This is a genomic window from Bordetella tumulicola, from assembly GCF_965138755.1.
Classification (GTDB): Bacteria; Pseudomonadota; Gammaproteobacteria; order Burkholderiales; family Burkholderiaceae_B; genus Bordetella_A; species Bordetella_A tumulicola.
Genome location: NZ_CBCSFP010000016.1, coordinates 1 through 57,183, shown reverse-complemented (window position 1 = coordinate 57,183; position 57,183 = coordinate 1). Strand labels below are relative to the sequence as shown.

Sequence of the window (57,183 nt, the reverse complement as noted above, 5' to 3'; positions counted from 1 at the left end):
GCCTATGCCGCGGCATTGCTGTCGCCAGAGTCCGAAGCGGGCGGGCTGATCTGGCTGCTGGCGGCGGCCCTGGCGTTCGCCGCCCTCTATGCCCTGATCACGGGTGCCCTGGCGTTACGAACACGCGGCGTGTATTTCATCATGGTGACGCTGGCGTTTTCACAAATGGCCTATTACGTCTTTCACGATACCGACATCGGTGGCGGCAGTGACGGGATTTACCTGTATTTCCGTCCTCAGGTTTCGCTTGCCGGCTGGATGCCCTTTGATCTCGATGAGCCTGGCACCTACTACATGTTTGTGGTGATTTGCCTGGCTTTGACGTGGGGATTTCTGGCCCTGCTCGCACGCTCGCCATTCGGCGCGGCCCTGACAGGCATCCGTCTGAACGAACAACGTATGCGGGCCGCCGGCTACTCCACCTTTCCCTACAAGCTCACCGCCTACGTCATCGGGGCCACGCTGGCGGGACTGGCCGGCTTTCTCTATGCCTTGAAAGACGGCTTCGTCACCCCCGAACTGCTGACATGGGAACAATCGGGGCTTGTCTTGCTCATGGTGATCCTGGGCGGCATGCACAGTCTGGGAGGTGCCGTACTCGGCACGGTCACCCTCATCCTCCTGCAAGAACTATTCCAGTCGCAAGCCCTGTTTGGCGACTACGCCAAGCACTGGCACCTGCCACTGGGGTTGGCGATCATCGCGTTGGTGGCCCTGCTGCCCAATGGTTTGGCGGGAATCCCCGCGCAATGGCGAGCCAGGCGCGCGGCACGAGATCCTGCCACAACATCCGAGGCCCTGGACACCGAAGAGGCATCGGACGACCGCGCGGCCACGATTTCTGCCGGATCTCCGGACCCGGTTGCCCGACATACATCTATTCCCCAACCCGGAGGCCCCCATGTCTGAAGCCATGCTGGCCGCGCGCGGCATTACGCGTCGATTTGGCGGACTTGTCGCCGTCAATGACGTCTCGCTGGATTTGCATCGCGGCACGGTACATGCCGTCATTGGCACCAATGGCGCGGGAAAATCCACGCTCATTAATATCCTGTCCGGGGAATTGCTGGCCAGCGAAGGCCAAGTCTTAATGGAAGGCCAGGACATCACCGCCTGGCCGCAACCCCAGCGCGCCCGCCACGGCCTGGGCCGCAGCTATCAACGTTCGACCATTTTTCCCGAGCTCAGCGTCTTCGAGAACTGCCGACTCGCGGCACAGGCCGACAACCCAAGATTCTGGCATTGGTGGCGGCATGCCAACGAATGCACGCCCAGTCGTGACCGGGCCTACCATGCACTGGAACGCACCGGCCTGGAGGGTCGCGCGAGTACGCCGGCCGGCCTGCTGCCACACGGTCACAAGCGTCAACTGGAAATCGCCATGTGCCTTGCTGGACACCCGCAGGTTCTCCTGCTGGACGAGCCCCTGGCAGGGATGGGCGCCGAGGAAACGGAGCGCATACTCACGCTGCTGCAGGACCTGAAAGCCGAGCACGCCATCTTGCTGGTCGAGCACGATATGGATGCCGTGTTCGGCAATGCCGACATCATCACCGTGATGGTCAATGGCAGCGTTATTGCTTGCGGCAACCCCGTGGATATTCGTGCCAACCCACAAGTACAAAGCGCCTATCTCGGGGACGGCACATGCACGCATTAATCGACGCCACCGGTTTGCACAGCTATTACGGCGCCAGTCATGTCCTGCGCGGCGTCGATCTACGCATCACGCCGGGCGAGTCTGTCGGCTTGGTCGGCCGCAACGGCATGGGCAAGACCACACTCATCCGCACGCTGATGGGACATGTGCGCAGCCGCCAGGGCAAGCTCTCGGTCGTCGGCCAGGACTGCACACGCGCACAACCCCATACCATCGCCCGTCTGGGCGTTGCCTATGTTCCCGAAGGCCGCGGCGTTTTTCCTAATCTGAGTGTGCGCGAAAATCTGCTCGTCGCCGCGCGTACCGGTACCCGTGGCCAAACGGATTGGACCTATGACCGTGTCCTCGCAACCTTCCCCCGTCTGGCCGAACGGCTCGACCACGGCGGCCAGCAGCTGTCAGGCGGCGAACAGCAGATGCTGGCCATCGGCCGCGCTCTGACCACCAATCCCGATCTGCTCATTCTGGACGAAGCCACCGAGGGCCTGGCTCCGCTCATCGTGGCAGAAATCTGGAAAATCGTCGCCACCATTCGTTCCAGCGGGATATCGACGCTCATCGTCGACCGCAACTACCGGGCTGTGCTTTCCCATACCGACCGCTGCCTCGTCATGGAAAAAGGACGCATCGTTCACGAAGGCGCCAGCCCAGCATTAGCGGCACAACCCGAGCAATTGGCTCGATACCTGGGAGTTTAAAAGCTTAAAAGAAGCAATAAGACCAACCCGCAGATCCAGGGGCATTGGACAGCGCAGCGTCGTGCGTTCTGGTTTCTGTCCACCAAGTGGAGACAAGGTATGACATTCCCTCTTTCCGGCGTCCGCGTCCAACTATCCCGCCGGTCTACGCTGATCGCCCTATTGTCGGCGACCCTGGCAGGTGGCGCCCTATCAGGCGCCCTGGCTCACGCCGCCGAGGACTGGCCCTCCAAGGCCATCAAGGTCATCGTGCCCTATACCCCGGGTGGCGCGACCGACACCGTAACGCGCACCGTGATGGACAAGTTGTCGACCCGACTGGGTCAAAACATCATCATCGAGAACAAGCCGGGGGCCAACAGCACACTGGGCGCGGCGCAGGCGGCCAAGGCCGACCCCGATGGCTATACCTTCCTGGCCATGCTGCCCGCCTACGTGATTAACACCCATCTGTACAAACTGGCGTATTCGCCCTCGCAACTGGTGCCGGTCGTACACATGGCCGACCTGCCGCTGTTCCTGTTCGTGGCCAAAGACCTACCCGTGAACTCTATGAAGGAACTGGTGGAGTACGGACGCAAGAATCCCGACAAACTGACGTATGCATCCAGTGGCACGGGCTCCAGTGCGCACCTGACTGGTGCCGACTTCGCACTGCAGGCCAAGCTCAAGATGACACACGTCGCCTACAAGGGCAGCGCCCCCATCCTGACCGACTTGCTGTCCGGACGCGTGTCCATGGTGTTCGACCCGGTGCTGGTCCCCATGCAATACGTCAAACAGGACAAATTGAAAGTCGTGGCCTTCACAGGCAAGAAACGCTGGCCCGACGACCCCGATGTCCCCACCATGGAGGAAGTCGGCTTTCCGGGTTTCGTCACCGGTTCGTGGGCGGGTCTGCTGGCACCCGCCGGTACGCCCAAGCCCATCATCGATCGCATGGCCAAGGAAATCAGTGAAATCGTGCACGAGCCCGATGTCACCAAGAAATTCACCGACGCGGGTTTCTTACCCGCCGGCGGCACGCCCGCGGAATTCGCCGAACTGATGCGTTCCGACTCTGAGCGCTACGCCAAGATCATCAAAGAAGCCCAAATCACTGTGAACTGATCCTGCGTGCTCGCGTGCGAGCGATGCTAAATCACCGCATGCTGGAAGGGCGGCAGTGGTGCGCTGGCGCGCCGCTGCGCACCGCCCCATACACAGCATCGCCACTACCACCGCGATTACGCGTTGGAGAATCCGGTCGTATCCAATGCGAAGGCTGCCGCAGCGCGGCCGATACGATCGTTGACCGCTCGCCATGCCGCATCGCTTGGCGGCGCTTGGACCAGAATGCGGGCATATCCTCCGTCATCGAGCTCGCGCAGCATCGCATACAAGACTTGCGCGTAACGATCGGGATCGGCCTCGACCTGCCGCCAGACAATCTCTGGGGCCAGATCGGCAGGCGCCTTGGCAAACGCCACCACGACGACGCGCCCATTCTGCGCATTCTGCCCGCGCGCGACCTCTATCAGGCGCTGGGCCGACACGAGCTCCAGCGGCGTGTGCGGCGCATAGTGTGCTTTCAGCGTGCCTGATGCACGCGGCGCGGCGGCATCGGGCATGCTGACCGGTTGGCCCAATATCGCCTCGATCTGCGCTGGCGTCACGTGGCCCGGGCGCAGTAGCACCGGTCCGACCCCCTGCCTCAAGCGCGACAAATCCAGGATGGTGGACTCGATGCCGACCTCGGACGGCCCCCCATCAAGTACCGGCATGCCCTGCGCGACCTCATCGGGAAATTCGTAGCGCACATGATCCGCATGAGTCGGAGAGACTTGACCAAATTTATTGGCCGACGGTGCCGCCACGCCCCCCTGTCCGCCGGGCTTGCCCGCCGCAAAGGCGCGCAGCAACGCTTGCGCAACAGGATGCGAAGGACAGCGCACGCCGATGCTGTCTTGTCCACCGCTGACCATCTCTCCGCGAGGCAAGGCGCGCGGCAAAATCAGCGTAAGCGGCCCCGGCCAGAACGCCTCGATCAAGCGTTGTGCCTCTGGCGGGATCTCACGGACCCAATAGCCCAGGTCCGCACCGGGCGCGACGTGCACGATCACGGGATGATTGGAGGGCCGACCTTTGGCGGCATAAATGCGCGCCACCGCCTCGGGATTGTCGGCATCGGCGCCGAGCCCATAGACCGTTTCCGTAGGAAACGCCACCACCTCGCCCGCCAGCAGCCGGGCGGCGGCAGCAGCGATCATGGCGCTGTCAATAGTGTGCCCGGCGTCGGTATCGATAAGGGCAGGCGGGACCACAGGTGAAGATGGCATGATGCTTAGTCGGGTGCGGCCATGCCCAGGGCCGCGGCCACCTGGGCAGCGTCCATGCGTGCCTGATCCAGGGTCGCGGCGACGATCGTCACATGGCCCATCTTGCGGCCACGGCGTGCCTCGTGCTTGGCATACAAATGCAGTTTGGCAGAGGGCACCGCCAGCGCGGTCGACCAGTCCGGTTCGCGTGGCGCGCTCGCGCCGGGCTCGAACCAAATATCACCCAGGATATTCAACATAATGGCCGGCGCGAGCAAGGCGGTGCTGCCCAGTGGCAAGCCGGCCATGACACGCGCTTGCTGTTCAAACTGGCTGCTGACGCAGGCGTCGATCGTGTAGTGGCCGCTGTTGTGCGGACGCGGGGCGATCTCGTTGACAACCAGACTGCCGTCGGTCAACACAAAGAACTCGACGCACAGCACACCGTGGTAGTCCAACCCCCGGGCAATGGCGCGCGCGGCCTCGGTCGCCTGGTTCTGCCGCTGTACATGTCCAGGGTCGCTATCGACCGCGGCGACCGTCGACACGGCCAGAATCCCGTCGAGGTGCAAATTACGCGCCACAGGGAACACAACATCACTGCCATCGAAACCCCGCGCCAATACCACCGAAATCTCATAATCCAACGGCATGAGGGCTTCGAGTACGCAAGGCACACCGTCAAACTCGGCGAAGGCGGCTTGTGCGGCCTCGCGCGTGGTGACTCGCGCCTGGCCTTTACCGTCGTAGCCCAATCGGGCCACCTTCAGAATACCGGGAAACAGCGTGTCGGGAGCGTCGAGCAGATCTTGCGGCGTTCGGATCGCGACGTACGGCGCCACGGAGATGCCTTGCGAAGCGATGAACATCTTTTCGGCAATGCGATCCTGCACGATCGCAACGGCATCGCCAGCAGGGCTGACGCGGCATTGCGCGGCCAACGCACGCAGGCTATCGGCCGGAACGTTTTCGAACTCGGTGGTCACGGCTCGGCAGGTCCGGGCGAGCTCGGCCAACCCTGCCGCATCGTCATACGCCGCCTGGATATGGTGATCCGCCACCACCGCCGCAGGCCCATCAGCGTCCGGATCCAGTACCGCGACGCGATAGCCCAGGCTCTGCGCAGCGTGGCAGAACATGCGGCCCAGTTGGCCACCGCCCAGCATTCCGAGCCAGTCGCCCGGCGCAATTGTGAAAGAGTCAGTCGAGGAAGTCATACACATAGCGCACCCGGCACGCGGGCACGTCGCAAAGTCAGGGCTGCGGGGGAACGATCATGTTGCGTGCCGCGTCGGTCTGACGGGCACGGAATGCCAACAATTGGCGGTGTAAATCGTCGTCGGTCGTGGCCAGAGTGGCAATAACATGCAACGCCGCATTCGCGGCGCCCGCCTCGCCAATGGCAAAGGTGGCGACCGGCACCCCCTTGGGCATTTGCACAATAGACAACAGAGAGTCCTCGCCACGCAGATAGCGCGAGGGGACGGGTACGCCGAACACGGGGACCTCGGTCAGCGCGGCCATCATGCCGGGTAAATGCGCGGCGCCCCCGGCTCCGGCGATAATGCCACGCAAGCCACGCGAGCGCGCCGCGGCGCCATAGTCTGCCATGTCTTGCGGCATGCGATGGGCGGAGATGACACGGGCCTCGTAGGGCACGCCGAATGCTTCCAGCATGTCTACGGCGTTTTTCATGACATCCCAGTCGCTGGAAGAACCCATGATGATGCCCACCACGGGGGTGGCCGGCGTCGCGGCGGAAGAAGTCGTCGTCGTCATCTCACGCCACCAAACGGTCCAGCGCCTCGCGGTACTTGGCTGCAGTTTTTTCCAGGACCTCTTGTGGCAGGCGGGGAGCCGGCGGGGTCTTGTCCCAGGTCTGGGTTTCGAGCCAGTCGCGCACGAATTGCTTGTCGAACGACGGCGGGCTGATGCCTTCGCGATAGCCATCAGCGGGCCAGAAACGCGAGGAATCGGGCGTCAGGACTTCATCCATCAGGTACAGGGTGCCATCGTCATCCAGGCCAAATTCGAACTTGGTATCGGCAATGATGATGCCCTTGGTAGCCGCGAACTGGGCCGCCTCGGCATACAACCGCAGGGTCACGTCGCGAATGCGCTCGGCCATGTCCTGACCGACTTCGTTGACCACGTGAGCAAAGTCGACGTTTTCATCATGCATGCCGAACTCGGCCTTGGCCGCGGGCGTAAAAATGGGTTCGGGCAACTTGCTGGCCTGCTGCAGGCCGGCCGGCAACGCAATGCCGCACAGCGAGCCGGTCGCCTGGTAGTCTTTCCAGCCCGATCCAATCAGATAGCCGCGCGCCACAGCCTCGACCAGAATGGGCTTCAGACGCTTGACCACCACCGCACGGCCCCTCACCTGATCCAGCTCGTCAGACGCCACGACGTCTTCCGGCTTTACGCCGGTCGAGTGGTTCGGCAGGATGTGTGCGAGCTTGCCCAGCCAAAAATCGGTCAACTCGGTCAACACCTGGCCTTTGCCGGGGATGGGATCATCGAGAATAACGTCAAAAGCGGAAATACGATCCGACGCAACGATCAAGAGCTTGTCGTCGCCCACGGCGTACATGTCGCGTACTTTGCCGCGACCCAAAAGCGGCAAGGATTTGATGGTGGATTGGTGCAGAGCGGAAGTCACGGATCGACCTATGGCGAAAGAAGCATAGATTACTGCAAAAGCAGACGCCGCCCCTGTGGGCGGCGCCTGAAACGAACAACGGCAGGCTTATTGCACGACTTGCGTGAGCTTGCCCGTCGCGTACCGCTGTGCCATTTCGGTCAAGGGAATCGCCTTGATCTTGCTGGCGTTACCGGCGGTGCCGAACTCGGTATAGCGCTGGACACAAATTCCCTTGGCGGCGGCGCGGGCCGGCTTCAAGTATTCGCGCGGATCGAATTTGCCGGGGTTTTCAGCAAAGAAACGGCGGATCGCACCGGTCATCGCCAGGCGGATGTCGGTATCGATGTTGATCTTGCGTACGCCGTACTTGATGGCTTCCTGGATTTCTTCGACAGGCACGCCGTAGGTTTCTTTCATGTCGCCGCCGAATTCGCGGATCTCGGCCAGCAGTTCTTGGGGCACGCTGGAGCTACCGTGCATCACCAAGTGGGTGTTCGGCAGGCGAGCGTGGATTTCCTTGATACGCGAGATCGACAGAATGTCGCCCGTGGGCTTGCGGCTGAACTTGTAAGCGCCGTGGCTGGTGCCGATGGCGATGGCCAGGGCATCCAGTTGGGTCTTGCGCACAAAGTCGGCGGCTTGCTCAGGGTCGGTGAGCAATTGCTCGCGCGTCATCGTGCCCTCGGCGCCGTGACCGTCTTCCTTGTCGCCCATCATGGTTTCGAGCGAACCCAGGCAGCCCAGCTCGCCTTCGACGGTGACGCCCAGCTTGTGCGCGGTATCCACGACGGTCTTGGTAACGTCGACGTTGTAGTCGTAGTCAGCAATGGACTTGCCGTCTTCTTTCAGAGATCCGTCCATCATGACACTGGAGAAGCCGAGATCGATCGCGCCCTGGCAAATCTTGGGCGATTGACCGTGATCCTGGTGCATCACCACGGGAATATGGGGGTAGGACTCGACGGCAGCCTGAATCAGGTATTTCAGGAAGCCTTCGCCTGCGTACTTACGCGCCCCGGCCGAAGCCTGCATGATCACCGGGCTGTCGGTTTCGGCAGCGGCTTCCATGATGGCCTGGACTTGTTCCAGGTTGTTAACGTTGAACGCGGGAATGCCGTAACCGTGCTCAGCAGCATGATCAAGCAACTGGCGCATGGAGACTAGGGCCATGGGATGGTCCTCCTGAGTGATGAATGATAGGGTGGAGCCTTGCTGAATAGGGGGATTTTAGCTGGGATTAAGGCAATCGCCGCGCCAAGCGTGTCACGGGAGGTGTCAGAGCCTTGAAATTGTCGTTATTACCGGCTCTGATGACCCCATATTCCCCACAAATTTTGCAATTTGTTGCCGATATTGCCCTCCCCCTTCCCCAGGACTCAGGCTGCCACGGCCTCCGGCACACGCTTGGCCGCGGTACGGTAATGCGACGAAAACACGAGCCGCCCTGCTGACCAGGCATGACTGACCAATGGCAACTCGCCCAGCAGCGTCACTGCCACCAGATCCGCGCGCAACCCCTTCTTCAAGCGGCCGCGATCATTCAGTTTGCACGCATCGGCCGGGTTGGCCGTCACCAGCGCCACTGCCTGGGACAAGGTCAAATCGGTATGTGCCGCGACGACAAACGCGGCGGCAATCAGCGTAGACGGTTGATAATCCGAACACAGGCACCCCGCCACGCCCGCGCGCACCGCATCGATCGCACGCATGGATCCACTTTGGCTTTGGCCGCGCAGGATGTTGGGCGCTCCCAGGATGGTAGGCAGGCCGCACGAGACCGCTGCCGTGGCCGTATCCAGATTGATGGGAAACTCGCTCATCGACACCCCCAGATTCCGCATGGTGGCAATACGCTGCACCGAGTCGTCATCATGGCTAGCCGTCGGCACGCCCAGACGGTGAGCGTCGGCCAGCAAGGCTTCCACGCGCTGCACAGCGCCATCCCGGGCCCGCAGTTTGGCGCTCGCGGCCAGCTCGGCCTCGTCGCGGCTCATGGCGTGGTTGCCCATCATGTACTGCAGATAGGCCTCCAGTGTCTTGAACTGCCCCTGTCCGGGCGAATGGTCCATGACAGAAAGGAGGTCCACGACGCCCTCGGCCATCAGCGCCTGCAACACCGGCATCGCCGCGGCGTCAGTTACCTCGTAGCGGCAGTGCACCCGGTTGTCCACCAGACTATGTTCACGAAAGGCATGCAAGGCACGCGCAATCTGCGCCGCGGTCTCGTTATTACGCACGCCCCACTCATTGTTCGCAAACGACAGCGCATGAAACGGTGTCGTGATCCCCGCGGCGGCATTGCGTCGATCCACCTGGGCCACCGCAAAGTCCAACGGAAACAGCACGCGCGAGCGCGGCTCTGCCTCTTTCTCAATCGCATCGCAATGCACGTCGATCAAACCGGGCAGCAAGGTTTGGCCTTGCAGATCGATGATCTCGGCATCGGGTATGCCTTCGGGTTCGATGGCCGCGATGAGATCGTCTTCAATCAAAATCGCGCTATCGGTTAATACCGTGTCCGGCAACACGATATTGGCATGTGTCAGATACAAGGCAGACATGGCTACTCCAGTGCACCGGCCGTGACGGCCGGTTCAATAGGCAGAATGCGCGTCGCGACTTCGTCGCGTACGGCTTCATCGTGAAAAATACCAATCAGGCAACGTCCTTCTGCGACCGCTTCGCGGATCAACGCGATCACGACCGCGCGGTTGTCCGCGTCCAGCGAGGCCGTGGGTTCATCCAGTAACAGCACAGGGTGGCCGCCAATGAATCCGCGCGCGATATTGACGCGCTGCTGTTCCCCACCGGAAAACGTGGCGGGCGGCAGGCCCCACAAACGTTGTGGCACATTCAGACGATGCAATAATCCGGCCGCCCGCTCACGCGCCGCCTCGGCCTCCATGCCACCCGCGCGCAAGGGTTCTGCGACCACATCGAGTGTGCTGACGCGGGGAATGACACGCAAAAACTGACTGACATACCCAATAACATTCCGGCGCAGTCGCAGAATCGTCTGCTCAGAGGCACCAGTCAACTCCACCCAGCCCTGCGTGTCCCGTATGCGAATACTGCCTTCGGTCGCCAGGTAATTGCCATAGAGACAACGCAGCAAGGTACTTTTTCCTGTTCCCGACGGGCCCGAGAGGACTAGGCAATCACCACGGCCGGCCTCGAACGTCACATCTTGCAGCACAGGCAAGCGAATGCCGCCCTGGTTATGCAAGGTAAACATCTTGCCTAGACCGCTGACCTGAACCAACGTCTGGGCCCGGCTATCCATGGCGGATAACGTCGCCGCCGCTGTCGAAACTAAAGAGTGTGATGCGTTCATGGGTCAGCTCTGCAAAATAGAAGACACCAGCAACTGCGTGTACGGATGCTGAGGATCGTCCAGGATCTGGTCGGTAAGACCACTTTCGACCACGCGACCGCCACGCATGACCAAGGTGCGATGCGCGAGCAATCGGGCCACTGCCAGATCGTGGGTCACCACAATGGCCGCCAGCCTCAGGTCCGCCACCAGTTGACGCAACAGATCCAGCAAGCGCGCCTGCACCGATACGTCCAGCGACGCCGTAGGTTCGTCCATGAACACCATGCGCGGATACGTCACCAAGTTGCGGGCAATCTGCAAGCGCTGCTGCATACCGCCCGAAAACGCCGACGGTGTGTCATCCAGCCGGCTCGCATCGATTTCCATTTTTTCCAGCCAGGAACTCGCCGTGCTGCGCAGATCACCATAGTGACGCTGGCCCACAGCCATCAGGCGTTCGGCAATATTGGCGCCTGCGCTGACCTGCATACGCAAGCCATCACGTGTGTTCTGACGCACAAAGCCCCAGTCAGTGCGCGCCAGCAAGCGCAACTGTGCCGCCGACAGCGCGGCCAGATCCACGAAACCGCGATCACGCGTGTCGTAACAGACACTCCCCGAATCGGGTTGCATCTGCCACGATACCGCCTGCAGCAACGTGCTCTTGCCTGAGCCCGACTCACCCACGACGCACAGCACCTCGCCGGGATGCAAATCAAAATTAATATCGCGGCAGCCGTGCACACCATCCCAAGTGCAGGTCATATCACGCACGGAAAGCAGAGCCTGGTTATTCATGCCGAAGCCTCCGCATCCGTCGTCGCCGCCGCACTGGTATGGCCATTGGCCTGGCGCTCTGAACAATATTCGGTATCCGAGCACACAAAGCGGCGCGTGCCTTGATCATCCAGAATGATTTCATCGAGATAACTGTGCGTCGAACCGCACAGATCGCAACACTGATCCCATTGCTCGACGCGGAACGGATGATCCTTGAAATCCAGGCTCTTGACACGCGTATAGGGCGGGACCGCATACACGCGCTTTTCTCGACCCGCGCCAAACAGCATCAGGGCCGGGCTGGCATCGAGTTTCGGATTATCAAATTTGGGAATAGGCGAAGGACGCATCATGTAGCGGCCATTCACGATCACGGGATAATCGTAGGTCGTCGCAATATGACCATGCTGTGCAATATCTTCGTACAGCTTGACGTGCATGCCGCCATATTCGGCCAGGGCATGCATCGTGCGTGTCTCGGTTTCACTGGGCTCGAGCCAGCGCAGCGGCTCGGGGATCGGCACCTGATACACCATGATCTGGCCTTCGCGCAGCGGCGTTTCCGGGATACGGTGACGCGTCTGCACAATCGTCGCCTCACGCGTGGACTCAGTCGTCTGCACACCCGTCACGCGGCCAAAAAAGCGGCGGATATTGATTGCATTGGTCGTATCGTCAGAACCCTGATCGATCACTTTCAACACGTCCTCGGTGCCGATAATGGCTGCCGTCACCTGAATGCCACCCGTGCCCCAGCCATACGGCAACGGCATCTCGCGACTGCCGAACGGCACCTGATATCCCGGAATCGCCACCGCCTTTAACAACGCACGACGCAGCATGCGCTTGGTAGATTCGTCCAGGTACGCGAAGTTGTAATGGTCATCGCGCTCGACCGTCGTATTCACAGCATTCATGTGGACAGTGCCTCATCAGCGAAAACAGGAGATGCCCCAGCGGGTGCAGCAGGTGTGGGAGTCGTGGCAGGCGCCGACCCCTGCGCAGACGACGCTTGCGCGTGTTCAGCCTGTGCCGAGACCGCAGCCTCTCGCCATGCGGTCCGATCCTGGCGCATATGACGCAACAGTTCCAGATTGGCCTGGAAATCGACGTAATGCGGCAACTTCAAGTGCTGGACAAAGCCCGATGCTTCGACGTTATCGCTGTGATACAGCACAAACTCATGATCGTTCGCGGGTGCCGTCGCCGCCTCGCCCAACTCTTCGGCCTTGAGCGCGCGATCCACCAATGCCATCGACATGGCCTTGCGTTCGCCGTAGCCAAATACCAATCCATAGCCTCGCGTGAACTTGGGAGCCTCCTTGGCATTACCACTGAACTGGCTGACCATTTGGCACTCCGTCAGCTCAATCTCGCCCACCGTGACTGCAAAGCCCAGCTCTTCGAGGAACATTTCCACTTCCAGCGATCCATAGCGAATCTCGGCCGCAAACGGGTGCGTATTGCCATAGCCGCGTTGCGTGGAATACCCCATCGACAGCAGGAACCCTTCGTCCGCGCGGGCCAGATTCTGCAAACGCGCATCGCGCCCGGCGGGAAAACCCAAGGGCTGGCGCGTCAAATCAAACGGCGCCGGATCGCCCGGGGGAATCGGCTCTTGATCGATCAGATCGTCATGCTGAAGCAGATCGGTCACCCGCGGCATGGAGGCCGCCACCGGCTGTGCGGCTGGCGCCAACGGCTCGGCGCGTGCATCGTCACCGTCAGCCTCAAGCGTAAAGTCCAGCAGGCGCTGGGTATAGTCATACGTCGGCCCCAGGATCTGTCCACCCGGCACGTCTTTGAACGTCGAGGAAATGCGGCGCGACAAGCGCATCTTGGCCGTGTCGGCCGGCTGCGTATAACCAAAACGCGGCAAGGTCGTGCGATAGGCCCGCAGCAAAAACACCGCTTCGAGGACATCGCCCGCGGCCTGTTTCATCGCCAATGCCGCCAAGTGCGGATCATAAAGTGCCCCCTCGGCCATGACGCGCGAGACGGCCAACGGCATCTGCTCGCGAATCTGCGCCAGGCTCAACTCGGGCACGCTCGTATCGCCACGCCGATAGGCATCAAGCATGCGATAGGAATTCAGGATGGCGCGTTCGCCCCCTTTGACCGCTACATACATATCAACCCTCCACCATCACGGTACGAGGCAGCCCGCACACGCGGTTACCTTGAATCAAAAACACATCGACACCCAACGGGAAAAGCTGCTGGTTGGCACGCCACTGCGTCCAGAAATCCGTCCGCAACCCGCTCACGGAGAGCACGCGCTGACTGGCGATACCGGGCCCAGACAACACCACCGACGCCCCGCCGTCCGCGTTATCCAGAGACTCAACCTCCAGCAATAAGGTCGTCGACGTATCGGGATACGCGGGATCACCGGGATGGCATTGCGTCAGATCGGGCGCGGCATACCCTGCAGGCACGACCGCAAAGCGCGCCTGCGCCGGCTCACTCACCAACGGACACCCGCAATGAAATCGCAGGTAATGATGCACACGCTCATCGACGTCGGCCGGCAACCATACCGGCGCGTCCACGTCGGCCAGCGCCAGCAGGATCGCGGTCATCCCCACGGACAGACCTGGCGGTACGCCGCATGCCACGTCAAGCTCGTAAATACTGCCGGGATGGGCCAAGGCCTCTAACGCACGGCGGAAGGTCTGCTGTGATTGCATCACCGCATCGCCAAACCCCGCGGCCGGTGGCGCGCTGAACGCAGAAATCGTTGCTGCCGTCATCTCAGTCCTCTCCTCGCACCATCGTGAAAAATTCCACCTGCGTCTGCGCGGCGACGTGCGCCTGACGCCGCGCACGCTCGCTATGCGCTTGCGCCAACGGCGTGATTACCGTCGCCTGAATGCGATCGTGCCAATCATCCTGCTGCAACAGCGCATCCAGCACCGCGGCCTGCTCGGCATGGCGGCGTCCGCGTCCCTGGACATACGCCACGCCCATGGCGCCGCCATCGAGCGTGACCGCGCAGCGCGTCACGCTCATTTCACCCAGGTTGAATTGCGCACCGGTGCCGCCACTGCGCGCGCGCACCATGGCCATGCCACTTTCTGGTGCACGTAACGGGTGATGGGCCGGCAAAGGACCCAACGCCTTGACGGCCTGTTCTAGCGCCGCGGGCTCGGCCAGTGCCAACACGCGCATCCACGCCGCGCGACGGGCCCCCGTGTCAGCGGGAGGAGAAGTTGTGGACGGTCTGCTCAAAGGGGACATAGGAGTGGGATGCCAAATCGAGTAAGAGTTGAATTTTATCTATACGTCTAGACGACCGTATGAAGTATGATGCCAAACAGACGCCAATACAATACTCAACGCGTGAACTTTTCATGACACGCCATCGCCACGCCGTCATTGCATCCGGGCGTAACTGATGCACAATCATGGCCGTCCCAAATGAAGCTGTTATTACCGAAAACGGATTATCACCATGGTTGAACGAGGCTCAGGTGTCGCGGTATGGCGACAAATCGGCGAACAACTGGCGGAAGACATCCGCAACAAACTCTATGCGCCCGGCGAGCGCCTGCCGACCGAGCCTGAACTGGCGGCCAAGTTCACCGTCAATCGCCACACCATTCGGCGCGCCATGAGCGAGTTGGAGCAACTCGGCCTGGTCCGTATCGAACAAGGCCGCGGCACGTTCGTCCAAGAGCATGCGATCGACTACGCCATCGGCCGGCGCACCCGCTTTTCCGAAAACTTGCTTAATCAGGGCGTGCTCGGCTATATCGAGGTCGTTGCCTGCCAGAGTCTGCGCGCCGGCGACATCGCCGCCCATCTGGGGCTCGCGCGGACGGCGTCACTGTTGCGCGTACAGGCACAGGGCAAAGCAGAGGACCGCTGCATTGACGTCTCTGAGCACTATTTCGACGAAGCACGTTTTCCCGACTTTGCCGAGCAGGTCCGCGAACGGCGCTCGATCTCGCGCGCGTTCGCCCACTATGGGGTGACGGACTACACACGCCAATGGTCGCGCATTACCGCGGCATTGCCGACCCCTGAGGTCGCCCGCCTGCTCGGACAACCGAAAACCCGCCCCATCCTGCAAGTAGAGTCACTCAATGTGGATGGAAATGGCACTCCCCTGCAGTACAGCCTGACTCGCTTCGGCGGTGACCTGGTACAGCTGGTGGTCGCGAGCGACACTCCCTGAGCATGACTGACCCACTCTGTATCGGATGAGTATTCACCAATAATTCATCTAGACATCCGGTTGTAATAGAACGCCGATAAGGTAGCGTGCATGAACTCCCAACCCCCCTCTTGCGCCACGCTGGCAGGTATTTCCGGACAGCGTCTTCTGACCCCCACTGGGCTGACCAGCGGCCAACTGACCTTTCATGACGGACGTGTCGCAGAGGTGGACGCCCCGTCGCCCACAGCGGGCGCGACCTGGTTGAACGCCGATCATCTGCTCGTGCTGCCTGGCATTATCGATTTGCATGGCGATGCCTTCGAGCGCGCCATCATGCCGCGCCCGGGAGTGACCTTTCCCTACGACGCGGCGCTCCATGATGTAGACCGGCAATTACTGGCCAATGGCATCACGACCGAGTTTCACGGCGTCACGGTGTCGTGGGAAGGTGGCCTGCGCGGCGAGCCTTATGCCGAACGCATGTTCGAGTCGCTGGAGCGCATGCAAGCACGCGAAGCGCTCGGCGCACGCCACCACGTGCATCTGCGTTTTGAGACGCATCACATTAACGGTGTCGAAATTGCGCAGCAATGGATACGCGCCGGCCGTGTGCAGTTTTTAGCGCTCAACGATCACCTGCCCAGCATGGCCCGCCGCTTGGGCGATGACCGAAAGCTATTGCAATATGCTGATCGCGCCGAATGCGATCTGGATACCTTTCAGGCCCGTATTCGCCTGGCGCTGTCATCCGCGGACGATGTCGCCGACGCGATGCGAGAGCTCACGCTCTGCGCCCGCGCAGCGGGTCTGAGTGTCGCATCGCATGATGACCCCGACGCGGCGACCCGCCGGTACTATCACCAACTGGGTTGCCGTATCGCCGAATTTCCGTTGACGTCCGACGTGGCGCGCCTCGCGCATGATCTGGGCGATGTCACGGTATTCGGCGCGCCCAACGTCGTGCGTGGCGGCAGCCACACTAACGCCCCCAATGCGACCGACATGGTCCGCTCGCGCCTGTGCGACATTCTGACCTCTGACTACTATTACCCCGCCCCGTTGGCGGCCGCCCTGCGCTTGGCCGAACAAGGCATTCTGCCGCTGGAACAAGCCTGGCGCCTGGTGTCGGCCAACCCTGCTCGCGCCGCCGGCCTGAGCGACCGAGGCAGTTTGGCGGCGGGACAGGCTGCCGATGCCATCATCGTCGATGACAGCGTGCCAGGCCTGCCACGCGTCTGCGCCGCGATTGTGGGTGGCGTGCTGCGCTATGCCACCCGCAACTTCGACACGCATCAAGCCCAGAGCCTGGCCGCCTGAGGACGGAGGCCACTATGCCGCAAGCGCATCGTTATGCCGTCTATCTGGCGCCAGTCGGTCCCTGGCGTGATCTCGGGAGTCAGTGGTTGGGACGCTGCGCAGACACCGGCGCCCCAATGCCCCCATCGACCGACGTCGATCCCCGTCAGCGCGCCTGGACACAGGCCCCTCGCCGCTATGGTCTGCATGCCACCCTGAAGCCCCCTTTTCGGTTGCGCGACGACACCACCGCCGACGCCCTGGATCACGCCATGCGTGCCCTGGCCACGCAGCAGCAGCCGTTTGCCGTGCCGCTCCAGTGCCAGTCGCTGCGCGGATTTCTGGCTTGGTGCATCACAGATCCCGACGCTCTGTCTCAGATGAACAGGCTGGCTGGGGTCGCCGTCAGCGATCTGGACGCGTTTCGCGCACCACCCGATCCGGCCGAGTTGGCACGCCGCCAACCGGAACGCCTCAGTCCCGCCCAGCGCCAGATGCTCGACCGCTGGGGGTATCCGTACGTGTTTGACACCTTCACGTTTCACATCACGTTGACGGGACAACTAGATCCGCTGGAGCTCTGTGCGGCACAAAGCCGGCTTGATGCGCTCAACGCCTGTCTGCCGCCCGCATCGATGCCGGTGAACGCAATCAGTCTTTATGTCGAACCCGAGCCCGGCGCCAATTTCGTCGTGGCCCGCCATTATGGATTCGATGGCACCACGCGCGATGGCGCGGGTGCACGCTTTCTGCAGAGTCACACGTGAATAGCCCTCACGCCACCCATTGCGATCAAACACCGCCATCCATCCCGAACATCGCGGCGACGCAGACACTGTCGGCGACGCCCGCAATGCCAGTCACGCGTGCAACAAATACCGGACGCCGCCTGCTTTACTTGATGGGCCCGTCCGGCAGCGGCAAAGACACCTTGCTGCGCCACCTCCGTGCGATGTTGCAATCCGACGAACCCGTGCTGATTGCCCATCGCTACATCACTCGTCCCAGCGGCGCGGACGAAGCGTCGATATGCCTCACTGACGCGGAGTTTCAACGCCGCATCGATCTCGGGTGTTTTGCGCTGCACTGGCACAGTCACGGCTTGCATTACGGCATCGGGGTCGAAATCGATGCCTGGCTGGCGGGCAATGCCGTCGTCATCATCAACGGCTCTCGCGCCCACCTGGCCCGCGCCCATGCGCGCTACCCTGACCTGATGGCCATCGAGGTCACGGCCGACCCGAACGTCCTGGCCGCACGGCTTGCCCAGCGCGGCCGCGAAACCGCCGAACAGATCCGCGCCCGCCTGCAACAGGCCGTGCAACGCTACCCTGTACCCACTGACTGCGTGATCCAGTCACTACCCAACAACACCGCGCCCGAAGATGCCGCCCACCGGTTGCTCGCCATGGCGCGCCATCGCTTGTCTGCCTGAAAGCAAAAAATCCCGTTTACTGTTTACACAGGCAAACGGGATTTCTGATGGCTCGCCGTGATCGGCGCGCCCGCCTCACGTTAGATCAGTGTCTTGCGAATCTGCGCGGAAAACAGGTCGATCACCACCACGAAAATCACGATGATGATCATCACCGCACACGTCTCGGCATACTGAAAACTGCGGATGATTTCCCACAGCACCGTGCCGATCCCCCCCGCGCCGACAATCCCCACGACCGACGCGGAACGGACATTCGACTCAAAGCGATACAGCGCAAACGACGTCCACAGCGGCAACACTTGCGGTATCACGCCATAGACAATTTCCTCGACCGCATTCGCGCCAGTGGCCCTTACCCCTTCGACAGGACGGGGATCAATCGCCTCGACCGCCTCGGAAAACAGCTTGGCCAAGACGCCGGTCGTATGCACCCACAACGCCAACACACCCGCGAAAGGTCCCAGCCCCACGGCAACGATGAACAACATGGCGAACACCATTTCGTTAATCGCGCGGCAGGCATCCATCAAGCGGCGTACCGGCTGATACACCCAGGCCGGAACAATGTTGGCCGAACACAGCAAGCCCAGGGGCACCGCAACCACGATGGCCAGAAAAGTGCCCCACAGCGCAATCTGTACCGTGATCAGCATCTCGCTCAGGTACATACGCCAATCGCGGAAATTCGGCGGGAAAAAGTCCGCCGCGTACGTCAGCATATTGCCGGATTGAGTCACCAAATCCATCGGACGCATGTCTGCGCCGCGCCATGACAGCATCAACAGCGCCAACAACACCGCCCACATCATCAGCCGGGGCAAAGAGGACCGCATCCCGACAGGGTGCCGGGCGGGGGAAAAAACAGCGCTCATAAACGAAGAGTCCGGTGAAAAAATCCGTGCATGGAAAGCATGCAAAAGACAAAAATAACCGCGGCGCTACACAGCCGCTTAACACCACTACAGCACCACTGCAGCACTAAGGCGCTACAGCGCACCTACGCTGTAGCGCCATGCACCGGCTTCTCGCGAACACAAGCCGACGCACGTCAAATGGTTATTCCGACTTGGCCGCCAGCTTGTCCAGCTCAGCCAGTTGGCGATCCATTTCGGCCAGCTTGGCCTTTTTATCGGCTTCGCTCAGGGTCGTATCACGCTCGACGCTGAGCTTGTCCTTGGCCAGCGCCATCTGACGAATCGGAATCAACTGGGCATTGGACGAATCGCGAAAGCCTTTGTAAGTCAGCTTGGCCAGCACTTTCAGCTGACGCTCGGCATCCGGACCCGTGCCGTAGTTCACAAAAAATTCTTTAATGCGTTTTTTGGTCTCGGCCGGCAAATCACTGCGCATCACCATAGGATCGGCGGGGATCAGCGGCGACTTCCACAGAATACGCACGGACTCCGTCGCGTCCTTGCCGGTGTTGCGCTCGTAACGCGCCAACATTTCGGTGTTGTTGATCGCCACATCCACCTGCTTGTTGATAACCGACAGCAGGTTGGCTTCGTGATTGGCGGCACGCACCGACTTGAAGAACGTCTTGGGTTGGATGCCCTTGGCGCCCCACAGGAAATAACCCGGCACCAAGGTGCCCGAGGTCGAGTTGGGGTCACCCGCGCCGTAGCTCAGTTCCTTGCCGTTTTTCAGCACATCTTCCAGCGTCTGCAACTTGCTGTCTTTGTTGACCAGCAGGATGGACCAGTAGCCCGGATTGCCGTCCTTGTCGATGACCGAGGCAAAAACCTCGCCCTTCGCGCGATCGACGGCTTCCATGGCCGATTTGTTACCGAACCAGCCCAACTGCACTTTGTCAAAGCGCATCCCTTCGATAATGCCCGCGTAGTCCGACGCGAAGAACGGCTTGACGGGTACGCCCAACTCCTTGCTCAGGTCATCGATCAGGGGCTGCCAGGCCTCCTTCAAATTGGTGGAAGACTCGGTAGAAATAAAACCGATGTTCAATGGCTTGGCGTCCTGCGCCGAAGCAGCGGACGACATCGCGGCAACCGCGGCCAAGGCAAGAAAAGTTCTGCGTAACATGCGTGAAAACTCCGTGAGGAAATGGGGGTACTGCTCAGGCTGCGGCGGCCAACGGCCGTGGTTCAATCAAAGTGGGGGGGAGCTCAACGACTGGCTCACCTGCCTGGGGAAGCAATTCGGCGACATCGGCGCCGTACAACTTGTGCAACATGCCATCCGTCAGGGCGGCAGACGGGCCGTCGTAGACCACGGCGCCTTGACGCAGCGCCACCACGCGCGCGCAATATCGCAGCGCCACATCGACCTGATGCAACGACACCAGCACGGTCACTTTCCGGCTGCGGTTGATCTGCGCCAATGTATCCATCACCCGACGCGACGACTCGGGGTCCAACGAGGCAATCGGCTCGTCGGCCAAAATCACGCCGGCGTTTTGCACAAGCGTGCGAGCAATGGCCGCACGCTGCTGCTGCCCGCCCGACAGGGTCGAGGCACGCTGAAAGGCATAGTCGTCTATACCAACTTGGGCTAAAGCATCCAGCCCGACTTGCACTTCATCCTGGCGAAAATAGCGCAACAGGCTGCGCCACAAGGGCACACGTGGCAACATCCCGGTCAATACATTGGTGACCACTGGCAAACGTCCCACCAAATTAAATTGCTGAAAAACAAAACCAATACCGGCGCGCACACTGCGCACCTGCGCATTGATACGGCCATTACGCTGTACCTCACGGCCATTGACCATGACCGAGCTGTCACCGCGATCAGCCGCCACGAAGCCCGCCAGATGACGCAGCAACGTCGACTTGCCTGACCCGGATGCGCCTAACAAGGCCACCATTTCACCGGGGGCAACCGTCAAACTGACATTGTCCAGGGCCTTGATGCCGTCGCGGAAGGATTTGCTCAGGCCGCGAACTTCAATCGCATCGTTCATATCGAATCCCTTTATCGAACCAATGCCGGCATTTTGTGCAGCGGCAGTGACAGCGTGATGACTGGAAAACGTCAGGTCACATCAAGAAATCGGTCGGGGAAGACGTCTTGCAATGAAATAGTCATATTGCGGCGAGACGCTCTCGGCGCCCCGGTATATATTTGAGCTGTCATCTAATGCTAGGGCGCACCATGCTCAAAGGTTCTTGCTTGTGTAGTCGCGTGGCCTACGAAATCTCCGGGCCGCTCACTCAGGCCGTCCATTGCCACTGCCTCATGTGCCGCAAAGCGCACGGTGCGGCGTTCCGTACCCGGGCCACGGTCCAAGCCAAAGACTTCACCTGGACACGCGGGGAAAACGACGTCACTTGGTACAGCTCGTCACCGGGCAGCTACCGGGGTTTTTGTGGCGCTTGCGGCACCCCTCTGCTGTCACGTTTTGACCAAATACCTGACATTTATGGCCTGCCATTGGGGGCGCTGGACGACGATCCGGGCATCAAGGCCGAAAGCCACGTTCATGTGGCCAGCAAGGCCTCCTGGTACGACATTACGGACGATTTACCGCAGTATCCCGAGGCAGGTCCGGTCGGCACAGGGCTTTAAAGTCCAATAAATACAACAAATAAGGGAAAACCCTGTTCAAATAAACAGGATCGGGGTATGATGTTTCGTTGTTCTGTGCATAAACTCCGTGCAAGGCATGGCACTATAAGTACAGCACACACTATTTCTGCTTCTTCCGGTGCCGCGCACGTTGTGCGACATCGCGACCAAGCCGCGCCTTGCGCGCATTTCGCCCCTGTGGCGTGAGTACCCGCCCCGGCCCCTACCAGGGAGCCCGGTTCGTACCCAAACCTGCCGGAACATGTGTTTATGTTCCACCGCGGCCCAAGCCCGCTTGGGCTCCCGCGTTTACCGCCTTCGGGCGGAGCGTAAGCCACAAAAACCGGCGCGCGCGCATCGACCAAGGAGAGTCAATATATGGCGAAAGAAGAACTGATCGAACTCGACGGCATTGTGGACGAAGTGCTGCCTGACAGCCGCTATCGTGTCACCCTGGACAACGGCATCGAAGTCGGCGCCTACGCGTCCGGCCGCATCCGCAAACACCGCATCCGCATTCTGGCGGGTGATCGTGTCACGCTGGAAATGTCCCCCTACGACCTGACCAAGGGTCGCATCAATTTCCGTCACAAAGACGAGCGCGCCCCGAGCACGCCGCGCCCCCCGTACCGCAATCACCGCTAAAGCCGCAGTGCTGCTGAGCGCGGGCCCGCAGGCGCTTTAGCGCCCGGCCCTGGCACGACTCAGCGCGTCGCTGTCCCGATGAAAATCGCGGGGTCTACCCGCGCATCGTTCAAGCTGACGTTCCAATGCAGGTGCGGCCCGGTCGCACGACCCGTCGAGCCCACTTTGCCGACGACTGCGCCACGCTCAACATCGTCGCCTACTTTCACATCGATCGCCGACAAGTGGCAGAACATGCTGATAAAGCCCTGCCCATGGTCGACGAACACGGTGTTGCCATTAAAAAAATAATTGCCTACCAGAACGACGCGCCCGGCGGCTGGCGCTTTGATAGGCGTGCCCGCGGGCACGGCAAAATCCAGGCCAGAGTGCGGATTGCGCTCCTCGCCATTGAAAAAACGCCGTAAGCCAAAGGGGCTGGACAAGCGCCCATTTACCGGGCGATCCAGCATCACATTGCTGGGTGTAATGCCTGCTCGGTAGGTACGATACGCCGCAATTTGTTCGTCAAGCTCGCGCTCGATGCGCTTGAGGTCATCGGGATTGGGAGAGACCTGGCGCTTGTTTTTCAGCTTGATATGCTGCGCCTTGTACTCTTTAGTACCAACGTCGAATCCGGCGGTCTCTCCGCCCTGTACCTGCAACGCCTGGCGACCAGGCTTAGTGCTCAGCGGGATCCCCACCACTGCGATCCACTGCTGATCACTATCGCGAATGACCATGACGCGGTGGCCATTAAAGCGGGCTTGCGGGGCCTGCTCGGCCACCCCTAGCGGCACCACCGCCACGCCGCCCGGTACCGGGTGATCAAGCGTGCGGCTGATATAACCCTGGGCCTGCGCCACCGTAGCACCGCAAACCGCTGCCCATAACATCACGTGGCCCATCAGGCGCGCCAGCCGCTGCCGTGTCGAACGACGTTGCATCACATCTACAGGCACAGATTCGCCGCCTCGGACAACGCCGTGCTATAGCGTGCGATACGACTCGTCAGGCGAGCATCGGTTTTGCCTTTCCACGTCGTGGCAGTCAAGACGGCCTCGACACCCATCGTGCCCCCAACGACCAACTCATAGCCGTTATGTACCTCGTGGCGCTGCGCCACGGTACCCTGCCCTTTCCAGGCCGAGTCGACACACTGCACATATTCCGCGGCAGTACGCGTCGTAGAACCAAAAAATATCGGCTCACGCTCGCGGATATCTTTGGCCGAGGCACAACCGGCCAGCACGCCGACGCAGGCCAACAACGCAGCAAACTTTACATTCATCAGACAGACTTCCAAAAAAATGGGAAAAAACCCGTAAGACTATAGCGCAACCCACCTCAGGCGGTCGGCTTGCGCAGCGCCGATTTCGGCCGGAACGCCTTGACCACTGACTCGTGGGTTTCCGCATAGGGACCGCCGATCAAATCAATGCAATAAGGAACGGCGGCAAACACACCCTGCACCACCACAGCGCCCGACGCATCACGCAGCCCCTCCAGGGTTTCGCTGATCGCTTTGGGCTGTCCGGGCAAATTGATAATCAGGGCGGCACGATCGGCGGTTTCGCGAATCACAGCGACTTGCCGCGACAAAATCGCGGTAGCTACGAATTTCAAGCTGACCTGACGCATTTGTTCGCCAAAGCCCGGCATCTCTTTGGTGGCCACCGCCAGCGTGGCCTCGGGCGTCACATCGCGGCGTGCCGGCCCGGTCCCTCCTGTCGTCAGCACCAAATCGCACCCCGCGACATCCACCAATTCGATCAGGGCAGCAGAGATCGCCTCGGCCTCGTCGGGAACCAGACGCTCGACGGCCTGCCAGGACGATGACAGGGCCTTGCCCAGCCACGTCTGTAGCGCGGGCAACCCCTGATCCTGGTAAGCCCCGGACGAGGCGCGATCAGAAATGGAAACCAGCCCCACGATCAGATCGTCGGGATGGCGGCGGGCGAGAGGCGACACAGTGGATGACATGACAATGATCACAGAGGAAAACGTCGATGCTATCGCATTCAAGAGCGCTTGGCTGCCTGATCCGTGAGTCGTCATAAATCTGTAATAATTGCACCTGCGCTCACCGACTCTCCCCTCCCCCATGCTTCATCTCTTTTCAGGTCTGGACTTCTGGATCGGCCTCAGCTTGGTCTTGGCACTCACCTTCGTCCTGGCCTTCGAATTCATCAATGGCTTTCATGACACAGCAAATGCCGTCGCCACCGTCATTTACACCAAGGCGATGCCGCCTCACCTGGCAGTGATGCTATCGGGGATATTTAACTTCCTCGGCGTATTGCTGGGCGGTGTAGGCGTGGCCTATGCCATCGTTCATTTGCTGCCCGTCGAACTCCTGATCAACGTCGATACCGGCCGTGGGCTCGCGATGGTCTTTGCGATGCTGGCGGCCGCCATCACGTGGAATCTGGGCACCTGGTACTTCGGGATTCCCGCCTCCAGCTCCCACACCCTGATCGGATCGATTCTGGGCGTAGGTCTAGCCAACGCCTTGCTCACCGATCTGCCACTGGCCGACGGCGTCAACTGGAACAAAGCGATCGATATCGGCCTGTCGCTCGTCGTGTCGCCGCTTGCGGGCTGCCTGGTGGCCGGTTGTCTGCTCCTGCTGTTCAAACGCTGGTGGCCGGCCTCCAAGATGCACACAACGCCGGAGCAACGCCGCGAAATCAATGCCAAAAAGCACCCGCCGTTCTGGAATCGGCTGGTGCTGGTGCTCTCGGCCATGGGCGTCAGTTTTGTCCACGGTTCGAACGATGGCCAAAAAGGCATCGGCCTCATCATGCTGGTTCTGATCGGCATTGTGCCTGCGCAATTTGTGCTCAACGAAAACAGCACGACCTATGAAATCGACCGTACTCGCGATGCGGCCACGCACCTGCGCACGTTCTACATACGCCACCAAGCCACGCTGGATGACTTCCTGGCGCTGTCAAAGAACCGTCACGACAGCAGTGACCTACCCAAGCAATTCACCTGCCATCCCGAACTCACGCTCGCCACCATTGACGCCCTGCAAGAAGACCTGCTGGGCGTGACGCGGTACCAGGACCTGTCGCCGGCCAAACGGATCAGCGTTCGTCGCTATCTGCTGTGCCTGGACGATACCGCCAAGAAAGTCGCCGCGATAGACGGCCTGGAGGACAGCGATCGCAAAGACCTGAGCCAACTGCGGGCCGACCTGACCGCCACCACGGAATACGCCCCATTCTGGGTCATTGTGGCCGTCGCACTGGCTCTCGGTATCGGTACCATGGTCGGCTGGCGACGCGTGGTGCAAACCGTCGGCGAGAAAATCGGCAAACAAGGCATGACCTATGCTCAGGGTATGTCGGCACAACTGACGGCCGTCGCCGCCATTGGCATGGCTAATGTCTTTAGCCTGCCAGTCTCGACCACGCATGTCTTGTCCTCGGGCGTGGCCGGTACCATGATTGCCAACAAGAGCGGACTGCAAAGCAGCACCATCCGGACGATCTTGCTGGCATGGGTACTGACCCTGCCCGCTTCGATGACACTGGCGGCCGGGCTGTTCTGGATTGGCGTGATGATCGCCGGCTAGGCGATCAGAGGCGGTTCAGCGACGCGGTTTGCGTGGCGCATTGTGCGCCGCGCGATCGTAAACCCAGTTCGGCAACCCCCGCATCAAGCGCGCGACGATCCCCATTTGCCACGGGATCACGGTATAAGACACGCCTCGCTCAATGGCCACCTGGGCGCGCGCCGCAAAATCGTCTGCCTCCATCAAGAATGGCATCGAATACGGGTTTTTCTCGGTCATGGCCGTTTTGATGTAGCCCGGCGCAATGGTGACGACCTTGACACCCGCACTTGCGAGCTCCAGCCGCAAGCTTTCACAGTAGCTGATGACTGCGGCTTTAGAAGAGCTATAGGCGCCCGCCCCCGGTAATCCTCGCATACCCGCAACACTCGCAATCCCGACCAGTCGACCCGCGCCGGCTTGCCGCATGGGTTGGATGAACGGCTCGAAAGTGGCCACGGTGGCCAGCAGATTAGTGTCGACGATGGCCTTGAATACCTCGAAATCCTCGGCATGCTCGGTCAACGTGCCGACACTGATGCCCGCACTGGCAATGACCACATCCACCCTGCCCTGATTCGCCGCCAGAAAATCGCGTGCGGCGGCATGTAAGGCATCACGGTCACGCACATCCAGGGCATAACAAAGAGGTTCACCGGGCAACGCGTCGGCCAGCTCGCGCAAGGCATCGCCGCGACGCGCGACGAGCCCCAGCCGGGCACCCGCGCGCGCATAACGCCACGCCAACGCCCGACCCAGACCACTCGAAGCGCCCGTAATAAAAACCGTCGTCATGACCCCTCACATCGTGACCCGGCAGAGAGGCCGGGATAACCATCATCATATCGCCTGGATCCTGCTGTGTTCAGGCGAAAAAAAGCCTGAGTTCGGCGCAATACCGAGCTCAGGCCTTCAGGCCCTGGCGTCTGACCATCTCTCGTCTGAGGGTCAGTTCACCAGGCTCACTTTTCCGACGCAGTGGCGTGCTTACTGTTTCGGCAAGCTGGCGTGCAGCTCTTGCAACGAATACACCTGCAGGCCCAGGCCCTGACGCAGGTATTGCATCCCTTCGACAGCAGCGCGGGCGCCCGCGATGGTAGTAAAGAACGTCACACGTCCGGCCAGAGACTGGGTACGGATCGTACGCGAATCGGCAATCGCATTACGACGCTCTTCGACGGTGTTGATCACCAAGGAGATCTCGCCGTTCTTGACCATGTCCACAATGTGCGGGCGGCCTTCGGTGACCTTGTTCACGGTCTGCACCGGGATGCCCGCGCCCGAAATCTGCGCGGCCGTGCCGCGTGTTGCCACCAGCTTGAACCCCAGGTTATGCAAACCTCGCGCCACCTCGACGGCACGGAACTTATCCTGGTCTTTCACACTGATAAAGACGGTGCCGTCTTCGGGCAAACGCACGCTGGCAGCCAACTGCGATTTGACGAAAGCCTCGCCAAAACTCATGCCCACGCCCATGACCTCGCCCGTCGACTTCATTTCAGGGCCGAGGATGGTGTCCACGCCCGGGAACTTCACGAACGGGAACACGGCCTCTTTCACCGAGAAGTACGGCGGCACCACTTCGTGCGTGATCCCTTGATCCGCCAGCGTGCGACCCGCCATGGCACGCGCAGCGATCTTGGCTAACTGCAAGCCCGTCGCCTTGGAGACATACGGCACCGTGCGCGAGGCACGCGGGTTGACCTCCAGCACGTAGACGTCGCCGCCTTGAATCGCGAACTGCACGTTCATCAGGCCACTGACGTTCAGCGCACGCGCCATCATCGAGGTCTGGCGCTTGATTTCGGCAATGACCTCGGCCGACAACGAATACGGCGGCAGGCTGCACGCCGAGTCGCCCGAATGCACGCCGGCCTGTTCGATGTGTTCCATCACACCGCCGATGAAAACGGTCTCGCCATCGGCGAGGCAATCCACGTCGACTTCGGTGGCATCGTTCAAGAAGCGGTCCAGCAGCACCGGCGAGTCGTTGCTGACCTTGACCGCCTCACGCATGTAGCGCTCGAGGTCTTGTTGCTCGTGCACGATTTCCATGGCGCGGCCGCCCAGCACGTAGCTGGGACGCACTACCAACGGATAACCAATGTCGGCGGCATGAGCCAGGGCCTCGCCTTCGGTGCGCGCGGTGCGATTGGGCGGCTGACGCAAGCCCAGCTTGTTCAGCAGTTTTTGGAAACGCTCGCGGTCTTCGGCAATGTCGATCGACTCGGGGCTGGTGCCAATGATGGGCACCCCGTTCGCCTCCAGCGCACGCGCGAGCTTGAGCGGCGTCTGACCGCCGTATTGCACAATCATGCCCACGGGATTTTCTTTGTGGACGATTTCCAGCACGTCTTCGAGCGTCAACGGCTCGAAATACAAACGATCAGACGTGTCGTAGTCGGTCGAGACGGTCTCGGGATTGCAGTTGACCATGATGGTTTCATAACCATCCTCACGCAACGCCAGCGCGGCATGCACGCAGCAATAGTCGAACTCGATCCCTTGTCCGATGCGGTTCGGGCCACCGCCCAGCACGATGATTTTTTTGCGATCGGTGGGCTGCGCCTCGCACTCGTCCTCGTACGTGGAGTACATGTAAGCGGTGTGAGTGGAAAACTCCGCCGCGCAAGTGTCCACGCGCTTGTAGACCGGACGCACATTCAGCTGATGACGCAGCTTGCGAATCTCGGACTCCGACGAATCCAGCAAAAATGCCAGGCGACGATCCGAGAACCCCATGCGCTTGAGTTGCCACAGCGTTGCGTAGTCCAGATCGGCCAGCGTCTTTTGTTCGAGCGCCAGCTCGATATCGACGATTTCCTTGATCTGGGACAGGAACCAGGGATCAATGCTCGTGAGCTGATGAACCTCGTCCAGGCTGAATCCCTGCGCAAACGCATCCCCCACGTACCAAATACGTTCGGGACCGGGCTCGCCCAACTCGATCTGCAATTTCTCGCGATCGGTCGTTTTCTGGTTCAGGCCATCGACACCGACCTCAAGGCCACGCAGCGCCTTTTGGAAAGACTCTTTAAAGGTGCGGCCGATCGCCATGACTTCGCCCACCGACTTCATCTGCGTCGTCAAACGGGAATCGGCTTGCGGGAATTTTTCGAACGCAAAACGCGGCACCTTGGTGACCACGTAATCGATGGAGGGCTCGAACGATGCCGGCGTTTCACCTCCGGTGATTTCGTTGCGCAACTCGTCCAGCGTGTAGCCCACCGCCAAGCGCGCGGCGACCTTGGCGATCGGAAAGCCGGTGGCCTTGGACGCCAGCGCCGACGAACGCGACACGCGCGGGTTCATCTCGATAACGATCATGCGACCGTCATTGGGGTTGACGGCGAACTGCACGTTCGAGCCACCGGTGTCCACACCGATTTCGCGCAGCACCGCAATGGATGCGTTGCGCATGATCTGATATTCCTTGTCGGTCAGCGTCTGGGCAGGCGCCACCGTGATGGAGTCACCTGTGTGCACTCCCATGGGATCCAGGTTTTCGATCGAACAAATGATGATGCAGTTGTCGGCCTTGTCGCGCACGACCTCCATCTCGAACTCTTTCCAGCCCAAGAGGGATTCCTCGATGAGCAGTTCGTTCGTCGGCGATGCCTCGAGGCCGCGACGGCAGATGGTTTCGAACTCTTCGGCGTTGTAGGCAATACCGCCACCCGAGCCGCCCATCGTAAAGCTGGGGCGGATGACGGCCGGAAAACCCGACGTACCGGTGTCGCCGGCGATACGGCGCTGGACTTCCCAGGCCTCGTCCATGCTGTGGGCAACGCCCGACTTGGCCGACTCCAGGCCAATATCGGTCATGGCTTGCTTGAATTTCTGGCGGTCTTCCGCCTTTTCGATAGCGTGCTCGTTGGCGCCGATCAGCTCGACGTTGTGCTTTTTCAGCACGCCGTGATGGGCGAGGTCCAACGCGCAATTCAGCGCGGTCTGGCCGCCCATGGTGGGCAACAACGCATCGGGCTTTTCGCGCTCGATGATTTTTTCCACCGCCTGCCAGGTAATGGGCTCGATGTAGGTCACATCGGCCGTTTCCGGATCGGTCATGATGGTGGCGGGGTTACTGTTGACCAGGATGGTACGGTAGCCCTCGGCCTTGAGCGCCTTGCACGCCTGGGCGCCGGAGTAATCGAATTCGCATGCCTGCCCGATGATGATGGGGCCGGCACCGATGATGAGAATGCTTTTTAGGTCTGTACGCTTGGGCATAATGCGATAGTTATTTTTGGCCGGCCATCAGGCTGATGAATTTGTCGAACAGCACGATGATGTCGTGCGGGCCCGGGCTGGCCTCGGGATGGCCCTGGAAGCAGAAAGCGGGACGGTCGGTCAGCTCGAAACCCTGCAGGGTGCCGTCAAACAGCGACACGTGCGTCGTGCGCGTATTGGCCGGCAACGTGGCCGCATCCACGCCAAACCCGTGGTTCTGGCTGGTGATGAAGACCCGCTTGGATTCGAGATCCTGCACAGGATGGTTCGCGCCATGGTGGCCGGTTTTCATCTTGACCGTCTTGGCGCCAACGGCCAACCCCATGATCTGGTGACCCAGGCAAATACCGAAGGTCGGGAGCTTGCGCTCCAGGTACACCTTGGTGGCGGCGATGGCATAGTCGCAAGGCTCTGGGTCGCCCGGGCCGTTGGCCAGGAACACCCCATCAGGATTGAGCTTGAGCACGTCGTCGGCCGACGTTTCAGCTGGTACCAGGGTGATGCGGCAGCCACGATCAGCCAGCAAGCGCAGAATGTTGTACTTGACGCCAAAATCGTACGCCACGACATGGAAACGGTCCTGGGCCGGCGAGGAAAAGCTCTCGCCCAGTTGCCAAGTACCTTGTGTCCAGTCTTGCGGGGACTTGATGGAAACGACCTTGGCGAGGTCCTGTCCCACCATGCCGGGAAAGCCACGCGCCAATTCGACGGCACGCTCGGCGTCGTCGCCCACCAAAATACATGCGCCCTGGGCGCCACTGTCACGCAAGATACGGGTGAGCTTGCGGGTGTCTACGCCCGAGATCGCGACCACGCCTTGGTCAGCGAGATATTCGGGTAATGAATGGGTCGCGCGAAAATTCGACACTCGCGACGGGCAGTCACGCACCACCAGGCCCGAAGCCAGGATGCGCGACGTTTCGACGTCTTCGGCGTTGACGCCCGTATTGCCGATGTGCGGATAAGTCAGCGTGACGATCTGGCCGTTGTAGCTGGGATCGGTCAGGATTTCCTGATAGCCGGTCATCGATGTGTTAAACACGACCTCGGCGACAGTATGTCCTGGCGCGCCTATAGACACGCCCCGGAAAATGGTACCGTCCGCCAAAGCCAGAATTGCAGGAGGGAAGCGATCAGCGCCCTCGGGAAAAAGTTGCGGCAGCACAGTAAACCCCGGTTTCAGAATCGATAATCAAACCTTCGAATTATACCTCGAAAGGCCATTCCCCCCCGAGAACCGCGCCAACTCAGGTCGAATGCGGTGTTTTTTGACGCCGGGCCGCCCCAAGGCAAAAACGCCCTCTCGGGGGGCAGCAAGCCGAAGGCGCGGCGTGGGGGCTTTCTTTTGTGTCAAAACCCTGTCGCGCATAGTGATAACCTAGGCCTTTATCGTGAACCTTAGCCTACGTTGATCCGTCCCTATGTCCAGCCAGCTTGAAGCTCTGCGTCACCATACCACCGTTGTTGCCGATACCGGTGATTTCGAAGCCATGCGGGCGTTACGCCCGACCGACGCAACGACCAATCCGTCGCTCATCCTGAAGGCCGTCCAAAAAGACGCCTATCGGCCGCTGCTGCAGCAGGTCGTGCACGACCATCGCGGCGCGTCGCCCGCCGAGCAGACCGATCGCCTGCTGGTCGCCTTTGGCCGCGAAATCCTGAATATCGTGCCGGGCCGGGTCTCGACCGAAGTCGACGCCCGCCTGTCGTTTGACACTCGCGCCACCGTGGAACGCGGCAAAGGCCTGATCGCGCTCTACGAGGCCGCCGGCATCGCGCGCGACCGCGTGCTGATCAAAATCGCCTCTACCTGGGAAGGCATCCAGGCCGCCCGTGTCCTGCAGGCCGATGGCATTCGTTGCAACCTGACCTTGCTGTTCTCCCTGCCGCAGGCCATGGCGTGCGCCGACGCGGATGTGCAGTTGATTTCGCCATTCGTTGGCCGTATCTACGACTGGCACAAAAAGGCCGCCGGCGCCGACTGGGTCGAAGCCGATCGCACTGGCGTCAATGACCCCGGCGTGCAATCAGTCACCGAGATCTACCGCTACTACAAGCATCACGGCATCACAACCGAGATCATGGGCGCCAGCTTCCGTAATGCCGGCCAGATCCGGGCCCTTGCGGGTTGCGATCTGCTCACTATCAGCCCCGAGCTCCTGGCGGAACTGGACCAGGCCTCTGGCGATGTCCCGGCACAACTCAGCCCGGCCACCATCGGCGATGATGTGCCCGCACATCGCACGGCAGACGAGATCTGGTTCCGCACCGAGCTCAATGCCAATGCGATGGCGACGGAAAAACTCGCCGAGGGTATCCGCCTGTTCTCGGCGGATGCGGTCAAGCTTGACACCTTGCTCGCCGCTGCCGCAGGCTAGGTCGCCCGCCAAGACGAAAAAAAAGCTCAACAGATCACTCCGTTGAGCTTTTTTAATCAGGCTGTATTGCCCCCGATGGCTCAGCGATCGTCGTGCGAATGCACCTGCAGCGCCTCGAGGAAACGAGACACCATGTTGTAGGCGGCCACTGTCGCCGTCAACTCGACCATCAATTTGTCCGTGCCCATGGCCTGACGGGCCGCTTCGAAAACGGGTTGTGGGACCTGGACGTGACGCGTCATTGTGTCGGTGTAGGCCAACACGGCACGCTCGGCCTGCGAAAACAGATCTGAGGACTCCCACTCATCCAGCGCATCGAGCTGAGCCTGGCTGATGCCCTCTTTCAGGGCGATCGGCGCGTGTTGATCGGCCTCGTACGGTGCGCCGTTGATCACGGCAACGCGCATGATGACCAATTCGCGCAGGTCGCCCGGCAAGGTGCTGAGCTGGCGTATAGACGTCAGGTAATTCAGCCATCCGCTCGCCACGGCCGGGCTGTGCAACAGCATTTGGTACAAATGCAGTACACCGCCACGTTCGGCAACGATGCGATCGACCAACGGTTTGGCTTCGGGGTGCGAGAGATCAGCGTAAGAAAGACGTGCCATGATGGAATTTCCTAAAAAACGCTTCGGCCTGCTACAGCCGGAGCAGATCGATAGTTAGAGCTTCTCGGTTTCGCCCGTCTTGGGCTGCCACTTCATCAAACGTTTTTCGCCCAATCCCACGATGTAGTCGAGCAACAAGGCAAAGGCGGTCAGCACCACAATCCCGGCGAACACGGTATTGACGTCAAACGTGCCTTCGGCCTGCAGGATCAGATAGCCAACGCCGCTGGCCGAACCCAGATATTCGCCCACGACTGCGCCCACGAACGCCAGGCCCACCGAGGTATGCAAACTCGAAAACACCCAACTGGTCGCCGAGGGCAAATACACGTGACGTAGCAATTGACGGCGTCCTGCCCCGAGCATGCGGGCGTTATCCAGCAACGTCGGGCTGACTTCGCGCACGCCTTGATAGACGTTAAAGAAGACAATAAAGAACACCAGCGTCACGGCCAGCGCCACCTTGGACCAGATGCCCAAGCCAAACCACATGCCGAAAATAGGCGCCAGAATCACGCGCGGCATCGAGTTTGCGGCCTTGATATACGGGTCGAGAATCGCACTGGCGGTATTGGACAGGCCCAGCCACAACCCAAAACCCAGGCCTGATATCGTACCAATGAAAAACGCCAGGACGGTCTCGGACAACGTCACCCACAAGTGCCGATAGATATCCCGGTTCGCGATGAACCAATCCCAAATCCGGCCCCATACCTCGAGAGGTTGGCCAAAGAAGAACGCCACTTTAGGATCCTTCGATGCGACGTACCAGACCACCAGGATGATCACCAGCAACAACAGTTGCCAAAACCGCAAGCCGAATGACGAACCCGGCTTAAATAATTTCAACATATCAGGCTCGCTTTTGCTGGGCATAGCCCTTGAGGACTTCGTCGCGCAACACGCCCCAAATGGCTGCATGCAATTCAACAAAACGCGGATGGGTGCGCACTTCGGCCACGTCGCGAGGACGCGGCAGATCGATGGCAAACTCGCCGATGGGGTGCGTGCCCGGTCCGGCCGACAGCACCACCACCCGGTCGCTCATGGCAATGGCCTCGTCCAGATCATGCGTAATGAACAACACAGCCTTGCGCTTGGCCATCCACAACTCAAGCACCTCGTTTTCCATCAGCTGACGCGTCTGGATATCGAGTGCCGAGAACGGCTCGTCCATCAGGATGATGTCGGGATCGCGGATAAGCGTCTGCGCCAGCATGGCGCGCTTGCGCATGCCGCCAGACATCTGATGGGGATAGCGATCTTCGAAACCGCCCAGGCCGACCCGACGCATCCAGTCACGACCCTGCTCGAGCGCCTCGGCGCGCGCCACGCCGGCAAACTCCAGCCCGGCGATGACGTTTTCCAGGGCGCTGCGCCACGGCAGCAACGCCTCGCCCTGAAACATATACCCCGCGCGGGTGTTGATACCCTGCAAGGGTTGACCAAAAACCTTCACCTGCCCCGACGACGGCCCCAGCAGGCCGGCCCCCACATTGAGCAATGTGGACTTGCCACAGCCCGTAGGCCCGACTACCGAGACAAACTCTCCCGGCGCGATAGCAAGTGTCGTGTCCTGAACGGCGGTGTAGCGTTTGCCCCCGCCATCGCGGGACACGAAAGTGCAGGTGATATGGTCAAGTAAAAGTGCTGCGTCAGACATTGATTACTTCTCGTTGGCGCGGCGCGTATATTCATTGGTCCAGCTTTTCGCCGGATCGATCTTTGCCGCATCGAAACCCTTGACGTAAGCAGCCAATGCCTTGATGGCCGTGGCCGCACCGTCTTCGGGAATCATGCCATCGGGAGACAGGCCATCCATGCTCTTTGTCAGAGCGGCCTTGTAAACCTCGGGTTCGCCCAGCAAGTATTGCGTTGGCACCGTCTTGGCGATTTCTTCGATGCTGACCTCGTGAATCCATTTGTCGGCACGCACGATCGCATTGGTCAGTGCCTGCACCGTGTTGGGATTGGCATCAATGAACTCCTGCGGCGCGTACAGGCAGCCCGCAGGCATATTGCCGCCAAAAATTTCCAGCGTGTCTTTCAACGTGCGGGTATCGACGATAATGTCCATATCGCCAGACTCCGTCAGCATCGATACCACGGGGTCCGTATTGGACAGGGCGTCGATCTGGCCGCTGCGCAACGCCGACACGGCGCCCGCGCCCGCGCCCACGCCGATGAAAGAAACATCGCTGTCTTTCAGGCCATGCTTGGACAAGAAAAAGCTGACCACCATATTGGTCGACGAGCCAGGCGCCGTCACACCGATTTTCTTGCCTTTCAAGTCTGCCGGGGTCTTGTAGTTGGGCATCGTCTTTTTCGAGACGCCGACGCCGATCATGGGCGCACGGCCCTGCTGCACAAAGGCGCGATAGAACTGCCCCTTGGACTGCATGTGCAGCGTATGTTCGAATGCGCCGGACACCACATCGGCGCTGCCCCCCACCACGGCCTGCAGGGCCTTGGAGCCACCCGCGAAGTCCGCAATGCGAAGATCCAACCCTTCGTCCTTGAAGAAACCTTTTTGCTCGGCGATGGTCAGCGGCAGGTAATAGATCAGCGCCTTGCCACCTACTGCGATCTGCACATCGGCTTTTTCAAGCTTTTGTGCCCGCACAATGGCTGGCGCCAGGCTCATCACACCGGTTGCACCGGCCAGTTTCAGCAATTCACGACGAGTGATTGACATGGAGCGTCTCCTTTGCCGCCAAGCGGCCTGTGTGTCTGTTGTGCGGCCTGATTGGCCGTCGTCTAGTCCTTGGGCGAGCCTGAACCAAACGGCCAGGCAACGCGAGGGATCATACTCCAGTGATTTCACGACACGCTAGGCTGATTTGCGCTCCATCAATGCCCAGGCAATCGTCCCCGCATCCACGTACTCCAGCTCGCTACCGGCCGGCACACCACGCGCCAGGCGCGTCACGTTCAGCCCCTTGTCGGCCAGGGCCTCTCCCAGAAAATGCGCCGTCGTTTCCCCTTCGGCCGTGAAATTCGTCGCCAGGATGACTTCCTGTACCACGCCATCGGAAACGCGTGCCAGCAGCCGCTCGAAATCGAGCTCGCGCGGGCCGATCCCCTCGAGCGGCGCCACACGGCCCATCAGCACGTAATACAAGCCACGGTAGCCGTGGCTGGCCTCGATCATATTTTGATCGGCTGGCGTTTCGACAATGCACAGCAACGACGGATCACGCTTGGGATTGGCACACGTCGCGCAGATCTCGTTTTCGGTAAAGCTGTTGCAGCGCGAGCAATGACGCAAATTTTGCACCGCCCCCGCCAGCGCCCGGCCCAGCATATCGGCCCCCTGCAGATCATGCTGCATCAGGTGATACGCCATGCGCCGAGCCGAGCGCACGCCCACCCCGGGTAAGCGGCGCAAGGCCTCGATCAACGAGATCAGAGGCTCGGGTTCAGGCAGTTGAGAATCCATCTCGATAACGAAAACAACAGAAAGAAACGACTAAAAGCAGCGGACCGACACGGCGGCCCACCGCGCGCACTCAAAAGGGCAGCGTCATACCCGGCGGCAACGGCATACCGGCGGTCACACCAGCCATTTTCTCTTGTGCCGTGGACTCTGCCTTGCGCAGGGCATCGTTAAAGGCTGCCGCGACCAGATCTTCGATCATGTCTTTGTCGTCCGTCAGCAGGCTGGGATCGATGGAAACACGCTTGACGTCATGGCGGCAGGTCATGGAGACCTTGACCAAGCCCCCGCCCGAAGCGCCTTCGACGACGATATCGGCCAGCGCATCCTGGGCCTTTTTCATGTTTTCCTGCATCTGCTGCGCTTGCCGCATCAAACCGGCCAATTGTCCTTTCATCATGATGGGAACGTCCTTGAATGAGGGTAAAAATTCAACAAAAAATGGGTTCAAAAAGCGATCGCAGACACATTTCGTCGCTCATGCGGAGGGATCAACCGCACGCACTAGGCGGACCTGCCCGCCAAAATCGTTTTTCAACGCCAGCACAAAGGGATCAACTGCCGCTGCCTCTTCTGCGGCCTGTTGTCGAGCGGCCTTTTCAATCTGCGCCACCGCGTGGGCTGTGCCATCGCCCGTGGCGCCGACCTCGATTTCCAGTCGCAGCCCCTGTCCAAAATGCTCGCACAATACCGTTTGCAGGCGCACACGGCTTTCGCTCTCGGCCAGGGTTTTGACCGCAACGCGCAACACGACCGCATCGCCCTGCACGCCACTCCATTCACTTTGACGCGCCAACTCGGCAGCCAGCCCCGTGACCGGCAACTGCGCGGCCAAGGCCGGCCACTGCGCCGCCGACATATTCTTGAGGCTCGCGCCAGACCGACGTGCACGGCGCGAAGGCGCAGGCTGATTACGCGGAGCAGGCACCGGTGCAATCGCGGGCTCAGATGTCGCCAGCGTCTCAAACTCATCATCCGGATCGGTGGTGAACTGCGCCGTGGGAAAGTAACCGCCCTCAACCTCGTCCGGGATATCCTCATCCACCCACGCCGGCGGTTCGTCCGCGTGGACGGCAGACGCTGACTTCGTTGACGTATGAGTGGACGCGGGCGTGACAGCCAGCGCGGCCGCAGGCGGCGTTTTCCCCTCGGATCGCGAGGCGGAATCCGACGCCGCCCCGGGGGGAATATCCTCCCAAGGCGGAATATCATGCGCTGCGGAAGCAGACTGATCATGCGCCGTCGAGGCGGGTTCGACCTGCGCGGCGCCGGGGGACTGCGACGCTACGGAACCCGACTGGGCAGGCCCGACGCCGGCAGCCGGCGAACGATCTGCAGCATGGCTCCCTTCGGCCACGCTTGCCTCAACGGCAGTCGTATTCGCCGCAGGATGCCCTTCGGCCGCCCCGGACGCCGACGCTTTGGGAGCAGATACGCTGGAGCCCGTTGCCGTTACAGGCGTCGACGCCGCGGCAGCCAACGCCGGCTCGCTCTGCACCGCAGCGCCAGCCGGCCCACCCGAAATCGGAGCCGCATCCATTGTTGCGCTCGCAGCGGCACCAGACGCCACGGACGGAGTCACGCCTCCTGCCTGAGTCGCCACCTCCGCTTGAGCCGGCGGCACCGCCACCGGCGTTTGCAAGGCCGTCTGCGGCCCCGCCTGGCCGTTCAGCGCCAGCATGCGCAAACAAGCCATGACAAAACCCGCATACTCATCGGGCGCCAGAGACAATTCACTGCGGCTATGTACCGCCACCGAGTAAAACAACTGCACCGCATCCGGATGCAGCACCGTCGCCAAGCGCGCAGTATCCGCCGCAAGCGGATCCTCGGCCAACGTCGCACCCGGCACGCGCTGCTCAATCGCCACGCGCGACAACAACACCGCCAAATCCGCCAACGCCCCCGCGTACGACAAACCACGGGTCGATAACTCGTCCGCCACTGCCAACACGCCAGCCGCCTCACCCGCCGCCAGCGACTCGAGCAAACGCACCAGATGCCGTTGGTCAATCGTGCCCAACATGCCGCGTACCGCGTCTTCGGTGAGATTACCGGCGCTATAAGCGATCGCCTGATCCGCCAGGGACAACGCATCGCGCATCGACCCGCCCGCTGCCTGCGCAATCAAACGCAACGCGGGCAACTCATTCGCAACGGACTCGTCGGCCAACACCGTCTGCAAATGACCAACAATGGCATCCGGCGGCATTTGCTTGAGATTGAACTGCAGACAACGCGACAACACCGTCACCGGAATCTTCTGGGGATCCGTTGTTGCCAAAATAAACTTCACATGCGGCGGCGGCTCCTCCAGCGTTTTCAGCATCGCATTAAACGCATGCCCCGTCAGCATGTGGACTTCGTCGATCATGTAGACCTTGTAGCGACCCGAGCCGGGCGCATACACGGCCTGCTCCAGCAACTGTGTCATATCCTCGACACCCCGGTTTGAGGCAGCATCGAGTTCAAGGTAATCAACAAAGCGACCCGCATCAATCTCGGTACACGCGCGGCACTCACCGCAGGGCCGAGACGTAATGCCCGTCTCACAATTCAACGATTTGGCCAAAATGCGCGACAGCGTCGTCTTGCCCACACCGCGCGTGCCCGTAAACAGCCAGGCGTGGTGAAGGCGCTGAGAATCAAGCGCATGCGTCAGCGCACGCACAACGTGATCCTGGCCTACCAGGGTATCAAACGAACGCGGACGCCACTTTCGGGCCAGTACCAGATAAGTCATGGGCGGATTGTAGAGCCAGTTAGACGGGCCGGCGCGCCGGAAATACAAAGGGGCGCCGCAACCAGGGCGCGAACCGCCAAAATACTGACAATTCGTCCGATTACGGCGCCCCATTGGGGAAACCGGATGACGAGCCTTACTCCGGCACTGATCCTAAACGACTGTGGCTGCTTCGTTCCCGACCTGACCAGGTTCACCGCCGAACCATGCGAAGGGGCCCGTCAAATGAGATTCTAGCAGAGCGGCCGGGAGGCCGCTTGCTTGACTCTCATTTGGCGAGCCCCAGGGGGCCTGCATGCGCCCAAGCCGAGCCGATTAGGCCCACGCGACCACTGCCCCTGACGGCGACATCAGAAGAACACCGATTCCTGACAGCAAAACAACCTCAACTAAGCAGCAAAAACTACAAATCCATCCAAAGCTGCGCCCGCGGAAAGTACAAAGCGGCCCGCGCCGGGCGGGTATCCAAGGCCGTGACCTGAGTGCAGTAGCGCAGCAGTTGATCCGCATGGCGCTGGCGCATGCGGGTGGCGAAATGTTCCGTGGACTCGCCGGAGTGTGGACGGGTAGTTTTGTAGTCGACGATCAGCCAGCCGTCTTCGGTGCTGAGCGCTAGATCAATGACGGAAACGCGGCCGGTGGCATCGATGAGAGGCCACTCGCGGCGAGCGGAGGATTGGGAGAGCAGCCAGCGGCCGCGATCATGATCCAGCGTGGCCAGCAGCGTGTCCAGCACGGATTGAGCGGCATCGGGCGCCTGGCCGGCAGGCAGGCCGGCGCGGGTCAACTGCTTTTGCATGACCGGGAGATAACGGCGTAACGTATCGGTGGGCCACGCCGCTAGGCCGTCCTGGCCAATACGGGCCAACCACGCGTGTGCGAGCGTTCCGATAGCAGCGTCGTAGCCTGTTTCCAATTGCCAGGCGGGATGCTCCGCCCCCTGCCCCACCGCTGCACTCTGGCCGCCGACAGCAAAGCCCGGCCCGCTCATGCGGGGCTGCCGGGTGCGCAAAATCTCGATGGCCTCATTGGCCAAACGATGTAACGGCTCGCCGCCCTGCTGACCCGCCAGACCCTCGTCCGCCAACGCAGTCTCTTGCCAGTCTGCGGGCGGCATCCTCTGATCGGCGGGTAGCCATTCCCACAACCGACCCAGCAGACTATTGGCCGCCGGCGGCTTGGCCTGCCCAGTAGCGGGATCTATCGCCACATTGCCCACGAGGCACAGACGATGGCGCGCACGCGTGGCGGCCACATACAACAAGCGATCGGTCTCATAGTCCGCGCGACGTCCTTCGCGCAAACTCAAATAGCGCGAAATCGGATCGGCCTCCTTGTCCGCGCGCGGCTTGACCGGGCCAAACAACACGCGCTCGCCGCTTTGCTCAAAGCTCACCAATGGCGCGCGATCGGCCCGAGACGACTTGTGCAGACCATACAAAATGACCGTATCAAACTGCAAACCCTTGGACTTGTGCATGGTCATAATCTCCACCACACCCTCGCCATCGGCGCCGCCGTCCGGAGCCGCATAGAGTCGTCCCAGCGCCGTATCCAGTTGTGCAGGATCGAGTCCGCCGTGGGGCGCCAGGCGTTCAATCAAGACAAACAGACTTTCCGCGTCCTCGGCCGCGCTAGCGCTCGCGTACAACGCCTCGCCGCCCAGGCGATGCCAGAGTGACTCCAGCCAGGCTGCCAACGGCATCGCGCCACTGGCATTGCGGGCATCGCGCAAAATCGGCGCAACCTGACTCAAGCGGGCGTACTCATCGGCGGGCAAAATTTGCTGTGCCAGGCACGGCGCCGCGGACACTGGCTCATCCCAGAGGGACAAGCTTTGGCCCGCAGGTTGCCCGGCTACCTCCTGCACCTCACCTTCGGACACCCGCAACGCCGCATCCAGCAACGTGGGAATAGGCGTGGTCAAGTCGTGACCAAACAAGGCATGCAATGTCGTCAGTGTCAGTCCGCACCACGGCGCGCGCAACACAGACAGCCACGCCAGACGATCAGCCGGATGCGCCAAGGCACGTAATAGCTGCACCAGATCCGACACGACCTGACGCTGCCCCAGCGGCACCAAGTCCACAGCACGACACGCGATACCCGCTTGCGTTAAACGACGCACCAATTGCCCTAAATGCCCCCGTGCACGCACCAAAATCGCCACGGGATGCCGGCTGGCAGGATCACGATCGTGCAACGCCTGACGAACCAGATCGACCGTCAGCACCTCGGCAGCCGCATTGGCCGCAGCGGCCCCATCCGCACTAAAAGCCCCATAAAAACGCACCGGATCACCCGGCAACGACGGATTAAACGCCGCCGAATCGGTATAAGCAATGGCCCCGGCAGCGGCATCATTGCGCGCGGGCAACAACCCACGGAACGTCGCATTCACCCATTCGACCACGCCCGCTTGTGAGCGGAAGTTGTCCGTCAGTTGCAGGAAACCCGGCGTGATTTCGCCTACGCCATGCTCGGCTGCTTGCAAGAACAACCCCACCTCGGCCTTGCGAAAGCGATAAATCGACTGCATGGGATCGCCCACTAAAAACAGCGTCCGCCCATCACCCGACTGCCAGCCCGAAGTCAGCGTATTCAACAAATGGATTTGCGTCAGGCTGGTGTCCTGAAACTCATCGATCAACAAATGCCGGATCGAGGCGTCAAGTTTCAGTAGCAACTCACCCGGATCATCGGCCGATCCCAACGCGAACGAGGCACGTTGCGCGATCTCGATGAAATCCACTTCGCGCGTTTCGGCAAAACGCAAATGCAATTGGGCCACCGCCAACTTCAGCGTGGTCAACTGTGCGCTTAGCACCCGCCACTGCGCCTCGCTGAATTCGGCCGGAGGCACTTTATCGATCGCGTCCAGCATCCACACCCAGGCCGCATTGGGATCCGCATCGCCCAGCCACTGTGCAAACCCCTCTTTGTGCTCGCACTTAGCCGGAAAGCCAAGATTTTTATTCACACCGCGCGGGCTACGCAATCCCCCTGTCGAGGTCAACAACAGGTGGCGCACGGCTTTCCACTGATCCAGATGGGCAGCATCAGGCTCCAGGGGCTCATCCCAGTCACGCAACGCGGCCAACGGATGGTCCGTGCCCGCCTCATCCAATACCGCCACCGCCATACGGGCCGGCCAACACAGCGCTTCGTCCCACCCCATCGGCATGGCGTTCGTCAAGGCATCCAGATCTTCGCCAATGGCCTCGGCCAACGCATCCTGCAAGGACTCGCGATCGCTTGCGCTGGCCAGCAGAGGCAACCATTGATCGCGCTGACCCAGCATGGCAGAGATCGCCTCGACCGCCGCCTGCGTATCGACATCCAGGTGTTTGAGCAAAACACGCACATCCTCAAACTCATCCGCCATTGCCAATGTCGCACGTGCGGCCGCTTGGTAATGGACCTGTGCATCGTCGGCAATGTCGGGCATACCGCCCAACTCCGACAACCACGGCATGCCGCGCACCAGGCCAGCGCAAAACGAGTCGATCGTCCGGATCGCCAAGCGGGCGGGATGCTGCAGCACCTTCCAGCCCAATGCTGCATCGCGTGCCAACGCTTCACGTGCCAAATGCCAACTGCGCTGGCCGTGCTCGGTCTCGGGCATCGGCCCATTGCCGTCGCGCAATTTGCTGAGCACCCGTGCGTGCATTTCCGAGGCCGCTTTGCGGGTAAACGTAATTGCGACGATTTCTTCCGGTCGATTGACCGTCGCCAGCAACGCCAAAATACGATCCGTCAGCAACTCCGTCTTGCCCGACCCCGCGGGGGCCTGTACCAAAAACGACGCGGCAGGATCCAGCGCTTGTGCACGCGCCACATAATCAGAAGGTTGGCGGCTCGATCCACTCATGCTGCGTCGTCCTCGTCTTCTAGATGCAACCGCAGAAATGGCATGGCATCACAATACTTCAGATCATCCTGGCGATAGACCACATTGGCGGCATAACCCGACGCATACTCATCGGCCAGACTCTCGACGGCGCCTCGCCAACGCAGCAAAATGTCGCGCCACGCCTGCCCGTCAAACGCCTTGCTCTTGTCCGCCGCCGTTACCCCCGTGATACCCAAGTCCGTATCGGTCAATCCGGTCGCAGTGACTTGGCGTGCATGCACCTGAGCCAACACCAATGCAGCTACATCCGCGTCCGGCGTATCGCCAGACAACACCGCGGCATAAAACGGCAACTGTAAATTCACAGGACGCACGCGCGCCCAATCCGACTCGGGATTGCCCGGCGCCATGCCCGTCTTGTAATCAACAATCACCGCCCTGCCATCGGGCAGCCGATCCAGGCGATCCAAACGCACCGTCAGAGCCAATGGCCCGCGCGACCAGTGATGCGACTCTTCGACCTGAGCCACCTCAAACGGCAAACGTTGCGCCTCCAGATCAAACCAATCCGCCAGCACTTTTCGTGCGCGTTCGCATTCCAGATCGCGCAATGCCGTGGGATACGTTTTCAGCTCGGTGCTTGCGGCTTCGTCAACGGCCTGATCAATCAGGGCCGACAATTTTCCTTGTTCTATCGCCGTGTGCAAGGCTTCCTGGCAAGAGAACATACGCCACACCAACTCCAACGCACGATGCAAAAATTGTCCGCGTACATTCTGGCTGGCCATCTGCGCATAATCAGCAAGCGCTCTGCCCCCCAACCGGTGACGGACAAACGCCCAAAGCGGATTGCGCGCCTGCGTATCCAGCACATCCAGGCCGCCCGTCGCACCCGCCGCACCGGCCAACGGCAATGCGGGACCGCTATCGTCCACCAATATTTGTTGCGGCAAAATCTCTGGCACCCCTGCAGCAGGCATTTGCCAATCCATCAATGGCACCTGCGCGATCAACGGCGACGGCCTGAGTTCGCGCTCACCCTCCAGATGTGCATGACTCACCACCACCTCGGGTGCACAGCGACACAGCGCCGTATACATGGATTCCGCCCACTGCCGCTCGCGCTCAGGCGTCGCGCGAGGCGCCCCTGCCTGACGCAGCACCACCAACGGCAATAGCGGGTTGGGTTGGGGCGTCGCGGGCAAGACATCATCGGTCAACCCCAAAATCCACACACCATCCCAGTGCCCCCCCTCGGCCTCCAGCAAGCCCAGCACATCCAGACGTGCCGACGGGTCGCGCTGCGGCTGAAATGACGACGATGCGGCGGCACGCTCCAACAACCGCACCGCGCTGCGGCCACTCAACCGCCCGGCAGCCGGTGCTAGCGCCGCGTAGCGACCCAGCAACTCGCCCAACGCGCCCATCACCTGATAGCCCACACTATCCAGTGGTCGCTCGCCCGGGAAACCCAGAGTCACCAATGCTGCGCGTATCGCGGGCATCCACTCGTCACAGGTGGCGCGCTCACCGACGTGCCGCCAGCCCGCCAATGCAGCGGTCCATGCGGCCGAGAGGGCGAGCTCTCGCCCCCCTTCATTGACCAATTCCCGTCGCCAACGTCCCGCGTCAATGCGGCTAAGCTCTTTACGACGCCATCGCGCGTCAATCGCGGCGAACATCGCGCCATCACCGCGGTCGCCCGCGCAATGGCCGGCCAACAACGCTGCGCCCAGTACCGCGGTATCCACGGCCTCGACCTCGGCCATTGTGGCCAAAGCATGCAGCCAGGCCAGTGCCGCGCGTACCGCCGGCCATTCCGTCAGCGGCCGCCCCACGGCAACGTTAAAAGCATGTTCACCCGGCGCCAGCGCCTGGCCCACCACCCGGCGCGCAAATGGCGACTCCGCCTGCAATTGCGCCGACACAATGGCATAGCGCCCTGACGGGTACGCGTCCAGCCGCTGTGCCGCCCAGGCCGCCGCCGCTCGCCATTCACCGCCGCCATCGTCGGCGCAATAGCGGGTCGGTAAAGCCACATCCGCCTCGACATCGCGCAGCCACGCCAATTCCGATCCGCCCTCCTGAAACGCATTCAGTAGCGCGGCGAAACGCGGCGAAACATCGGTAAATCCCGCCAGCACCAGATACCGCGGCGCGGCCACGTCGCTTTGCTGCAACGCCGCCAGCACGCGCGCATAGCCCTGATTCGCGTCTTCGGCATCAATCGACCGCAACCGTTCGCGATAAGACTGCCGCCAACGCGCAAAACCTCGATACTCGTCCGTATCCGCGCCGCTCGGCACCTGCAATGCCCACTCATCCATCAACGTGTCGGCGTCCATCGCCAGGGCGGCCGCCTGGGCGGTATCCAGCAACACCCGATCGCCCTCTTCGGCGCTGATCGCATCCACCCAGACCATTTGCGCGGCAAATGTATCCAAACGATGCGCGGGTAAATCGACATCCGCCACAAACGCCAAATCTGCCGCGGCCTCGACCAGCCAAGCGGCCAACGGCAACACTCGTGGTAACTCGCTGACCTGCCGCTCGCGGCGCAACTGGCCCGCCAGATCCAGCGTCAATCGACGGGCCAACCGGTTGTTGACGGTCAGGAGCAACGTCTGCGCCGCCGGTAACTGTCCAGCCTGCTCCAGCGTAATCAGACTGCGGGATTCTGCGTCGTAGTTCATGCCAAGCGGGTTAACCGAGAATTTTGGGTGTTAAAAGCCGCTAGGATACCCGCATCATTTGGTGACTTGTGTGCCATTTTCGCTGGAGTTGACTTCCCGTCAGGTGCAACAGCCTACACTGTGTCACACTGGACGACGGACGACAGCCAGTGAAGTAAACCCAAGCACGGGCTCCGGTGCAATCACAGAGGTAACTATATGAGCCTGGACATTAAATCAATCATGGAGCGCCTACCCCATCGCTACCCCATGCTCTTGATCGATCGCGTGACTGAGGTCATTCCTCAGAACAAGATCATCGCCATCAAAAACGTTTCCGCCAACGACCCGTTCATGTCCGCCGGCCACTACATGCCAGCCCCCCTGATCGTAGAGGCCATGGCGCAGGCCGCCGCATTGTTTTCCTTTGCAGACGAAGGCACGCAAAGCCGGCCCGAACAAGGCAAGGCGGTTTATTATTTTCTAGGTATTGATGACGCGACCTTCATCAAACCCGTCGTCCCAGGCGATCAACTGCGCATCGAGGTCCAGGCCGTGCGACTCAGTCGCGCGATTTGCAAGTATCGAGGCCAGGCATTTGTCCAGGACGAACTCGTCGCCGAAGCCACCATTCTGTGCGCTGTACGGAATTCGCCAGAATCCCCGATATAACCGTCGCTAGCGCGCGAGGGCACTCAGCCCTGCCATCCCCACCGTCATCTTGAAAGTGAGACGACTCAGGCCGCAAGTGCGGATTCGGTCTCATCACTCGATTGCGCTGCTCTCAAGAGGATTCGCTGCCTGATAGAAGCGACCACGCCGACACGCGCCGAACCTGGCTACCAACCAGTTTGTGCCTTGTTAAGGCGCGCCGCCTCTTCTTCGGCGTACTCTTCTTCGTCAGGCTCATACGAACCTTCGTAAAGGCATTCCTCACGATCCCACGTGCACGAGTTAAACAGGCGGCTGGTCGTTCTGGAACTCAGTGTGGAGCATCCCGCCGTCAGCGCAACCAGACATAGCACGACGCCGCAACGGCTCAACGTGTGAATAGACATTTCCTCGGGTCCTACAGAGAGTGTTATCGCTTGGTCGTAATCAGCCGACAAATGATACCCCTACGTCCATCTCGCGCTGTATAGACCAAGAGAAAACGAGCGCCGATATGACGCATGCTGTCTTTGCTGCAGGCTCAATATCTCAATGTCCCATCGCACCTGAGGACATTTATTGATTCGTCGCTTTGTACTAATTACGCTTCAAATTACCAAGGGATTACCCTTATTAAAAGGGAACAAAAAATGAGTTCTACTCTTTTTTGTATTTTTTTTGTATTTTTATCCCTAAGTGCGGAGCCAGAATGAAAATCGCGTTAATCGGTTGTGGTGAGGTCGGAAGCTGCTATGCGCAAGCGTGGCGAACCGCCGGACATACTGTCTTCGCCGTATGTGAACTACGCCAAGATGCCGAGATACAGGCTCAGGTACAAAGCTATGGCGCCACGCTGCATGCGACGCCCGGCGCTTGGTTGGCCCAAGCCGATCTGGTGGTATCGGCCGTCTTTGGCTATGCGGCAGAACAGGTCGCCGCCCAGGCATTGCCGCATCTGCGCCCCGACGCGCTGTATGCTGACTTCACGACCGCCAGCGCGGCCGACATGCGTGCCGCCGCCGCTATCGCGGCCAGCCACGGCGTCCCCTTTGCGGACGTCGCCATCATGGGTGCCATTGCCCTGCTGGGCGCACGCACATCACTGCTCACGGCCGGGTCCGGCGCGATGGCCGTTGTCGAATTTGCACAAACCTGTGACATCCCCGCCCAAGCCATCGAAGGTCAGGCGGGCGATGCCGTACAACTAAAGCTCTTGCGCAGCATCATGACCAAGGGCATGGAAAGTCTTTCCGTGGAATGCCTGGTCGCTGCGGAAAAACTGGGGTTGCGCAATGCGCTGTACGACGTACTGAGCGACATTGATCAGACACCGTTGACGACGTTCATCGATTCCTTTGTCCGCTCGCACGTGCTGCATGCACCGCGCCGTTTGGCCGAAGTCCGCGAAGCGCGAGACCAATTGACGCAAGCGGGTCTGGAACCCCTGGTGCTCGATGGCGTCGAGCGCCTGTTTGCACGCACGGCCCAAGGCATCGCCGCGGCCCGCGAGGCACAGAATGGCGCGCCCCTGGATCTGCCCAATACCGTTGAAGCACGTTTGGCCTGGCTGACGCCACTGGCCCAGAACACTTGATTTTTATCCCCGCGCATTGAAGTAGCATACGCGGCAATGTGTATGACACCATCGTGCCGAATCCGGCCAAGGTGACCATATAAAAATGATGAGGAAGACGATGCAACTCGTAAAAAAAATGATGGCAGCCACGCTGCTGATGTCCTGCTCAGTGGCTATCGCGGCCACCAATATGGCTAGCGCGCCGATCACGTTCATTTCCCCGTTCCCGCCAGGCGGCGGTACGGATACCCTGACACGCATGATGGCGACCGCCATTGGCACAGAGCAGGGCTGGAACATCGTCGTCGAGAACAAGCCGGGCGCCGGCGGAAACCTGGCACTGGACGCGACCGCGCGCGCAAAACCCGATGGCCATACGCTGGTCATGGCCCAGACCGACAACATCGTGCTCAACCCATGGCTTTACAAAAAGCTGACCTATGACACTTTCAAGGACTTCAAGCCAGTTGGCTTGGTCGCCTCGTCTCCCAGCGTATTTGTGGTGGTGCCGGACTCTCCCTATAAAACTCTGGACGATGTCGTCAAAGCCGCTAAAGCCAAACCCGGCGAAGTCTCCCTCGGCATTCCCGGCATCGGGGGCAGTGGCGATTTGATTGGTTATTTGTGGCGCGAAGCGGCAGACATTGAGCTGATGCACGTGCCCTATCGCGGCTGGTCGCAAGCGTTCCCTGATCTGATGAGCGGTCGCATCGCCCTGTACACCGGTTCGGTAGCGTCGCTGTTGCCGCAGATCAGCAGCGGCAAGGTTCGCGCGCTGGCCGTCGTGGCCGATGAACGCTCGCCCGCATTGCCCGACGTGCCGACATTTGTCGAAAGCGGCTTCAAGACCATTAACCAAACCATCTGGTGGGGCCTGATGGCGCCGGGTAAAACCCCTGACGACGTCATCGCGACGCTCAATGGTGCACTGAACCAGGCACTCGAGAACCCCGAAGTTGCACAAAAACTCCAAAAGGCCGGCTATAACGTCATGAAGGGCACGCCCGACGATCTCGCCAAACGCCATCGCGCGGATCACGATGTGTTCGGCAAGGTCGTACAACAAGTCGGGATTCCTCAACAATAACCTTCTCCCCCTACACCCGGAGCGCTTTTATGATTGGTTTTGAAATTCTTTCTCGCAAACGTGCCATCAGTGCCGAGATGGTCGAGAAATTCCGCAAGTTGCCTGTAGCCAATATCAGTGATTGCATGTCGCGCATGACGGCCGGTGGCGCCCGCCTGCGCCCCATGCACGACGGTACCCTGTTGGCCGGGCCGGCGCTGACCGTCAGCACGCGTCCCGGTGACAACCTGATGGTGCACAAGGCGCTGAACCTGGCCCAACCCGGCGACGTCATCGTGGTAGATGCCGGCGGTGATCTGACCAATGCGATCATCGGCGAAATCATGACCTCGTATGCTGAGTCGCGCGGTATCGCCGGCATTATCATCAACGGTGCCATTCGTGATTCCGGTACCATTCGCCGCAGCGCATTTCCCGTCTACGCCGCGGGCGTCACGCATCGTGGCCCGTACAAGGACGGCCCGGGCGTCATCAACGGCACGATCGCACTGGACGGCATGACCATCGAACCGGGCGACCTGATCCTCGGCGACGAAGACGGCTTGCTGTGCATTCCGTTCGATCAAGCCGAAGCCATCTACGAGCAAGCATCCGCCAAGCACGCAGCCGAGGAAGTCACCCTGGCAAATATCGCCGCGGGCAAACTCGATACGTCGTGGATTGATGCACGCCTGAAGGCCTTGGGCTGCACGGTGCCCACTCAGGGATAAGCAACATGCCGGCCTCGAATCACAACGCATTGCGCGTGGCGCGCCTGGATCTATGGGTCAATCCCGTCTTCGACCAGGTCATTACGGCAAACGCCGGCCTGGCGCTCTGCGTGCTGTCACGAGAGGCCGGCCGCCCAGACACCTGGGCGGCACTATCTCAAGCGCATGCCTATCACGTGTCGCCCGCCAAAGACGAGCTACCGTCATGCTGGTGGGTCAACAATGCGCTGCTGGCCCGCTGCCCGGACCTATTGTGTGTCTCGGCGGGCGGCGCGGGCTACGATACCGTGGACGTCGACGCATGCACACGCGCAGGCGTTGCGGTCGTCAACCAGGCGGGCGCCAATGCCGCGTCAGTTGCCGAGATGACCTTTGCGTTGCTGCTGGCTCTGGTCAAGCGACTCAACGCATCCGACGCGATGCTGAGATCCGGCACCGCCGTGAGCCGCGAGGCCCTGATGGGCAACGAGATCGAGGGGCGTGTATTCGGTCTGGTCGGAATCGGCGCCATTGGACTCAGGGCGGCACGCATCGCCGCAGGCTTTGGGATGCGCCCGATCGCGTATGACCCTTTGCTGAGCAACGACGAGATTCGCGCACGAGGCGCGGAACCGGTCTCGTTTGCGGACCTGCTACGACAAGCCGATGTCGTGAGCTTGCATTGCCCGTTAGACACCAGCACGCGTGGCATGATGAACGCGCAGGCCTATGCCGCAATGAAGCCCGGCGCCTTGTTTCTAACGACCGCCCGCGGAGGTATTCACGACGAGACCGCCTTGCAACAAGCCCTGGAAAGCGGCCATCTGGGCGGCGCAGGACTGGACGTTTGGCAAGTCGAACCTCCGCCGTCTGCACACCCTCTATTGCAACGCGACGATGTGGTCGCCACCTTTCATACGGCGGGCGTGACTCACGAGGGCCGCCGCAAAGTCGCTCAAGGCTCAGCGTCCCAGATCGTCACCATGCTGTCGGGGGAACGTCCTGCACAACTGCTGAACCCGGCGGTTTGGCCACGCTTTCAAGAGCGCCTGGCTCAAACAAAGCGTATCGAATTGGTCTGACGGTCTTTTGCGCTTTCGTCGCACTATCTATCGTTCAGGCCTTGCACCTTGCAACGGCCGTCTTTCAGGCAGATCGCTCCTTCTCCGCAGGGGAGCGCTGATTGCGGAACAAGCGGTGCGTCGCGGTCAAGTGCAACCGCATCGCGCTTTCTGCGTAATCGGGATCGCGGGCACGCAGCGCGGCAATGATCTGCTTATGCTGTTCGACGCTGCTCAGCATGTCGTCACGGCTATAAAAATAGAACGAGCCAATAATAATCGGCATATCCAGCAAACTATCCACCAGCGAACGTACACGCGCTGACTGAGCCGCCGCCAGCAACGCGTGATGAAAGCGGTTGTTGTAGTGCTGCACCTGCGCGACATGGTCCTCGTCATCCGAGAGCACCGCACGCAACATACTGGCGTTGATCTCCGCGAGTGCTTCGATTTGTGCTTCGCTAGCGCGGTTGGCGGCCACACGCGCGGCATAGGGCTCAAGCAAGAGGCGCAACTCAAAGGCCTCGTTGATGTCGCGATCCAGCCAACCCAGCACCACGGCGCCACGCCGCTCTTCGCGCGAGACCAAGCCATCGTCGATCAGTCGCTCGATCGCGCTACGGACCGGTGTGCGGCTCACGGCGAGCTCGGCGGCGATATGTTCTTCGCGCAAGCGCTCGCCAGGCAAAAATGCCCCAGACATCAATCGGCGACGCAGTTCCGCATAAACCAGATCCCGTGCGCTAGACATGCAGCCCCACCTCTTTGCTCATCGAACCTGAATTATCGCCTGATATGGGCTGGCGAGATAGCATTCCGATGCGGCGATAGTTATTCGTTGTGAGTGCGAAATCTTCGCAGCTATCGCAAGTCATTGCCAGCATGAGGAACCACGTGCGATGCCACTGCCTACACTTCGCCAAGGTTCATCAATCGCCGAATCTCGTCGCGCTTCGCACGCAAGTCATGGACGAGTTCGCTTTCTATCTGCTCCCGGGAATAATCGTCGTCATTGACGGAAAGCCCGAGCGCCAGACTGCGCACCGGTCCCGAAAACAGCGAGATGCCAATCGTGGTGACATTACGCCGAGGATACAGCGCAATCGACCACTGATCCTCTGGCAGATCGAGAGCCGAATACAAGGCGCTGTTTGAGTCCATGGAATTGCCCACTCGCAGATTCACGACCAGAATCTTGCGGCGCTCGGTTTCCGACGTGGCGCGCGCGATGATGATGACCTCATCTTTGCCCTTCTCGCCGATATTCACCGCACCTGAACAGCGATCGGCCAGCGCCTGCAGCGACGCCTGTATCAGGTCGTTCACACCCGTATTGGCCAACGCGGCGAATCCAATCTCAAGTAATTGCGGTGTCAACGACCAAAGCGTGCCTTCTTGACGCACATAGCCTTCGCCCTGCAGCGTCTTGAGCAGGCGCAACACCGTCGAGTGCGGCAAATCGACGGCCTTGGACAAGGCCGTTAGGGATTGCCCAGGGCCACTGCGAAAACTGCGCAGAATCGCTAGACACCTTTGGACCGACCTATTATCATTCATTTGACCACTACATGAAATATTTGTTCATCTAGTGAACATATTAGCTGGCTTCGGGCAAGTCTGCAAGCCTGTCTCGAATTCGTCGGCACAGATTTGGGAGCACTCATGGGGTACAGAGTTGGTGTCGATATCGGTGGGTCATTTACCGATTTCGCTGTGTTTGATGAAGATAGCGGCGAAATCAAAAGTCTGAAGGTATTCTCCCGCCCAGACCAACCGGGCGAAGAAGTCATCGCCGGCCTGCGCATGCTGGGCGAACGCTACGGCATCCAGCCTGGCCAAATCAACTACTTCACGCACGGCACCACGGTAGGGATCAACACCGTCATCCAGCGCAAGGGTTTGAAGCTAGCCCTCTTTGCCACCGAGAACTTCTGCGACGTGCTCGAGCTTGCGCGTCTCAAAACGCCCGACATGTACCATTTGTTGTCGCGCCGCCCCGAACCCTTGATCAAACGCAGCATGGTTTTCGGCATCGCCGAGCGTATGGGGCCCGATGGAACCGTGCGCTCTCCACTCGACGAGGACAGCGTCAAGCGCGCCGTCCAACAAGCACGCGACGCCGGCGCCGAAGGCGTCGTCATTTCCTTGCTGCATGCCTATCGCAATCCCGCCCACGAACTGCGAGTGAAAGAAATCGTGGAGTCGATAGCCCCGGAGTTGCCGGTGACCTGCTCCAGTGAAACGTGGCCCATCATCCGCGAATACGAACGCACTGTCACGGCAGTCATCGGTGGCTACGTGCAACCTCGTGTCGCGCATTACCTGGGCTCGCTGCAAAGCGCCTTGAAGAATGCGGGCGTCCGGCCTGAACCTCGCCTGACCAAATCGAATGGTGGTGTCATGACCGCCGAGCAAGGCAAACGCGATTGCGTACAGATGATTTTGTCTGGCACGGCGGCCGGCGTCATCGGTGCCAGTCACGTTGCCGCGACGGCAGGCGTATCACGTTGTCTTAGCCTGGACATTGGCGGCACCAGCGCCGATATCGCAGTAATCGTCGACGGCAAGCCACAATATGGCGTGGGTGAGTTAATCGGCGATTTCCAGATTCATATCCCGTCGGTCTCGGTGTCGTCAGTGGGCGAAGGCGGAGGCTCCATCGCCTGGGTCGACCCGCTGGGTGTCCTGAAGGTCGGCCCTGAAAGTGCGGGATCCAGACCCGGACCAGCGTGCTATCGGCGCGGTGGCACACGCGCCACCATTACTGACGCATTCGTATGCTGCGGCCTGGTCGGGCATTCCGACCTGGGCTACCGGGCCGTCGAGGTCGATATCGACGCATCGCGACAGGTGGTCGGCGAGCTTGCCGATAAACTAGGACGCAGCATTGAAGAAACCGCCGAAGCCATCATCCAGATCGCTGTGTCCGGCATGTATACGGAAGTCAGCGGACTCATTTCCCGCTACGGGATCGATCCGCGTGAATATGCAGTACTGGCCTTTGGCGGCGCAGGTCCCATGTTGGGCTGCTTTCTTGCACGAGAGATCAAAGTCAAGGAAATCATCGTCCCGCCCTCGCCCGGGACACTCAGTGCACTTGGCGGCCTGATCGCCGATTTAAAGAGCGACTTTCTGAAGACTGTCTACACAGACCTGAATCCGACCAACCTGCAGACAGTACGTGAGGAATTCGCCGTGCTGCGCGAACGTGCAGAGCAATGGTTAATACAAGAACAGGGCCACATCGACCAAGCCGAATTGGTGTATTCCGCCGAAATGCGTTATCGCGGACAGTCGTATGAAATCGACACCGCGCTAGATCCGGCGCACATAGCGTCCGGTAACGTCAAGGCCATTGCAGAGGCGTTTCACGACACGCATCAACGCCTATATGGACATGCGGATCCGCAAGCCCCCGTGCAACTGGTGAGCCTTCGTGTGGTGATCTCGGGAAATAGCGACAAACCCCGCTTTCCGCGCCACGAGCTATGTCCCGGTACGCCTGACGCCGAGCGCTCCCTGCGCGTGTGGCTAGATGGCGGGTTCCGCGACGTAGAGCTGTTCAGCCGCGTGGCACTGGTCGCAGGCCAGCGCCTGTCGGGGCCGGCCATCGTCACGCAAGACGACTGCACCACGGTCATTCCCAGTGGCTACGTTTGCGACGTCGACGAATTCACCAATCTGCGCATCACTTCCGAAGGAGCCGCGTCGTGACCAAGACCATCGACAATTTCCGTCTACAAGTGCTTGCCAATCATTGCACGGCCGCCGCGGAGGCCATGGGCTACACGCTGATGCGCACGGCCTATTCCACCTTTGTCAAAGAAACCGAGGATTTTTCCGCCCAGTTATTGACCCCATCGGGCAAGACCTTCGCGTCGCCCAAAACCTTCGGCGCCACCTGGTACACGGGACTGGACTACGGCCGGGTTATCGCCATGTTCGATGACTATCGCGAAGGCGATATCTACCTGACCAACGATCCCTACAGCGGGCACGTGGCCACACATACCCCCGACATGCACGTGTGGAAACCCGTTTTCCGAGACGGCACGCTGGTATGCTTCGTGGGCTCGCACATTCACAATACCGACATGGGCGGCGCCGTACCCGCCTCCTTGTCTCGTACGCTGACCGAAGTTCATCAGGAAGGACTGCGGATCCCTCCGATGCTCTTGATGCGCGACGGTGTCATCGACGAAAAACTACTGCGCATCATGCAGGTCAACGTGCGCATGCCGGACCAGAACCATGGCGACCTCAATGCCCAGATCGCCGCCCTGAACGTCGGCGAACGCAAAGTGCACGAAATCATCGACCGCTTCGGTGTAGAGGAATTCATGCAAGGCGCAGAGGCGATTCTGGATTACGCCGAGCAGCAAACACGCGCCCTGATACGTGATATTCCGGACGGAGAGTACGAGTTCTCAGAGTATGCCGACGAAGACTCAGTCGGCGGATACCCCTGCCGCATCCACATCACACTACGAATCCGCGGGGATGAACTAGAGCTCGACTTCACGGGCAGTGATCCCCAGGTGGCATCCTCGCTGAACGTTCCCACCGGTGGCGACGGACACCACTCCGTGATCACCGTAGGCCTCGTCTATGTGATGCACACGCTGGCACCGCGTAATGTTCTGAATGCGGGTTCAGTACGCCCAATGCATGCCGTCTTGCCCGAGGGCTCCGTGGTGAATCCGCAGGCTCCGGCAGCGGTAGGCATGCGCAGCCTGATGGCCGCGGTGATTCAGGCATGCACCTTCGGCGTGTTCAGCCAGGCCCTACCTGATCGCCTACCCGCCTGCCCGGCCGGCGGTTCCACGCTGCTCAATGTCAAGACAGCTACGCGTGAAGGCCGCCAGGTGCTCTCATCCATCGGCCCTTGCGGCGGTGGCGCTGGCGGTGGTCCGGCGTTCGACGGCGTGGAAGGTTGCGGTGCGAATAATGCTTTCCTGAAGAACACGCCGGTTGAAATCAACGAAGCGGAAGTACCCATTGAAATCATCCGCTACGGCCTGGTTCCCGATACCGGAGGCGCAGGTCGATTCCGCGGTGGCAATGCGGCAACCATGGAATTCAAGCTGCTCGCCCCGAACGGCGTGGTGACCGCACGCAATCGTAATCGATCAGAACTGGCGGCGTGGGGCGTCGTGGGCGGCAAGGCAGGCGCCAACTCGCGCTTCATCAAAAATCCCGACACCGAGCAATCTGAAGAACTACGCAATACCGATCTGGTCAATTGCGCACCCGGCGACATCATTCGCCTTCAAGGCCCGGCCGGCGGCGGCTACGGTCATCCGTACGAACGCCCGATCGAGGACGTTCTGGAGGACGTGCGCTGCGGATTTGTCTCGAGACAGCGGGCCCGCGAAGCATACGGCGTCGTGGTGCGCGATGATCTGACAATTGACGAAGCCGCCACTGGCGATCTACGCCGAGGCGAGTCCGGCAACCCGGACCATTTTGATTACGGTCCGGGTCGGGCCCACTTTGAAAGTATCTGGACCAAGGGGCGCTATGACGCCATGACTCGGATTATGGCGGCACTTCCTATTAGCTGGCGGCATTTCATCAAACATCAGATGTTTGCCGCACTGGCCGGCACGACGCCCCCTGAGGATGATGGCGCAGCGGACATTAACCGGCTCTATGAGCAATTGAGCCAACGTTACGCTGATCTGCCATCGCTTTCAGAAATACGCGGTTCTTGTTTGCAATAGGCAATTGGTACCAAACGCGAGACGCCTACGATCATTGGAGGACGCGCTGACGCTTTGCGCCGTCCAATGCTGACTCTGGCCGAGCGCCACAGTCGCTATCAAAAAAGGGCCTGACATGATTCTTTATACATTTATACATACAGGGGAAAATCTTGACTGCTCCCTTCCCTAAAGGGAAAGGGATTCCCACTTCACAGAACCGAGCCATTGCGCATCAACACTCATGCACTTAGGTCTTACCGTTTCTCCATGGGCTAACACCGCCAGCCCGGCGGATAATACGTTATGGGCTGCGTTGATATCGCGCTCGTGGTCTGTGCTGCATGCAGGACAGGACCACTGCCGCACGCTCAACGGCAGCTTTGGTGACACATATCCGCAAGCGTGGCAGCGCTTGCTGGAGGGGTACCAGCGATCCACCCGCACGACGTCTCGTCCGACCCAACGCGCTTTGTATTCAAGCTGTCTCACGAA

General features: G+C 60.6%; 53 protein-coding genes and 1 other RNA gene (1 of these 54 only partly in view). 19 read left to right on the top strand and 35 right to left on the bottom strand.

The annotated features are described in order from the left end of the window. The 4 genes from ACNAZS_RS25290 to ACNAZS_RS25275 form a co-directional block, all read left to right on the top strand. A protein-coding gene (locus tag ACNAZS_RS25290; RefSeq protein ID WP_415793318.1) for a branched-chain amino acid ABC transporter permease crosses the window boundary here: on the top strand, positions 1–909 show its 3' portion. The gene continues 195 nt to the left of window position 1, outside the view; 909 of the gene's 1,104 nt are visible here — the last part of the coding sequence; its start codon lies beyond the left edge, outside the window; the stop codon is at positions 907–909. Next, on the top strand, positions 902–1,660 hold the full coding sequence (locus ACNAZS_RS25285) for an ABC transporter ATP-binding protein (protein ID WP_415793317.1): 759 nt from the start codon (positions 902–904) through the stop codon (positions 1,658–1,660). The genes ACNAZS_RS25290 and ACNAZS_RS25285 overlap by 8 nt, the downstream gene beginning before the upstream one ends. Then, on the top strand, positions 1,648–2,358 hold the full coding sequence (locus ACNAZS_RS25280) for an ABC transporter ATP-binding protein (RefSeq protein ID WP_415793316.1): 711 nt from the start codon (positions 1,648–1,650) through the stop codon (positions 2,356–2,358). The genes ACNAZS_RS25285 and ACNAZS_RS25280 overlap by 13 nt, the downstream gene beginning before the upstream one ends. A 99-nt stretch (positions 2,359–2,457) precedes the next feature. Beyond that, a complete protein-coding gene (locus tag ACNAZS_RS25275; protein WP_415793315.1) occupies positions 2,458–3,468 on the top strand; it encodes a Bug family tripartite tricarboxylate transporter substrate binding protein in 1,011 nt (336 codons plus the stop codon). A gap of 116 nt (positions 3,469–3,584) precedes the next feature. On the opposite strand, the gene ACNAZS_RS25270 is transcribed toward ACNAZS_RS25275, so the two are convergent. From ACNAZS_RS25270 to phnG, 12 genes are all read right to left on the bottom strand, one after another. After that, positions 3,585–4,607 carry an L-threonylcarbamoyladenylate synthase gene (locus tag ACNAZS_RS25270; RefSeq protein ID WP_415793336.1) on the bottom strand — a complete coding sequence of 341 codons (1,023 nt, stop codon included), beginning with the start codon at positions 4,605–4,607 and terminating at the stop codon, positions 3,585–3,587. 74 nt (positions 4,608–4,681) lie between these two features. Further along, complete coding sequence (locus tag ACNAZS_RS25265; protein WP_415793314.1) at positions 4,682–5,872, bottom strand: 5-(carboxyamino)imidazole ribonucleotide synthase; 1,191 nt, start codon at positions 5,870–5,872, stop codon at positions 4,682–4,684. 37 nt (positions 5,873–5,909) lie between these two features. Continuing rightward, the gene (purE, locus tag ACNAZS_RS25260) at positions 5,910–6,434 is read right to left on the bottom strand and encodes a 5-(carboxyamino)imidazole ribonucleotide mutase (protein WP_415793313.1); all 525 of its coding nucleotides are present in this window, start codon (positions 6,432–6,434) and stop codon (positions 5,910–5,912) included. A 1-nt stretch (position 6,435) separates the two neighbouring features. After that, positions 6,436–7,317, bottom strand: coding sequence for a phosphoribosylaminoimidazolesuccinocarboxamide synthase (locus ACNAZS_RS25255; RefSeq protein WP_415793312.1), 882 nt, complete (start codon positions 7,315–7,317; stop codon positions 6,436–6,438). A gap of 87 nt (positions 7,318–7,404) precedes the next feature. After that, on the bottom strand, positions 7,405–8,469 hold the full coding sequence (gene fba, locus ACNAZS_RS25250) for a class II fructose-bisphosphate aldolase (RefSeq protein ID WP_415793311.1): 1,065 nt from the start codon (positions 8,467–8,469) through the stop codon (positions 7,405–7,407). A 206-nt stretch (positions 8,470–8,675) separates the two neighbouring features. Then, positions 8,676–9,860, bottom strand: a complete 1,185-nt coding sequence (locus tag ACNAZS_RS25245) for an alpha-D-ribose 1-methylphosphonate 5-triphosphate diphosphatase (RefSeq protein ID WP_415793310.1) — start codon at positions 9,858–9,860, stop codon at positions 8,676–8,678. A gap of 2 nt (positions 9,861–9,862) precedes the next feature. Continuing rightward, positions 9,863–10,582: a phosphonate C-P lyase system protein PhnL gene (phnL, locus tag ACNAZS_RS25240; RefSeq protein ID WP_415793335.1), complete on the bottom strand. Its 720-nt coding sequence runs from the start codon at positions 10,580–10,582 to the stop codon at positions 9,863–9,865. Between the two features lie 54 nt (positions 10,583–10,636). Next, a complete protein-coding gene (phnK, locus tag ACNAZS_RS25235; RefSeq protein WP_415793309.1) occupies positions 10,637–11,413 on the bottom strand; it encodes a phosphonate C-P lyase system protein PhnK in 777 nt (258 codons plus the stop codon). Further along, positions 11,410–12,312: an alpha-D-ribose 1-methylphosphonate 5-phosphate C-P-lyase PhnJ gene (locus tag ACNAZS_RS25230; protein ID WP_415793308.1), complete on the bottom strand. Its 903-nt coding sequence runs from the start codon at positions 12,310–12,312 to the stop codon at positions 11,410–11,412. The genes phnK and ACNAZS_RS25230 overlap by 4 nt, the downstream gene beginning before the upstream one ends. Further along, complete coding sequence (locus ACNAZS_RS25225) at positions 12,309–13,526, bottom strand: carbon-phosphorus lyase complex subunit (protein ID WP_415793307.1); 1,218 nt, start codon at positions 13,524–13,526, stop codon at positions 12,309–12,311. Before ACNAZS_RS25225 ends, ACNAZS_RS25230 begins: the two co-directional genes overlap by 4 nt. Before the next feature lies 1 nt (position 13,527). After that, a complete protein-coding gene (gene phnH, locus ACNAZS_RS25220; RefSeq protein WP_415793306.1) occupies positions 13,528–14,148 on the bottom strand; it encodes a phosphonate C-P lyase system protein PhnH in 621 nt (206 codons plus the stop codon). 1 nt (position 14,149) lies between these two features. Beyond that, positions 14,150–14,635 (bottom strand): phosphonate C-P lyase system protein PhnG, encoded by a 486-nt coding sequence (gene phnG / locus ACNAZS_RS25215; protein ID WP_415793305.1) that lies wholly within the window; start codon positions 14,633–14,635, stop codon positions 14,150–14,152. 214 nt (positions 14,636–14,849) lie between these two features. On the opposite strand from phnG, the gene phnF reads away from it, so the two are divergent. From phnF to phnN, 4 genes are all read left to right on the top strand, one after another. Next, positions 14,850–15,575 carry a phosphonate metabolism transcriptional regulator PhnF gene (phnF, locus tag ACNAZS_RS25210; protein ID WP_415793304.1) on the top strand — a complete coding sequence of 242 codons (726 nt, stop codon included), beginning with the start codon at positions 14,850–14,852 and terminating at the stop codon, positions 15,573–15,575. A gap of 90 nt (positions 15,576–15,665) precedes the next feature. Continuing rightward, complete coding sequence (locus tag ACNAZS_RS25205) at positions 15,666–16,874, top strand: alpha-D-ribose 1-methylphosphonate 5-triphosphate diphosphatase (protein ID WP_415793303.1); 1,209 nt, start codon at positions 15,666–15,668, stop codon at positions 16,872–16,874. 14 nt (positions 16,875–16,888) lie between these two features. Beyond that, complete coding sequence (locus ACNAZS_RS25200; protein WP_415793302.1) at positions 16,889–17,620, top strand: DUF1045 domain-containing protein; 732 nt, start codon at positions 16,889–16,891, stop codon at positions 17,618–17,620. An 86-nt stretch (positions 17,621–17,706) separates the two neighbouring features. Beyond that, complete coding sequence (phnN, locus tag ACNAZS_RS25195; protein ID WP_415793334.1) at positions 17,707–18,288, top strand: phosphonate metabolism protein/1,5-bisphosphokinase (PRPP-forming) PhnN; 582 nt, start codon at positions 17,707–17,709, stop codon at positions 18,286–18,288. Between the two features lie 80 nt (positions 18,289–18,368). Here the strand turns inward: phnN and phnE are convergent, their stop codons facing one another. The 3 genes from phnE to phnC all read right to left on the bottom strand — a co-directional run bounded on the left by phnE (position 18,369) and on the right by phnC (position 21,211). Further along, positions 18,369–19,124, bottom strand: coding sequence for a phosphonate ABC transporter, permease protein PhnE (phnE, locus tag ACNAZS_RS25190; RefSeq protein WP_415793333.1), 756 nt, complete (start codon positions 19,122–19,124; stop codon positions 18,369–18,371). Between the two features lie 223 nt (positions 19,125–19,347). Next, entirely contained in the window at positions 19,348–20,331 is a 984-nt protein-coding gene (gene phnD, locus ACNAZS_RS25185; RefSeq protein WP_415793301.1) for a phosphonate ABC transporter substrate-binding protein, read from the bottom strand. A gap of 34 nt (positions 20,332–20,365) precedes the next feature. Then, positions 20,366–21,211: a phosphonate ABC transporter ATP-binding protein gene (phnC, locus tag ACNAZS_RS25180; RefSeq protein WP_415793300.1), complete on the bottom strand. Its 846-nt coding sequence runs from the start codon at positions 21,209–21,211 to the stop codon at positions 20,366–20,368. A 191-nt stretch (positions 21,212–21,402) separates the two neighbouring features. Between phnC and ACNAZS_RS25175 the strand changes: the two genes are divergently transcribed. Both ACNAZS_RS25175 and infA read left to right on the top strand, forming a co-directional pair. Beyond that, positions 21,403–21,816, top strand: a complete 414-nt coding sequence (locus ACNAZS_RS25175; RefSeq protein ID WP_415793299.1) for a GFA family protein — start codon at positions 21,403–21,405, stop codon at positions 21,814–21,816. 378 nt (positions 21,817–22,194) lie between these two features. Then, the gene (gene infA / locus ACNAZS_RS25170) at positions 22,195–22,461 is read left to right on the top strand and encodes a translation initiation factor IF-1 (RefSeq protein ID WP_415793298.1); all 267 of its coding nucleotides are present in this window, start codon (positions 22,195–22,197) and stop codon (positions 22,459–22,461) included. Between the two features lie 59 nt (positions 22,462–22,520). Here infA and ACNAZS_RS25165 read toward each other — a convergent pair whose 3' ends face one another. The 3 genes from ACNAZS_RS25165 to mog are packed head-to-tail and all read right to left on the bottom strand — an operon-like array spanning position 22,521 to position 24,423. Next, entirely contained in the window at positions 22,521–23,348 is an 828-nt protein-coding gene (locus ACNAZS_RS25165; RefSeq protein ID WP_415793332.1) for a peptidoglycan DD-metalloendopeptidase family protein, read from the bottom strand. Between the two features lie 44 nt (positions 23,349–23,392). Next, a complete protein-coding gene (locus tag ACNAZS_RS25160; RefSeq protein ID WP_415793297.1) occupies positions 23,393–23,731 on the bottom strand; it encodes a hypothetical protein in 339 nt (112 codons plus the stop codon). A 56-nt stretch (positions 23,732–23,787) separates the two neighbouring features. Continuing rightward, a complete protein-coding gene (gene mog / locus ACNAZS_RS25155) occupies positions 23,788–24,423 on the bottom strand; it encodes a molybdopterin adenylyltransferase (RefSeq protein ID WP_415793296.1) in 636 nt (211 codons plus the stop codon). A gap of 121 nt (positions 24,424–24,544) precedes the next feature. Between mog and ACNAZS_RS25150 the strand changes: the two genes are divergently transcribed. Continuing rightward, positions 24,545–26,023: an inorganic phosphate transporter gene (locus ACNAZS_RS25150; RefSeq protein ID WP_415793295.1), complete on the top strand. Its 1,479-nt coding sequence runs from the start codon at positions 24,545–24,547 to the stop codon at positions 26,021–26,023. A gap of 15 nt (positions 26,024–26,038) precedes the next feature. On the opposite strand, the gene ACNAZS_RS25145 is transcribed toward ACNAZS_RS25150, so the two are convergent. From ACNAZS_RS25145 to carA, 3 genes are all read right to left on the bottom strand, one after another. Then, positions 26,039–26,797, bottom strand: a complete 759-nt coding sequence (locus ACNAZS_RS25145; protein WP_415793294.1) for an SDR family oxidoreductase — start codon at positions 26,795–26,797, stop codon at positions 26,039–26,041. Between the two features lie 192 nt (positions 26,798–26,989). Next, entirely contained in the window at positions 26,990–30,232 is a 3,243-nt protein-coding gene (gene carB / locus ACNAZS_RS25140; protein ID WP_415793293.1) for a carbamoyl-phosphate synthase large subunit, read from the bottom strand. Between the two features lie 10 nt (positions 30,233–30,242). Continuing rightward, a complete protein-coding gene (carA, locus tag ACNAZS_RS25135; protein WP_415793292.1) occupies positions 30,243–31,397 on the bottom strand; it encodes a glutamine-hydrolyzing carbamoyl-phosphate synthase small subunit in 1,155 nt (384 codons plus the stop codon). A 256-nt stretch (positions 31,398–31,653) separates the two neighbouring features. On the opposite strand from carA, the gene tal reads away from it, so the two are divergent. Continuing rightward, complete coding sequence (tal, locus tag ACNAZS_RS25130) at positions 31,654–32,610, top strand: transaldolase (RefSeq protein WP_415793291.1); 957 nt, start codon at positions 31,654–31,656, stop codon at positions 32,608–32,610. Positions 32,611–32,690: 80 nt separating this feature from the next. On the opposite strand, the gene ACNAZS_RS25125 is transcribed toward tal, so the two are convergent. The 10 genes from ACNAZS_RS25125 to ACNAZS_RS25080 form a co-directional block, all read right to left on the bottom strand. Further along, complete coding sequence (locus tag ACNAZS_RS25125; protein WP_415793290.1) at positions 32,691–33,218, bottom strand: carboxymuconolactone decarboxylase family protein; 528 nt, start codon at positions 33,216–33,218, stop codon at positions 32,691–32,693. 54 nt (positions 33,219–33,272) lie between these two features. Further along, on the bottom strand, positions 33,273–34,070 hold the full coding sequence (locus ACNAZS_RS25120) for an ABC transporter permease (RefSeq protein ID WP_415793288.1): 798 nt from the start codon (positions 34,068–34,070) through the stop codon (positions 33,273–33,275). A gap of 1 nt (position 34,071) precedes the next feature. After that, on the bottom strand, positions 34,072–34,881 hold the full coding sequence (locus ACNAZS_RS25115) for an ABC transporter ATP-binding protein (RefSeq protein ID WP_415793287.1): 810 nt from the start codon (positions 34,879–34,881) through the stop codon (positions 34,072–34,074). 3 nt (positions 34,882–34,884) lie between these two features. Further along, positions 34,885–35,913: an ABC transporter substrate-binding protein gene (locus ACNAZS_RS25110; RefSeq protein WP_415793286.1), complete on the bottom strand. Its 1,029-nt coding sequence runs from the start codon at positions 35,911–35,913 to the stop codon at positions 34,885–34,887. A 135-nt stretch (positions 35,914–36,048) separates the two neighbouring features. Continuing rightward, positions 36,049–36,657, bottom strand: coding sequence for a recombination mediator RecR (recR, locus tag ACNAZS_RS25105; RefSeq protein ID WP_415793285.1), 609 nt, complete (start codon positions 36,655–36,657; stop codon positions 36,049–36,051). Positions 36,658–36,727: 70 nt separating this feature from the next. Continuing rightward, positions 36,728–37,054, bottom strand: coding sequence for a YbaB/EbfC family nucleoid-associated protein (locus ACNAZS_RS25100; RefSeq protein ID WP_415793284.1), 327 nt, complete (start codon positions 37,052–37,054; stop codon positions 36,728–36,730). A 78-nt stretch (positions 37,055–37,132) separates the two neighbouring features. Beyond that, a complete protein-coding gene (locus ACNAZS_RS25095) occupies positions 37,133–39,397 on the bottom strand; it encodes a DNA polymerase III subunit gamma/tau (protein ID WP_415793282.1) in 2,265 nt (754 codons plus the stop codon). A gap of 125 nt (positions 39,398–39,522) precedes the next feature. Further along, an RNA gene (gene ffs, locus ACNAZS_RS25090) (signal recognition particle sRNA small type) lies at positions 39,523–39,620 on the bottom strand. Between the two features lie 180 nt (positions 39,621–39,800). Further along, the gene (locus tag ACNAZS_RS25085; protein WP_415793281.1) at positions 39,801–43,268 is read right to left on the bottom strand and encodes a UvrD-helicase domain-containing protein; all 3,468 of its coding nucleotides are present in this window, start codon (positions 43,266–43,268) and stop codon (positions 39,801–39,803) included. Further along, complete coding sequence (locus ACNAZS_RS25080; protein ID WP_415793280.1) at positions 43,265–45,943, bottom strand: PD-(D/E)XK nuclease family protein; 2,679 nt, start codon at positions 45,941–45,943, stop codon at positions 43,265–43,267. Before ACNAZS_RS25080 ends, ACNAZS_RS25085 begins: the two co-directional genes overlap by 4 nt. Positions 45,944–46,141: 198 nt before the next feature. Here ACNAZS_RS25080 and fabZ point away from each other — a divergent pair, with 198 nt between their 5' ends. Next, entirely contained in the window at positions 46,142–46,594 is a 453-nt protein-coding gene (gene fabZ, locus ACNAZS_RS25075) for a 3-hydroxyacyl-ACP dehydratase FabZ (RefSeq protein WP_415793278.1), read from the top strand. A gap of 167 nt (positions 46,595–46,761) precedes the next feature. Here fabZ and ACNAZS_RS25070 read toward each other — a convergent pair whose 3' ends face one another. Next, on the bottom strand, positions 46,762–46,980 hold the full coding sequence (locus ACNAZS_RS25070; RefSeq protein WP_415793276.1) for a hypothetical protein: 219 nt from the start codon (positions 46,978–46,980) through the stop codon (positions 46,762–46,764). A gap of 302 nt (positions 46,981–47,282) precedes the next feature. Between ACNAZS_RS25070 and ACNAZS_RS25065 the strand changes: the two genes are divergently transcribed. From ACNAZS_RS25065 to ACNAZS_RS25050, 4 genes are all read left to right on the top strand, one after another. Next, on the top strand, positions 47,283–48,167 hold the full coding sequence (locus ACNAZS_RS25065; protein WP_415793275.1) for an NAD(P)-dependent oxidoreductase: 885 nt from the start codon (positions 47,283–47,285) through the stop codon (positions 48,165–48,167). Positions 48,168–48,267: 100 nt separating this feature from the next. Next, a complete protein-coding gene (locus tag ACNAZS_RS25060) occupies positions 48,268–49,236 on the top strand; it encodes a Bug family tripartite tricarboxylate transporter substrate binding protein (protein ID WP_415793274.1) in 969 nt (322 codons plus the stop codon). A 29-nt stretch (positions 49,237–49,265) separates the two neighbouring features. Next, the gene (locus ACNAZS_RS25055; protein ID WP_415793273.1) at positions 49,266–49,946 is read left to right on the top strand and encodes an RraA family protein; all 681 of its coding nucleotides are present in this window, start codon (positions 49,266–49,268) and stop codon (positions 49,944–49,946) included. A gap of 5 nt (positions 49,947–49,951) precedes the next feature. Further along, entirely contained in the window at positions 49,952–51,007 is a 1,056-nt protein-coding gene (locus tag ACNAZS_RS25050; protein WP_415793272.1) for a hydroxyacid dehydrogenase, read from the top strand. Positions 51,008–51,071: 64 nt separating this feature from the next. Here the strand turns inward: ACNAZS_RS25050 and ACNAZS_RS25045 are convergent, their stop codons facing one another. After that, a complete protein-coding gene (locus ACNAZS_RS25045; protein ID WP_415793271.1) occupies positions 51,072–51,737 on the bottom strand; it encodes a GntR family transcriptional regulator in 666 nt (221 codons plus the stop codon). Positions 51,738–51,895: 158 nt separating this feature from the next. Further along, entirely contained in the window at positions 51,896–52,543 is a 648-nt protein-coding gene (locus ACNAZS_RS25040) for a helix-turn-helix domain-containing protein (RefSeq protein ID WP_415793270.1), read from the bottom strand. Positions 52,544–52,648: 105 nt separating this feature from the next. On the opposite strand from ACNAZS_RS25040, the gene ACNAZS_RS25035 reads away from it, so the two are divergent. Beyond that, positions 52,649–54,700, top strand: a complete 2,052-nt coding sequence (locus tag ACNAZS_RS25035) for a hydantoinase/oxoprolinase family protein (RefSeq protein ID WP_415793269.1) — start codon at positions 52,649–52,651, stop codon at positions 54,698–54,700. Next, on the top strand, positions 54,697–56,709 hold the full coding sequence (locus ACNAZS_RS25030) for a hydantoinase B/oxoprolinase family protein (RefSeq protein WP_415793268.1): 2,013 nt from the start codon (positions 54,697–54,699) through the stop codon (positions 56,707–56,709). The genes ACNAZS_RS25035 and ACNAZS_RS25030 overlap by 4 nt, the downstream gene beginning before the upstream one ends. Positions 56,710–56,877: 168 nt before the next feature. Here ACNAZS_RS25030 and ACNAZS_RS25025 read toward each other — a convergent pair. Further along, positions 56,878–57,183 (bottom strand): zinc ribbon domain-containing protein (locus ACNAZS_RS25025; RefSeq protein WP_415793267.1); only part of this gene is annotated, 306 nt, incomplete at its 5' end.

Bases quoted from the DNA above. Each gene is read 5' to 3' on its own strand.
- ACNAZS_RS25125 (WP_415793290.1), bottom strand. From the start codon at position 33,218: ATGGCACGTCTTTCTTACGCTGATCTCTCGCACCCCGAAGCCAAACCG.
- phnC (WP_415793300.1), bottom strand. From the start codon at position 21,211: ATGAACGATGCGATTGAAGTTCGCGGCCTGAGCAAATCCTTCCGCGAC.
- infA (WP_415793298.1), top strand. From the start codon at position 22,195: ATGGCGAAAGAAGAACTGATCGAACTCGACGGCATTGTGGACGAAGTG.
- ACNAZS_RS25200 (WP_415793302.1), top strand. From the start codon at position 16,889: ATGCCGCAAGCGCATCGTTATGCCGTCTATCTGGCGCCAGTCGGTCCC.
- ACNAZS_RS25100 (WP_415793284.1), bottom strand. From the start codon at position 37,054: ATGATGAAAGGACAATTGGCCGGTTTGATGCGGCAAGCGCAGCAGATG.
- fabZ (WP_415793278.1), top strand. From the start codon at position 46,142: ATGAGCCTGGACATTAAATCAATCATGGAGCGCCTACCCCATCGCTAC.
- phnD (WP_415793301.1), bottom strand. From the start codon at position 20,331: ATGTTACGCAGAACTTTTCTTGCCTTGGCCGCGGTTGCCGCGATGTCG.
- phnL (WP_415793335.1), bottom strand. From the start codon at position 10,582: ATGGATAGCCGGGCCCAGACGTTGGTTCAGGTCAGCGGTCTAGGCAAG.
- ACNAZS_RS25120 (WP_415793288.1), bottom strand. From the start codon at position 34,070: ATGTTGAAATTATTTAAGCCGGGTTCGTCATTCGGCTTGCGGTTTTGG.
- ACNAZS_RS25275 (WP_415793315.1), top strand. From the start codon at position 2,458: ATGACATTCCCTCTTTCCGGCGTCCGCGTCCAACTATCCCGCCGGTCT.
- ACNAZS_RS25070 (WP_415793276.1), bottom strand. From the start codon at position 46,980: ATGTCTATTCACACGTTGAGCCGTTGCGGCGTCGTGCTATGTCTGGTT.
- phnN (WP_415793334.1), top strand. From the start codon at position 17,707: ATGCCAGTCACGCGTGCAACAAATACCGGACGCCGCCTGCTTTACTTG.
- ACNAZS_RS25040 (WP_415793270.1), bottom strand. From the start codon at position 52,543: ATGAATGATAATAGGTCGGTCCAAAGGTGTCTAGCGATTCTGCGCAGT.
- ACNAZS_RS25115 (WP_415793287.1), bottom strand. From the start codon at position 34,881: ATGTCTGACGCAGCACTTTTACTTGACCATATCACCTGCACTTTCGTG.
- phnK (WP_415793309.1), bottom strand. From the start codon at position 11,413: ATGAATAACCAGGCTCTGCTTTCCGTGCGTGATATGACCTGCACTTGG.
- ACNAZS_RS25285 (WP_415793317.1), top strand. From the start codon at position 902: ATGTCTGAAGCCATGCTGGCCGCGCGCGGCATTACGCGTCGATTTGGC.
- ACNAZS_RS25055 (WP_415793273.1), top strand. From the start codon at position 49,266: ATGATTGGTTTTGAAATTCTTTCTCGCAAACGTGCCATCAGTGCCGAG.
- ACNAZS_RS25205 (WP_415793303.1), top strand. From the start codon at position 15,666: ATGAACTCCCAACCCCCCTCTTGCGCCACGCTGGCAGGTATTTCCGGA.
- ACNAZS_RS25060 (WP_415793274.1), top strand. From the start codon at position 48,268: ATGCAACTCGTAAAAAAAATGATGGCAGCCACGCTGCTGATGTCCTGC.
- ACNAZS_RS25160 (WP_415793297.1), bottom strand. From the start codon at position 23,731: ATGAATGTAAAGTTTGCTGCGTTGTTGGCCTGCGTCGGCGTGCTGGCC.
- ACNAZS_RS25280 (WP_415793316.1), top strand. From the start codon at position 1,648: ATGCACGCATTAATCGACGCCACCGGTTTGCACAGCTATTACGGCGCC.
- ACNAZS_RS25110 (WP_415793286.1), bottom strand. From the start codon at position 35,913: ATGTCAATCACTCGTCGTGAATTGCTGAAACTGGCCGGTGCAACCGGT.
- recR (WP_415793285.1), bottom strand. From the start codon at position 36,657: ATGGATTCTCAACTGCCTGAACCCGAGCCTCTGATCTCGTTGATCGAG.
- ACNAZS_RS25230 (WP_415793308.1), bottom strand. From the start codon at position 12,312: ATGAATGCTGTGAATACGACGGTCGAGCGCGATGACCATTACAACTTC.
- ACNAZS_RS25265 (WP_415793314.1), bottom strand. From the start codon at position 5,872: ATGACTTCCTCGACTGACTCTTTCACAATTGCGCCGGGCGACTGGCTC.
- ACNAZS_RS25145 (WP_415793294.1), bottom strand. From the start codon at position 26,797: ATGACGACGGTTTTTATTACGGGCGCTTCGAGTGGTCTGGGTCGGGCG.
- ACNAZS_RS25065 (WP_415793275.1), top strand. From the start codon at position 47,283: ATGAAAATCGCGTTAATCGGTTGTGGTGAGGTCGGAAGCTGCTATGCG.
- ACNAZS_RS25150 (WP_415793295.1), top strand. From the start codon at position 24,545: ATGCTTCATCTCTTTTCAGGTCTGGACTTCTGGATCGGCCTCAGCTTG.
- ACNAZS_RS25050 (WP_415793272.1), top strand. From the start codon at position 49,952: ATGCCGGCCTCGAATCACAACGCATTGCGCGTGGCGCGCCTGGATCTA.
- ACNAZS_RS25270 (WP_415793336.1), bottom strand. From the start codon at position 4,607: ATGATCGCTGCTGCCGCCGCCCGGCTGCTGGCGGGCGAGGTGGTGGCG.
- ACNAZS_RS25165 (WP_415793332.1), bottom strand. From the start codon at position 23,348: ATGGGCCACGTGATGTTATGGGCAGCGGTTTGCGGTGCTACGGTGGCG.
- phnE (WP_415793333.1), bottom strand. From the start codon at position 19,124: ATGCGGTCCTCTTTGCCCCGGCTGATGATGTGGGCGGTGTTGTTGGCG.
- ACNAZS_RS25035 (WP_415793269.1), top strand. From the start codon at position 52,649: ATGGGGTACAGAGTTGGTGTCGATATCGGTGGGTCATTTACCGATTTC.
- tal (WP_415793291.1), top strand. From the start codon at position 31,654: ATGTCCAGCCAGCTTGAAGCTCTGCGTCACCATACCACCGTTGTTGCC.
- phnG (WP_415793305.1), bottom strand. From the start codon at position 14,635: ATGTCCCCTTTGAGCAGACCGTCCACAACTTCTCCTCCCGCTGACACG.
- ACNAZS_RS25245 (WP_415793310.1), bottom strand. From the start codon at position 9,860: ATGTCTGCCTTGTATCTGACACATGCCAATATCGTGTTGCCGGACACG.
- phnH (WP_415793306.1), bottom strand. From the start codon at position 14,148: ATGACGGCAGCAACGATTTCTGCGTTCAGCGCGCCACCGGCCGCGGGG.
- ACNAZS_RS25045 (WP_415793271.1), bottom strand. From the start codon at position 51,737: ATGTCTAGCGCACGGGATCTGGTTTATGCGGAACTGCGTCGCCGATTG.
- ACNAZS_RS25095 (WP_415793282.1), bottom strand. From the start codon at position 39,397: ATGACTTATCTGGTACTGGCCCGAAAGTGGCGTCCGCGTTCGTTTGAT.
- purE (WP_415793313.1), bottom strand. From the start codon at position 6,434: ATGACGACGACGACTTCTTCCGCCGCGACGCCGGCCACCCCCGTGGTG.
- fba (WP_415793311.1), bottom strand. From the start codon at position 8,469: ATGGCCCTAGTCTCCATGCGCCAGTTGCTTGATCATGCTGCTGAGCAC.
- ACNAZS_RS25175 (WP_415793299.1), top strand. From the start codon at position 21,403: ATGCTCAAAGGTTCTTGCTTGTGTAGTCGCGTGGCCTACGAAATCTCC.
- ACNAZS_RS25225 (WP_415793307.1), bottom strand. From the start codon at position 13,526: ATGTATGTAGCGGTCAAAGGGGGCGAACGCGCCATCCTGAATTCCTAT.
- ACNAZS_RS25085 (WP_415793281.1), bottom strand. From the start codon at position 43,268: ATGAGTGGATCGAGCCGCCAACCTTCTGATTATGTGGCGCGTGCACAA.
- mog (WP_415793296.1), bottom strand. From the start codon at position 24,423: ATGTCATCCACTGTGTCGCCTCTCGCCCGCCGCCATCCCGACGATCTG.
- phnF (WP_415793304.1), top strand. From the start codon at position 14,850: ATGGTTGAACGAGGCTCAGGTGTCGCGGTATGGCGACAAATCGGCGAA.
- carB (WP_415793293.1), bottom strand. From the start codon at position 30,232: ATGCCCAAGCGTACAGACCTAAAAAGCATTCTCATCATCGGTGCCGGC.
- ACNAZS_RS25080 (WP_415793280.1), bottom strand. From the start codon at position 45,943: ATGAACTACGACGCAGAATCCCGCAGTCTGATTACGCTGGAGCAGGCT.